Origin of the sequence: Saccharothrix longispora, from assembly GCF_030852425.1 — a bacterium.
Classification (GTDB): Bacteria; Actinomycetota; Actinomycetes; order Mycobacteriales; family Pseudonocardiaceae; genus Actinosynnema; species Actinosynnema longispora.
In genome coordinates this window covers 516,926-573,776 of record NZ_NSDM01000003.1, presented here as the reverse complement: position 1 = coordinate 573,776, position 56,851 = coordinate 516,926, and the positions used below count along the sequence as shown (strand labels likewise).

Here is a 56,851-nt window from a genome sequence, read left to right as displayed (position 1 = left end):
CCGGGGGAGCAGGAAGTGCACCGCGAACGCCGCCGCCGTGGTGAGGACCGCCTGGTGGAGCACCGACAGCCGCGCGTCCGAGGCGACCGTGAACACGGCGTCCAGCTCGGTGGTGACCAGACCGGCCAGGGTGACCAGACCGGTGGCGTGCCAGCCGAAGAAGCCCGCCGTCCACGCGGTCAGCGGCCACCGGTTGCGGTCGGGGCGGCGCAGCAGCCGGACCGCCGAGGCGGCGGCCGCGGCGTTGACGGCGAGCGCCAACCCCACCAGCTCCACCGACACCCCGCTGAACAGGGCGGACAGCGCGTGGAGCACCGCCAAGCCGAGAGTCGTCCAGGCACCCAGGCGCGTTCGGTCCACGCACCGGATGCTAGATCAGGCGGTTCACCCGTCGCCCGGCGCGGCGGCAGGGCCGCTCGCGTCCCGGCGGCCGACCGCCCCGCGGCACCGCTGCCGCCTGGCATGATCGCCGGCATGGCGAAGGAGCTGCAAGTCGTGGTCGACTGCCGCGATCCGGGCGCCCAGGCCGCCTTCTGGGCGGAGGTGCTCGGGTACGCGCTGGAGGACACCGGCACCGGGGACGTGGAGGGCGACTGGGCCTCGATCGTCGCCCCCGACGGCCCGCGCGTGCTGTTCCAGCGGGTCCCGGAGCTGAAGTACGGCAAGAACCGCGTGCACCTGGACGTCCGGGCGGGCGGCCCGCGCGGCACCCCCAAGGCCGTCCGCGTCCCCCTGGTCGACGCCGAGGTGGCCCGGCTCGTCGCGCTGGGCGCCACGCACATGCGCACCACCGACGAGCGCGACGACTACTTCGGCGTGCTGCGCGACCCGGAGGGCAACGAGTTCTGCGTCTGCTGACCCGCCGGCTCACCCGGGGAGGGCGGCCACGGCCTCGATCTCGACGAGCTGGTCGTCGTACCCCAGGACGGTGACGCCGAGCAGCGTGCTGGGCACGTCGTGGTCGCCGAACGCGGCGCGCACCACCTCCCACGCCGTCACCAGGTCGGCCTGCCGGGTGGAGGCGACGAGCACGCGCGTGCTGACGACGTCCTCGATCCCGGCCCCCGCGTCCTCCAGCGCGATCCGCATGTTCTCCACGGCCCGCGCGGCCTGACCGGCGTAGTCGCCCACCGCGACCGTGTTCCCGTCCTCGTCCAGCGGGCAGGCCCCGGCCAGGAACACCAGCCGCGCCCCGGCGGCCACCGCTGCCGCGTAGGCGTACTCGGCGACGTCGGACAACCGGGACGAACGGATCAACCTGACGGCCTTGCCCACGGCACCCCTCCACGACGGACGCGACCGCGAAATCCTATGCCGCCCCGCGAGTCGTGCGTCCAGGCCGCGCGAGTCGTACGTTCGCGCACCCCGAGTTCGACGTTCAGGACGCCGCGTACTCCGGCGCGCGGGCCGCCGAGCGGCGCTCGACCACGACCGACAGCGCGGCCACGGCCAGCCCGGCCAGGCTCAGCGCCACGCCGACCCACGCGGTCGAGGTGAAGCCCCAGCCCGCCGCGATGGCGAGCCCGCCCAGCCACGCGCCCGCGCCGTTGGCGAGGTTCAGCGCCGCGTGGTTCGACGACGAGGCGAGCGACGGCGCGTCCGGCGAGGCGTCCATCAGCCGCACCTGCAACGCTGCCGCGAGCACCTGCGTCACGTAGCCCAGCAGGAACACGAGGGTGAACGCGAGCACGGGCACGGTCGCGGTCAGCGCGAACGCCACCAGCACGGCGGCGGTCACGATCAACCCGCCGAACACGCTGCCCATCACGGACCGGTCGATGAACCGCCCGCCCGTCATCGCGCCGAGCGTCATGCCCAGGCCGAAGGTCGCCAGCGCCCACGGCACGGCCGAGCCGGGCAGTCCGGTCACCTCGGTCGTGATCGGCGAGATGTAGGAGTAGACGGCGAACATGCCGCCGAACCCGATCATGCCGGTGACCAGCGCGAACCACACCTGCGGGCGGCGGAACGCGCGCAGCTCGGCGGCCACGCCCGCGTCCCGCGCGGCCGGGATGCGGGGCAGCCACCTCGCCAGCGACAGCGTCGTGAACAGCGCGATCACCGTCACCGCCAGGTACGCCACCCGCCAGCCGATCTGCTGCCCGGCGGCGGTGGCGACGGGCACGCCGACCAGGTTGGCCACGGTCAGGCCGACCATGATCCGGGCGACCGCGGTGCCCCGCCGCTCCGGTGGCACGAGCGTCGTGGCGACCACGGCCGCGATGCCGAAGAACGCACCGTGCGGCAGGCCCGCCACGAACCGGGACACCATCAGCAGCGTGGTGTTCGGGGCCAGCGCCGACAGCCCGTTGCCGACCGCCAGGGCGATGGTCAGCGCGATCAGCAGGCCCTTGCGCGGCAGCTTCGCGGCGAGCCCGGCGATGAGCGGGGCCCCGACCACGACGCCCAGCGCGTACAGGCTGATCGCGTGGCCCGCGGTGGGGATGGAGATGTCGAACGTCTCCGCCACCTGCGGCAGCAGGCCCATCGTCGCGAACTCGGTGGTGCCGATGGCGAACCCGCCCAGCGCCATCGCGCCCATCGCGGCGGTGGCGCCGCCCCGGCGGGTCGTCGACGGTTCCGCGGTCGTGGTCATGCGCATGCGCTCCTGTCACCGTGTCCCGCGTCGACGGTGACCGGACCTGATCAGAACTGATTAGCTACTGAAACGATTTTACCGGCCCGGGCCCGCCCGGCCCGCGTGCCGCTCCTCACAGGCGGCCGGCGGGACAGGCGGCCCAGCGGGGCAGGCGGCCCAGCGGGGCAGGCGGCCTAGCGGGGCGGGTGGGCGTTGCGCAGCAGGTCGCGGAACTGGCCGGCGTCCCACTGCCCGGCCGGCGGCGAGTCCGGCCGCGCGCCGGTCGGGTCCGGCGTCGAGTCCGGCAAGCCGGTGTAGGTCGGGTCGCACATCCGGTTGAAGCTCTCGTCACCGGTCGGGATCGGGATGCTCGCCCCGTCCGACACGCCCGGCGGCTTCAGCCACGCGTAGGCGTCGACGTCCGGCGCGGGGGACGCGGTCGGCGGCTCGCCCAGCCCCGCGCCGGCCTGGTTGCACCAGTTCCCGATCCTCAGCCGCCGGTCGAGCCGCCCGCCGTCGACGTAGGTGTCGACGTTCAGCTCCCACCCCGGCCCGGTCGGCCGCGCAGGCCCGCCCCAGCCGTTGCGGGAGGTGTCGACCACGACACCCGCGCCCGCGCGGAACCCGGCCGCGACCAGGTGCCGCCGCACTGCGTCCGCGTAGGACAGCTCGTCGATGAACGGGTTCCAGTCCACCCACCTGCTCTGGAGGATCGGCTGGCCCGCGATGGTGGACTTGGTGATGTGCTCCTCGCGCAGCACCGAGTAGTTCGCCGTGTTCGCGACGAACCCGTGCACGTCGGCGGTCGTGCTGCCCGCGGTGTTCGCCGTCGTCAGCAGCAGGGCGGTGAACGGCTCGCGGTAGTACGACCAGCCCAACGAGCCGTGGTGGCCGATGTCGAGGTAGGAGTACGTGGTGCCGATCGCGCCGAGCCGCGCCAGCGCGTAGCCGACCGCGCCCACGTACGCGCCGTTCGCCTTCACCTCCTCGCAGCGCGGCGTCGGGTCGGCCTCCGGCAGCACGTGCGTCACCAGGAACGGCAGCGAGTTCGGCTCGACCACCACGACGACCCGCAGGCCCGCGTACGCCGGGTCGGCCAGGACGTCGGCGATCGGGTCGACGAACTCGGCGCGGTAGCGCGGCAGCTCGTCCGCGGCCAGCTCGCCGTTCGTCGACAGCCACCCGCAGTCGCGGCCCGGCGCGTTGCGGAGGACGAGCTGGACGAGGTCCGCGCCCTGGCGCAGCGCCTCGTCGAGGTGGTCGCGCAGGCCCATCCGGCCGTTCCGGCCGTGGACGGACGCGATGCTGTCCAGCCACACGGCGGTCGGTTCACCGGCGACGGCGCCGCCACCGGGTTCGGCGGCGGCGCGGGCGGACCACTGCGGGTCCACGTACGGGCGCGCCCCGGCGTACGGGTTGTCGACGCGGCCGACGGCCTGGGCCGGCGGGTTCCAGACCAGGGCGGCGGCGAGGGTGACCAGGGCGGCAGCGAGCCGCGCCAGTGGTGTCATCGGACGGACCTCCGGGCATCGCGACAGCGTGACGGGAGGCGGTGTGCCACCACGATACCGCCGGCGCGGTGCGCGGATCAGCGCCGAACGGACGCCGATCGCGGAGGCGTTCCGGGTCAGTTCTTCCAGACGATGGGGTCGTCCACGTAGGCGTCGCCGCCCTTGTCGAAGCTCGCCCCGGTGATCGCCGAGCCCTCGCGGGCCGCCGAGAGCACGCACGTCTCGTACTTCGCGCCGGCGGTCGTGAAGTCGCGCGCGGCGGTCTCCGACTCGCACTTGTCCGTGTCGCCGCTGATGATCACGCCGCTGCCCTTGCCGTCCGCGCCGAGGCCGCGCAGGCTCACCGAGCTGTAGGACAGGTCCGTGCCGCCCACGTTCTCCACCGACACGCGGATGTAGAACGGCGTGATGCCCTTGGCCTTGTCGCCGAACTTCGCCAGGTCGGCGTTGGCGCCCTGCTCGATCGCGGTGACCGTGACCGCGATGGTGCCGGTCTTGTCCGTGCCGTACTTGAAGGGGACGACGGCCCGGTCGCCGACCGCCAGCTCCGTGCCGGGCGCGGTCACGTCGCCGGCCGGGACGTCCTTCGCGGAGGTGGAGGGGGAGGGCGCGGCCGACGACGAGGTGGTCTCCTCGGCCGCGCTGCCCGTCGTGGCACCACCCGTCGGCACGGACACCGGCGTGCCGTCCGTGTCGCCGCCACAGGCCGACAGCAGCAGGGCGGACGCGCAGGTGGCGGTGAGCAGGGCGGTGCGGACGTGCGTCAAGGCGACTCCTCGGGTCGAAGGGCACCGCGACACTAGCGTCGATCGGTGCAGTCCCGCGTCGGTCGTTCGCACCACAGGGGGCTCAGAGGTCGTCGACGCCGATCAGACCGTCCTGGATCGCCCGCGCCACCAGCGCCGCCTTGGTCGGCGCCTCCCGCCCGATCAGGGCGTACTTGATCCGGATGCGCTCCAGGTGCGAGTTGACCGTGCTCAGCGAGATCCCCAGGCGCTGCGCCACGAAGTCCTTCGACTCGGACTGGAACCACTCGACGAGCACCTCGACCTCGCGCGCCGACAGCGCGGGCCGGTGGTCGGACCGGTCGCCCGCGAGCGCCCCCGCCAGCGACGGCGGCGTGTACGGCCTGCCCGCCGCCGCCGCGCGGGTCGCCTGCACCAGGTGCTCCGCGCCCTCCGCCTTGGTCAGGTAGCACAGCGCGCCCAGCTCCAGGCACTGGAGCGCGATCTCGTCGTCGGCGCGCATCGAGTACACGACCACCCGCCGCCCCGCCTCCACGAGCCGCCGCAGGTCGCCCAGCGCCGGCGTCGGCCCCCCCAGGTGCAGGTCGAGGATCACCACGTCGGCCCGCGCGCCCTCGCCCAGCCACGCCGCCCGCACGTCCTCGCCGGCCGCGACCACGGTGATCGGTGGAGCGCCCGACGACAGCCAGTAGGCGACCCCCGCGCGCACCGCCGGGTGATCGTCCACGACGACCGCGGTCAGCTCGTCCGCCATCTGGCCTCCATCCGCGCCTGCCCACCGTACGTGCCCCGTTCGACCTCGACCCGGCCCGTCGCGGTTCCCCCGTCGCCCGTCGATCCCGCCACGCCGTCGGTGATGACCGCCACCCGCACCTCGGTCCCGGTCCGCAGCAGGCTCACCCGGGCCCGTTCCCGCGCCCCCGACAACGCCACCGCGACCGGCCCGGTCAGCTCCCGCCGCACGTCCGTCGGCACCGGCACCGGCGCGCCGCTGACCGCCAGCGACACGGCCAGCCCCCGCCGTTCGGCGACGTGCACGCACGCCCTCACCTCGTGCACCAGCGGGTCGGGCACGTCGTCGTTCTCCGCGAACAGCCGGCGCAGCTGGGTGGCGGCGAGCGCGCACCGCGACCGCGTCTCCTCGGCGCGCGGGTCGAGGACGCCGTCCGCCAGGTCCGCGAGCAGCGGCACGGTGGCGCCGAGCTGCCCGGCGAACCCGGCGCGCAGGTCCTCCTCCCACCGCCGGGCCAGGGCGGTGCGGGTCTCGGCGCGCTCCCGCTCGGCGGCGGCCTCGGCGGCCTGGCGGGCCGTGCGCACCAGGGCCCGGGTGAGCAGGAGCACACCGAGCTGGAAGCTGGTGACGCCCAGGACGACCACGCCCGCGCCGCCGATCTCCTCCCGGTCCGGCGTCCCGGCCAGCGCGAACTGCGCCACGTCGAGCGCCGTGTGCGCGCCCAGCGCGGCCAGCAGCAGCGGGACGCGGTCGACCAGCAGCACCAGCAGGTGCCAGCCGACGAGGCCGTACGACCAGTGCGCGTCGAGGAAGTGGCCGTCCGGCGGCAGCGCGGCCGTGGCCGCGACCGAGGCGGCGAGCACGGCCGCGGTGCCGAGCGCCGCCACCGGCCACGGCAGCGGCCGGCGGGGCAGTACCCAGAACGCGCACACCACCGCGACCAGCCCCAGCACGACGAACGAGATCACGGCGCCCGGCCCGTGAGGGTGGCTCACCAGCGGCGGGACCCCCAGGCTGACCTGCACGACCGCCGTCACGACCAGCAGCACCCGCCGCAGGGTCGCGATCCCGTCGGGGCCGGTCTCAGTCACGCGACCACGCCAACCGCACCGTCGTGCCGCCGGCGCCGGACACGACCTCCGCGCGCCCGCCGACCGCCGCCACCCGCTCGACCACCGAACCGCGGATGCCCCGCCGGTGCTCGGACACCGCCGCCACGTCGAACCCGCGCCCCGCGTCGCGCACCACCACCTCGACACCGCCGCCGACCGGCAGCACGGTGACCGCGGCCTCGGCCACCCCGGCGTGCCGCTCGACGTTGACCAGGGCCTCGCGCACCGCCCGGACCAGCGCCAACGCCACCGCGGGCGGCACCAGCACGGTCCCCAGGCCGGCCTCGACCCGCAACGGCGAACGCTCCACGACGGCCCGCACGGCCGCCCCCACGTCCACCACGCTCTCCCGGGGCGCCCCGCTCGCGCTCCCGCTCAACAGCTCCAGGTCGCGTCGCGCGTACCCCGCGACCTCCGCCGGGTCCGCGCCACCCACCGCGACCACGAGGAACGTCGCCGACGCCGTGTCGTGCAGCAGCGCCAGGTACTCCCGCTCCTGCCGCCGCCGCTCCACCGCGACCGCCTCGGCCCGTTCCGACGCCGCCCGCCGGGCCCGCAACCCGTCCACCCGGCGCGTGGACCGGCGCAGCAGCACGAACGCGCCCCGGGCCAACGCGCACTCGACCACGACCCGCAGCACGGCCGTGCCGCTCCACCCGACCGCCGACCCGTGCACGACCAGCAGCAGGGCCGTGGCGGGCACCGTGACCCGGGCCGACCACTCCCACTGCAACGTCACGGCGGTGGTGGTCAGCACGTTCAACGCCCACTGCTCGCTGCCCCCGACCACCCCGTGCGCCGCGCACACCGCCACCACCCGCACCAGGGCCGGCACGAACGCCACCCGGGGCCCCGCGAAGTCGGCGACGACCCCCAGCAGCACCAGCCCGAGCACGGCGAGCGCGATCCACACCCCGCCGTCCGGCACCGACAGCACGCCGAACGCGCTGAGCAGCGCCACCCCGACCCCGCGCACCGGCCCGGCGAACCGCGCGACGGCGGCCAGGAACCACTCCTCCACCGGCCCGCGCACGCACCGACTCTAAGCCGGCCCCACCGGTGCGGCAGGACACCCCCACACCCGCCCGACCCCCTCCCCGGCCCACCACACACCCGGCGTGTCCAACGTTCAGGACCCGTGAGTCCAACGTTCAGGACCCGTGAGTTCCACGTTCACGCGGGCACGGCCGGTCGTGAGCGCGCGACTCGCGGGGACCCCTGACCTTCGTCGGGGGTGGCGCGGGTCGGTCGGCAGATGTCCGCGCTCCCGACCGGTTCGTAGCGTTCCCGGGGTGAGATACCTGATCACCGCCCTGGTGCTGGTCCTGGCCGCACCTGTTCCCGCGGCGCACGCCGACCCGGCCACCGACTTCGAGGACTACCTGGAACGCGCCGCGCGCAGCACCGGCCTGCCCGGCTTGGCGGCCGTCGTGACGCACCGCGACCGCGTCGTGCTCGCCACCGGCTTCGGGCACGACTCGGACGGGAACCCGGTCACCGCCGACACGCCGATGCGGATCGCGTCGGTCAGCAAGTCGTTCACCGCGATGGCGGTCATGACGCTCGTCGAGGACGGTCGGATCGCGCTCGACGAGCCGGTCGCCGCGCGGCTGCCCGGCTTCACGATGGCCGACCCGCGCCACGAGCGGATCACCGCGCGGCACCTGCTCAACCAGACGTCCGGCCTCTCCGACACCACCGTCGACACCGAGGCGCTGCGGGACGCGACGTCGCTCGCCGACTACGCGTCCCGGCTGCACGCCGCCTCGCTGGCGGACGACCCGGGCACCCGCTACCGGTACTGCAACGTGAACTACGACCTGGCCGCGCGCCTGGTGGAGGTGGCGAGCGGCCGGCGGTTCCGCGACTACCTGCGCGAGGCGGTGTTCGCGCCGCTCGGCATGTCCCGCAGCGCGGTGTCGGACGACGAACTGCGCCCCGCCGACGGCTACAACTCGCTGTTCGGCGCGTGGGTGCCGAGGCCGGAGATGCCCGGGTTCCACGACGACAGCGGCGCGGGCGGCGTCATCACGACGGCCGCCGACCTGGGCCGGTGGCTGGTGTCCCAGAACGGGTACGGGACGCGGCTCGTGTCCGCCGAGGGGTCGCGCACGATGCACATGCCGTCCACTGTGGACGACTACGCGATGGGCTGGGCGCCCGACGACGCCGGCCGGCTCACCCACTCGGGCAACCTGTTCACCTACAACGCCGTGCAGGCGATCGTGCCGGGCACCGGTCACGGCTTCGCGGTGCTGACCAACGGCGCGGGCGTGCAGGACGACACCTACCCGGTCCTGGAGGGCCTGGCGGCGATCGCCGGGGGTGGGCGGCCCGAGGACCCGGGTGGCGGTCGGCAGGCGTTCGAGCTGGTGCTGGGGCTCGTCGCGGCGGCCTCGGCGGCACTGGCCGTGGTGGGCGTGCGGCGGGCCCGGCGGTGGGCGGAGCGGCGCGCGGGGACCGCGCGGTGGCGTGCGGCGGCGCGGTTGGTGCCCGTGCTGCTGCCGGTCGCGGTGTTCGCGGCCTACCCGTACTCGATCGAGGTGGTCTCGTCGGGCCGCACGGTGACCTGGGAGCAGCTGACGTACTTCGCGGCCCCGTTGACGATCGCCCTGGGCGTCGCGGCCCTGTCCGGGCTGGTCGTGGCGGTCGCCCGGGTGGCGCGGCTGCGGTCGGTACAGTCCGCCCGGTGAGGAACGGCCCGGTGGGGAACGGCGTGGCCCTGGCGGCGCTCGCGGTGGTCGCCGTGCTCAACGGGCTGGACACCGACGCGTTGCCCCTCTGGCGGCAGCTGCTGTTCATCGCCCTGGCCGTCGCCTCCTACCTGCACGGCCGCCACCTGCCCACCCGGTGCGGCGGCGCGGTCCTGGGCTCGGCGGCGGCGGTGGGGGTGGCCGTCGGGGTCGTGGCGATCCCGGAGGGCATGGGCGTGCTGGCCAGCCTGGCCGTGTTCGTGGTGCTGCCCAGGCTCGTCGGCCTGTTCCGCCGCCAGCAGGCCGAGCTGATCACCGCGGGCCGGGAGCGCATCGCGCAGCTCGAACGGGCGCAGGAGTTGGTCGCCGAGCAGGCCGGGCTGCGGGAGCGCGCCCGGATCGCCACCGACATGCACGACTCGCTCGGCCACGAGCTGGCGCTGATCGCGCTGCGGGCGGGCGCGCTGGAGCTGACCGCCGACACGGACCGGGTCTGCCGGGCGGCGGCCGAGCTGCGCGCGTCGGCCGTCCACGCCACCGATCGGCTGCGGCACACGCTCGGCGTCCTGCGCGAGGGCGCCACCCCGGTGGGCACGCCGGACGAGCCGGTGGAGGACCTGGTCGGGCGCGCGGCCGACGCGGGCCTCCCGGTCGTGCTGACCCGCACCGGGTCGCCCGCCCTGCCGCCGCTGGTGGACCGCGCCGTGCACCGGGTGGTGCAGGAGGCGCTGACCAACGCGGCCCGCCACGCGCCGGGCCGACCGGTGTCGGTGCGGGTGGACCGGTGCGCGGACGAGGTGCTGGTGACCGTGTCGAACCCCGTGAGCGGCCCAGGAGGGAACGGCGCGGTCGGGAACGGGGGCACGGGGTTGGCCGGCCTGGCCGAGCGCGTCCGGGTGCTGGGCGGTGAACTGGTGGTCCGGCGGGACCCGGACTTCACCGTGGCGGCCCGAATGCCGTTCGAGTCCACTGTGGAGGAGGAAGCGTGATCCGGGTGCTGCTGGCGGATGACGAGGCGCTGGTCCGCGCGGGCGTGCGGGCGATCCTCGACACCGACCCCGGCATCGAGGTCGTGGCCGAGGCCGGTGACGGCCACGAGGCCGTGGCCCTCGCGCGGGCACACCGGCCGGACGTCGTGCTGCTGGACATCCGGATGCCGCGCCAGGACGGGTTGGCGGCGGCCCGCGAGCTGCGCCGCACCCTGCCCGGCGTGGCGGTGGTCGTGCTGACCACGTTCGACGAGGACGAGTACGTGGCCGCGGCGCTGGACGACGGCGCGGACGGGTTCCTGCTCAAGGCGTCCGACCCGCGCGAGCTGCTGATCGGCGTGCGGGCGGTGGCCGAGGGCGGCGCGTACCTGTCGCCCCGGATCGCCCGGCGCGTCGTCGCGGACCTGCGCGGCGGCCGGGCGGGCCGCCGGGCCCGGGAACGCGTGGCGGCGCTGACGCCGAGGGAGCGCGACGTGCTCGCCCTGGTGGGGGAGGGCCGGTCCAACCAGGAGGTCGCCCGGCGGCTCAACCTGGCCGAGGGCACGGTGAAGGCGCACGTCAGCGCGATCCTGAACACCCTGGACGTGGCCAACCGCGTGCAGGCCGCGATCCTCGCCCACGAGGCCGGGCTGACCGGCTGAGCCCCCGACCCGGTCGAGCGCCGCGCTCAGACCGGTTCCGCCGGGTACCGGTCCAGGTAGCGGTCCAGGGCGCCCGCCGCGGCCAGCATCACCCTCGTCCGCCGGGCCAGCTCCGCCTCCCGGTCCACGACGGCCCGGCGCAGCGCCTCCGTGCCACCCGACTCCCGGAACCGGTCCATGATCGGCTTGATCGACGGCAGCGGGTAGCGGGCCTGCCGCAGCATCGCCACCAGCCGGGCGTCGCGCACGTCCGTCGCCGAGTACAGCCGGTACCGGTCGGTGGTCCGCGCCGGCGCCAGCAGCCCGGCGGCCTCCCACACGCGCAGCGCGGACGGCCGCACGCCCAACCGGGCAGCCAGTTCCCCGACCAGCAGCCCGGACCGGGGCACGGTGTCCGGCGGGTGGCCGGCCACCGCCTCCAGCGCCTCCGCGGTGGCCGCGAGGGCGAGCCGCTGCGCGTGCGCGGCGGCGTGCGCCTCGTCGACCGCGGCCAGCGCCGACGCCTCCCGGCCCTCGTGCGCGGCGCGCATGACGGTGCGGGCGGCCTCCCAGCCGTAGCCCCGGCCGAGCGCGCGGTAGGTCAGCAGCGCGTCGCGGTGGCGCTCGGTCAGCACGCGGTAGCCGGTCGGCGAGCGCCCGGCGGGCGGCAGGACGCCGGCGTCGAGGTGGTTGCGGACCTGCTGGGTCGAGATGCCCGCGGCGCGGGCCAGGTCCACCGGGCGCAGTGCCACCGGGGCCTCCGGTTCAACGGGGATTTGAGGGTTCCGCAGAGCTTACCGACCTATCCCGCACACAAGTATCAACGAAGAACTTCAACGATACGGTTGAGCCCCATGGACCAGGGAGAGCAGTCGGTGGTGACGACCCGCGGCCTGCGCGTGCGGTACGGGTCGCGGGACGTGGTGGACGGCGTGGACCTGAGGGTCGGCGCGGGGGAGGTGGTGGCCCTGCTCGGGCCCAACGGCGCGGGCAAGACGACGACGATCGAGGTGCTGGAGGGCTTCCGGGAGCGGTCGGCGGGGGACGTGCGGGTGCTCGGCGTCGACCCCGCGCGGGGTGACGAGGCGTGGCGGGCGCGGATCGGCGTGGTGCTCCAGTCGTGGCGCGACCACGGCCGGTGGCGCGTGCGGGAGCTGCTGTCCTACCTCGCGCTGTTCTACGCGCCCCACCGCGCGCACGTGTTCGACGTGGACGAGCTGCTGGACCTGGTCGGGCTCACCGACCAGGCGGACGCCCGGATCGGCGTGCTGTCCGGCGGTCGGCGGCGGCGGCTGGACGTGGCGGCGGGCCTGGTGGGCCGGCCGGACCTGCTCTTCCTGGACGAGCCGACGGTCGGGTTCGACCCGGAGGCCCGGCAGGGGTTCCACGAGCTGGTGCGCCGGCTCACCGGCACCGCGATCCTGCTGACCACGCACGACCTGGCCGAGGCGGAGAAGCTCGCCGACCGGATCGTGGTGCTGGTCGCGGGGCGCGTGGTGGCCGACGGCACGGCCGCCGAGCTGGCCGAGCGGATCGCCGGGGAGGCCGAGGTGCGCTACCGGCTCGACGGCGTGGAGCACGTGCGGTCGGTCGCGGACGCCACCGGGTTCGTGCGGGAGCTGTTCGCCGAGCACGGCCGCCGGGTCGAGGACCTGGGAGTGCGCCGGGCGAGCCTGGAGGACGTGTACCTGTCGCTGGTGCGCGAGTCCGAGGCGGTGACGGCGTGAACGCGCGGGTGGTGGCGGTGCGCGCGGGCGTGCGCCGGGGACGCGTCGAGTTCACCCGCGGCGTGACCGACGTGGGCGAGCTGGTGGGCTGGCTGTGGATGCCGGTGGTGGCGCTGGTCGTGCTCCACGTGTTCGGCGACGACCCGGTCCCCGGCGCGGACCTGCCGCTGGGGGCGCACGCCGTGCCCGGTGTGCTGGCGATGAGCGCCGTGTTCACCGGCCTGCTGGGGTTGGCGCTGGCGCTCACCACCGACCGCGAGGACGGCACCCTGCTGCGCGCCAGGGCCACCCCCGACGGGGTGGTGGGGTACGTCGTCGGCACGGTGCTGGCCAAGGCGGCGTTGACGGTGACCGTGCTGCTGCTCGTGCTCGTGCCGTCGTTCTTCCTGTTCGACGGCCTGGCGCCGGGGCGGGCGTCGACGTGGGTGGCGCTGGCGGGAGTGGTGGCGCTGGGCCTGCTCGCCACCCTGCCGCTGGGCGTCGTCATCGGTGCGGCGGTCGGCGGCACGAGCCGGCTCGGCCTGGTGTCGTTGCCGGTGATGGCGCTGCTGGTGGTGTCGGGCGTGTTCTACCCGATCACCGCCCTGCCGGGGTGGGCGCAGGCGGTGGGCCAGGCGTTCCCGCTGTACTGGTTCGGCCTCGGCCTGCGGTCGGCCCTGCTGCCGGACGCGGCGGCGGCGGTCGAGGTCGGCGGCGGGTGGCGGCCGGTGTGGACCGCCGTGGCGCTCGGGCTGTGGGCCGTGGTCGGGTTCGCCCTGGCGCCGCCGCTGCTGCGCCGGACGACCCGGCGCGAACCGGGTGCGCCGGTCCCCGGGAGGCCGGTCAGCTGAACAGCGTGGCCAGGTCGCCGCGCTGCAACGCCTGGAGCACCCGCCCGGCCCGGGTGCCGGGGCCCGCCGGCACGACCACGCGCACCACGCCGGTCTGGTCGGCGGGCTGCTCGGCCGCCGCACCGGGCAGCAGCCGCGGCCACTCGGGCCGGCCGGTCCGCGCCGTCTCCAGGTTCGTCGCCACGAGGTCGCGCAGCGCGTTCGGGTTCTCGTCGGGTACGCACACCACCTCGACCGCCTCGCCCGCCGGCGTCGCGCGGACCCCGGCGGCGAGCGGCAACCCCGCCTTCGGGCCGGTGATCACCGCCGCCACCACGTCGCCCAGGCACCGGGCCAGCTCACCGGTCATCGGGTCGTCGGCCAGGGTGCGGTCGCCCGGGTCGGCGACCCACCGCAGCGCCTCGCCGCCGGTGCCGTGCCGGACCACCCCCGGCTCGACGCGGACCCGCTGGAACCCGCTCACCACACCGGTCTTCGCCAGCGGGCCGCCCGGCACCACCTCGCCGTCACCGGCGGTGGTCCACGTGCCGGACCGGTCGCGCTCGCCGCCGAGCGCGGTCAGCTTCCCCTCCACGGCGGCCACGTCCACGTCGAGCCGCAGCACCGCCGCCCACGTCGGGGGTTCGCCCACGCGCAGCGCCGACGTGGCCGCCGAGGCGTCGAAGCCGACGACCTCCGCGACCTCCCCCGCCCGCGCGGCGAGGTCCGAGTAGCCGTAGCCGGCCAGCCCGCCGAACCGCTGACCGTCCGCGGCGACCAGCGCGCGCACCGCGGCCACGTCGCCGTACTCGACGTACGCGGTCGACCCGTCGGCGGCCCGCACGCCCGCCAGCGCGCCGAGCAGACCGGTGACGGGTGGCTGCTCGGGCACGTCCGCCTCCGCCGTGCACCCGGCCAGCGCGCACCCGGCCAGCACCGCCGCCACCACCACGCCCGAACGCCTGTTCACCGCTGGGATGGTAGGGCCGCGAACCGTTCCGCACGGTCGTTTCCGGACAACCCGGGCGAAGGCGGTCAGCACCGGCGCACCTCGCCGCCGGTCGAGCACCGCGAACACCACGCGGTCGAAGAAGGGGTTGTCGCCCAACGCGTCGCGGAACGCCCGCGCCACCACGTCCGGGTCGTTGCCGAACACCCCGCAGCCCCACGCGCCGAGCACCAGCACGCGGTGACCGTGCGCGGCGGCGACCCGCAGCACCCGCGAGGCCCGGCGGCGCAGGACGTCCGGCACGGAGTCGAGGTGCCGCGGTTGGCCGCGGGCGAGCGCGGCGCGGTTCGGCGCGGCGGCGGTGAGGAACGAAACCGCGTACGGCTCGGGCAGCAGGTCGCCGCGGTCGTCCCGGAACACCGGCACGCCGGGGGAGTGGATCACGCGGTCGCTGCAGGTCAGCTCGGCGTGCGCGCGGTGGTGCGCGTGGAGGTCGCCCGCCGCGCGCAGGCACGGGTACAGCGCCGAACCGCGCGCCAGGCTCTCCTCCTGCGCCTGCGCGCCGTTGAGGAAACGCCGCCGGGGTTGCGGGCCGAGGCCAACACCAGGCACGCGGCGCGAGCCGGCGGGTGCCGGCCGGCGGCGGGCAAGGGTTATCCGGACCGGGTCGTCGGGGCCGGGTCATCCGGCGGGGATCTCCACCGCGATCTCCTCGCCCAACCGGTAACCGGCCTCCAGTTCCAGCTCGTCGCCGCTCCAGAACCGGCCCGGGTCGTACCAGTTGGCGCGGCGGCCGGCGGGCAGCAGGCCCATCGCCTCGTAGGTCACCGCGACCACCTCGGCGCAGTAGGCCGTCTCCAGGGTGGCCTCCGACGAGCGGCGCAGGTTCGGCAGCCGGCCCCGCAGCCACCGCGTCGCCAGGCGCGCCGTGGACGGGAACGGCGTGCCGTTCAGCCGGGCCACGGTCCTGAGCACGGCGTCGTCCTGCCCGACGGTCGTCGGCAGGTCGAGCTGCCGCAGCCACGCCCGCTGCCCGTACCGGCGCGCCCACACGAGCACGGCCTCGCGCAGGTCGTGCAGCTGCACGCCGCGGTGGTGCGTGCCGGTCCACACGTCCGGCAGCGAGCGGCCCAGCTCGGCGTGCCACATCAGCGGCGGCAGGTCCTCCACCGCCACGGTCATGCCCACGTGGTTCACGGGGCTGTTCGTCGTCACCCGGATCGCGCGGTCGGCGGCCGAACTGCCGCGGAACAGCCACACGTCGCCCGTGCGGGTCAGCTCGACCGCCTCGTCCAGACCGATCTTCGTCCCAGCCATCCCGGTAGCCTAGGCAGATGCGCTGGTGGAAGCTGCTCGGACTGGCCGGTGTCGCGGGTGTCGCCGCGACGGGTGCGGTGATCGCCCGCGCGGAGCGCAAGCGCCGCGCCTACACACCCGAGGAGATCAGGGAACGCCTGCACGCGCGGATCGCCGAAGCGCCTCCCAACCCCTGAGGCGCGCGGCGCCGCGGCGACGGCAACCCGGGAGTTGCCCGGGCGTGCGAACGGGTCTGGGCTGGACCGCATGCGATCCCTGCTCGCCGCCCCGCTGTGCGCGCTCCTCGTCGCACCGCCGGCGCACGCCCACGCCCACCCGGTCCCCGACCTGGACGGGGCGACCATCCCGCAGCTGGTGAGCCGCATGGACGAGGGCACCCTGACCTCGGTCGACCTGACCCGCGCCTACCTGCGGCGCATCGGGACGGTGGACCGCCGGGTCCGGTCCGTGCTGGTGGTGAACCCCGACGCGCTGCGCCAGGCGGCGGAGAGCGACCGCCGTCGGGCCGCCGGGCGCGCGAAGGGCCTGATGGACGGCATCCCCGTGCTGCTCAAGGACAACATCGACACCCGCGCGATGGGGAGCACCGCCGGTTCGCGGGCGCTGCACGTGCCGCCCCGCGACGACGCCGCGCTCGTGACCCGGCTGCGCGAGGCCGGCGCGGTGGTGCTGGGCAAGACCAACCTGTCGGAGTGGGCGAACTTCCGGTCCACCCGGTCGACGTCGGGCTGGTCCGGTGTCGGCGGTCAGACGAACAACCCGTACGTGCTGGACCGCAACCCGTGCGGGTCGTCGTCGGGGGCGGCCGCGGCGGTGGCCGCGTCGCTGGCGCAGGTCGCCGTCGGCACCGAGACCGACGGGTCGATCGTGTGCCCGGCCGGGCAGAACGGCGTGGTCGGCCTGAAGCCCACGCTGGGGCTGGTCAGCGCGGACGGCATCGTGCCGGTCTCGTCGTGGCAGGACACCGCCGGACCGCTGGCGCGGCACGTCGTGGACGCCGCGGTCCTGATGTCCGCGCTGTCCGGCGTCGACCACGTGGCCGCGCTGTCGTCCGCGGGGCTGCGCGGCGCGCGGGTGGGCGTGTGGCGCAAGGCGGGCCGCAACGCCGAGGTCGACCGCGTGGTGAGGTCGGCCGTGGACGCGCTGCGCGCCGCCGGCGCCACCGTCGTCGAGGTCGACCTGCCCCACCAGGACGAGATCGAGGCCACCGAGTTCCCGGCGCTGCTCACCGAGTTCAAGCACGACCTGGAGCGGTACCTCGCGACCCGGCCGGGCGTGCCGAGGACGTTGCGCGAGCTGATCGCGTTCAACGAGGCCGACCCGGTCGAGCTGAGCAGGTTCGGCCAGGAGCTGTTCCTCGAAGCCGTCGACGCCCCGCCGCCGACCGACCCGGTGTACCGGGAGCAGCGCCGCACCGCCACCGCCCTGGCCCGCCGCTCGATCGACGAGACCCTGGCGGCGCACCGGCTCGACGTGATCATGGCCCCGGCCAACGGTCCCGCGTGGAAGACGGGGTACGGCGCGGGTGACGCCTTCGAGATCGGCTCGTCCACCCCGGCGGCGGTGGCGGGCTACCCGAACGCCACCGTCCCGGCGGGTTTCGCGGGTCCGCTGCCGATCGGCGTCTCGTTCATGGCCGGTCACCGCGCCGACGCCGCGGTCCTGGGCTTCGCCGCCGCGTTCGAGCGGTCGACGCGCGCCCGCGGCGCCCCGACCTACCTGCCGACCACGCCGTAGGCGCGGCTACCTGGACTCGACCCGGCCGAGCGCGCCGGGCCCGGTCGTCAGCGCGTCGCACGCCTGCTGCCACGCGGGGTCGCCGGGGTGCAGCTCGCTGCGCAGGTAGGCGGCGGTGAGCCGCTGGACCGCGGCCACCCGCGCGGGGTCCTCGTCCGTGGTCTCGGCGACGTCGTACCCGGAGACGCCGCCGAGCCCGTGCCCCGCGCCGAACAGGGTGAGCAGCGCCTTGCGGCCGGGGGAGAGGTGGTACGGGTCGGTGTGCCACTCCGGGCCCCGGACCGTCAGGTGGGCGGAGGCGTCCTCGTCGCCGGCGACCACGAGCGCGGGCGTGCCCATCGTGGTGAAGTCGGTGGTGGCGAAGAACGGGTAGCGCTCCGCCGTGGACTCCGTCAGGGCGTCACCGCCCCGGCCTGGTGCGGCGAGCAGCACGCCCGCCGTGATGCGGGGGTCGGCCAGGTCCACCTCGGCGCCGTCGACCGGGTCGGTGAGCCGCGCGCCCAGCAGCAGGCTCGCGGTGTGCCCGCCCATCGAGTGCCCGGCCACCGCGACCCTGCTCCGGTCCAGGCGCCCGAGGAGCTGCGGGACGGCGGCCTCCACCTCGTCGAGCCGGTCGAGGACGCGCGTCATGTCCTCGGCGCGCGACCGCCAGAACAGCGGGGCCTCCGGGTGGTCCCCCAGGTCCAGCGTCCGCGAACTCAGGTGGGTCGGCTGGATGACGGCGAACCCGCTCGCCGCCCAGTGGTGGGCGAGCGGTGCGTAGCCGTTCAGCGAGGACAGGTGGTTCGAGGGTCCGTGGCCGTGCGACAGCAGGACGACCGGCAGCCCGTCCCCGGTCACCGGTGCGGAGACGCGCAGTTGCAGGTCCACGGCCCGGTCGGGGGTCGGCAGCGTCACCGGGGCGACCGAGAGCACGGGGGTGGGGTTTCGGCTCATGGTGTTCCTTCCGCGAGCGCCCGCCTTAAGCGGAGCGTTGTTCCGAAAACATACGGAGCGCTGTTCCGCTTTGTCAATCGCTACCTCCTCGTCCCGCCGGGGATGCGCAGCCCTGCCTCCGGTGGGAGGTTGGGGGCATGGTCGTCGTGGTGCTGGGAACCGGGTTGTTGGGCGCCGGCATGGCGCGGAGCCTGCTGCGTGCCGGGCTGGACGTGGTCGTGTGGAACCGCAGCCCCGAGAGGGCGCGGGCGCTGGCCGCCGACGGCGCCACGGTCGTCGAGGACGCCGGTGAGGCGGTGACCGACGCGGACGTCGTGATCACCGTGCTGTTCGACCTGTCGGCGACCGCCGAGGTGATGGTGGACGCGCTGCCCCGCCTGCGCGACGACGCGGTGTGGGTGCAGTGCGGCACGGTCGGCGTCGAGGGAGCCGAGCGGCTGGCCGAACTCGCCGCCACCAAGGGCGTCGGCTTCGTGGACGCGCCCGTGCTCGGCACCCGCCAACCCGCCGAGCGGGGGACGCTGACCGTCCTGGCGGCCGGGGCGCCCGACGCGCGGGACGCGGTGGCGCCCGTGTTCGAGGCCATCGGCTCGCGCACGGTGTGGGTCGGCGACCACCCGGGCGACGGCCAGCGGCTCAAGCTCGTGGCCAACTCCTGGGTCCTGTCGATCACCGCCGCCGCGGCGCAGGCGGTCGCCCTCGCGCGCGGCCTGGGCCTGGACCCCGCGGCGTTCCTCGACGCCATCCGGGGCGGCGCCGTGGACAGCGCCTACGCGCACGTCAAGGGCGAGGCGATGATCGACGGCGTGTTCGAGCCGCCGTCGTTCGGCCTCGACGGCGCGCTGAAGGACGCGGGGCTCATCGCCGACGCGCTGGCGTCGGCCGGCGTCGACGACCGGCTCATGCGGCTGCTCCGGGAGTACTACGCCGCCGCCGCCGGCGACGAGGACGAGGACATGGCCGCGGTCGTCCGGGCGTTCGACGCCCGAACGCCCTGATCCCCGATGTTCGGGACCACCGTCGTACCGGGTACCAGCAGGGAGGAGCGCGGGTCCGAGGAGGCTGTTGGTGGGAACCGGTGGGGTGGTCGCGGCCGTGGCGGTGGCCGGTGCGGTGGCGGCGGGCGCGGGCGGGCTCGCGGCCCCCGACGACCCGGACCAGGTGTGGCGCGACAACGGGCTGCGCGTCGTGGACCGGGCGACCCGGGAGGACGCCGACTGCGCGGCGCACTCGTTCGGGCAGGTCCAGGAGCTGCTGACGGCGACGCCGTGCGTCGTGCTCGACCGGATGCTGTTCACCCTGACCGACGACGAGGGCGGCACGATCCTGGTGTCCGTCGCGTGGGTCGAGTTCGACGACCGGGCGAAGGCGCGCGAGTTCAAGCGCGTCGAGGACGTCCACGGCACCGGTGACATCCGCCCGCTGCCCGGCGCGCTGCTGCGCGTGGACGACGTGCCGTTCACCGCGCTGAACTACGACTCCGACACGCTCGACGGCACCACCGTCGTGGTCGCCGAGACCGAGCTGCTGACGGGCGGCTTCACCGTCGACTACCTCGACGGGATCGCCGCCCTCGCCGTGGACACCCCGCGCCCCTCCTAGGCCGCGCAGGTGGCGAGGGCCCGCTCCAGCGCGCCCCGCTCGGCGGCCGTCACGCTCAGCCCGTACTCCGCCTTCACCGTGACGTAGACCCGCCCGTACTGGCAGGCGAACGCGCCGTTCGGCGGCATCCACTCGTCCGGCGTCTGGTCGCCCTTCGACTGGTTGACCCCGCCCTGCACGGCGAGCAGGTTGCGCAGGTCGTTCGCCGCCGCCACCCGCCGCTCCCGGGGCCACGCCGCCGCGCCGCTGCGCCACATCTCGGCCAGCGGCACCACGTGGTCGATCTGGATCTTCGACACGGTCGTCACGGTGTCACCGGTGTAGGGGTCGAGCAGCGAGCCGGACTCGACCGCGCACCGGCCCTCCTTGCGCCGCACGTCGGTCAGGTCGCGGGCCAGGACCTGGCTGCGCTGGTCGCAGCCGTCGCCGTCCACGTCCTCCCACGGCCGCCCGAACACGCACCCCGCGCCGTTGTCGCAGTCCCGCGCGTAGCCGCTCATCCGGCCGGGCTCGGCCACCGCCAGCCGCGTCAGCAGGGTCCGCGCGGTCGGGCCGTCGACGGTGCCCTCGGGCACCCGGTCCACCGTGGTGCCGCCACCGGCCGCGGGCAGCGAGCCCACGACGTCGCACCCGGTCAGCAGCAGGAGCAGCGCGGCCAAGGCCGCCGTGGTCCGCCTGAGCATCGCCCGTCCTCCAGTCGTCGTGCCCGGCCCCTACCCGTGGCCGCGTTCCGGGAAACCCGCTGCGACCTGCGGCGGAGGCACGTGCCGCCGGGTGGCGGTACCCGACGGCGGGACCCTGCGGCACTCGGCCCACCCGGTCGGCGGGCCGCGCCCGTCGCCGGCCGACCCGCCCACCGGACCCGGCACCCGGACGGGTGGCTCCGAGTGTGTGAAACCGAACTCACTTGTTTGAAGGACGTCCGTACGGGTTACCCCGGATCGCGTCGGTCACCACGGCGCGGTTGTCGGCCTTCGGGGGTGCTCACGTGGACTGGGAGTTCGACGAGAACGAGATCCGCGCCCTGCACGCGTACGTCACCCAGGTGACGCGCGCACTGGGGCTTCGGGGTGATTCCTTCTTCGTGCAGGCAGGCAGCGCCTACCTGGCGCTCGACGGCCGGCTGCCGGGCTTCCCGGACCGCGACGTCGCCCTCCTCTGGGACGAGGCGCGCGGCTGGGCCGTGGCGGTCGAGAGCGACAGCGCCGAGCCGCCGTTCGTCCTGTCCCGCCTGCGCGGCCCGGTGCGCCCGGACCCGTCCGCCGTGGCCCGCTGGGTGGACGGCCTGGCCCTGACCACCGACGAGGACCTCCTCGCCGCCAGCTGACCCCGCGAGAGTCCAACGCCCAGGCCGCGAGAGTCCAACGCCAGGTGCCGGGAGTTCTTCACTCACGAGTCGACAACTCGAAGGTCCTGGACGTAGAACTCGGCCGGCCTGAGCGTCGGACTCTCGCGACCCGGGTGTGGGACTCTCGGGTCAGCGGGGCAGTTCGCCCAGGTAGGCCTGGGTCTCGTCGAGCAGGGCGCGCACGCCCTGGATGAAGCTGCCCTTGCTGTGCAGCGCCCGGTGCAGCTGCTCGACCTCCTCGGCCGACGCGCTGGTGAACATCAGCGTCTCCGTCATCTCCAGCCTCCGGTTCACCGAACCGACGGCACTGCGCCACCGGTGCAGGAGGTCGATCAGCTCGGCGTCCCGACGCGGGCTCAACGCCCCCGACGAGAACGCCGAGTCGACCGCCGACTGGATCAACCGCGGGTAGAGCCGCCTGCCGGGCGTGGTCGCGGCGCCGAACTCCCCGCCGTCGAGCGTCTCCCGGTTGCGGGCCATCTCCAGCCTGATGGACCCGATGGCCTGCTCGCGCTGCTCGCGCTGCGCCGCCCAGCGCTCGGCGAAGATGCCGGTGATGCCCGCGAGCAGCGCCAGCGAGTTCACGGCGGGCTCCCACCGCTCCCCGGGCGGCGACACGACCAGCCACGACACGCCCAGCGCCATCGCCACCGCGAGCGCGCCGAACGTGAGCGCGGTGATGACGACCCTGGTCATCGGCGGCTCAGTGCTCCCAGATGTCGCGGGCACGACTGCCCGACCCGGACGTCGCCGGTTCGTCCGGCCCACCCGGTGCGAGCAGCAGCAGGTCCATGCCGAACCCCTGCGCCGAGCGCGGCACCGGGAAGTCGGAGTGCGTGCCGACGACCTTGCGCATCCCGGCCGCGCCCACCACCCCGTCCAACGCCTTCCGCGCGTACTTGCGGGTCAGGTACAGGCGGATGGTGTCCCGGTCCGGGAACGGCACGCGCGTGCGGTCGGGCAGCATCATCATGATGTCGCCGCCCGTCCCGTTCTGGTACACGACCTTCACCTTCAACGCCCGGTCGCCCTCGACCGCGCCCCGGAACTGCACCGCGTCCAGCGTGATCGTCAGGTCCGTGTTGTGCATCAACGCGCTGGTCGCGAACTCGCGGTAGGCACGGCTGCGCGCGTACTCCTCGACCGCGTCCTGGGCGAGTTCGTCGGACAGCGCGTCGGTGGTGGCGACCTCCAGCAGGAACAGGTCCTGCGGCCGGACCAACCCGGTGAGGCCCGCGAGCAGTTCGGCGTCGTGGTCGAAGTTCGCCATCGTGTTGCCCAGCAGGGAGTACAGCACGGGCTCGTCGCCGACCATCCGGTGCACGAGGTCGCGGAACTCGGCCAGGTTCTCCGGGATCGAGAAGTCCAGCTGCACCGGCACCACCCGGTGCCCGCGCACGCGCAGCCCGTGCGTGGCCTGCTGGGTGCCCAGCCGCAGCATCTCCGAGCTCATGTCGACCGGCACGTACAGCAGGTCGGGGTTGTGGTCGAGCAGGTGGTCCAGCACGAGCCGGTCCTTGTGGCCGGTGCCGACGCCGAAGCTCACGTGGTGGAAGCCCGAGCCGACCTTGCCGCGCACCCGGCTCCACCGGCGCGTGAACGAGTCCAGGCTCTGCTTCATCACCAGGTAGAACGGGTCGGCGCAGGCGTGCGCCCAGGCGATCGTGGGCCCGATGCCCCAGTAGGCGTAACCCGACGTGATCTGCTTGCCGTCGCCGGTCGTGGACGGCTTGCCGAGCAGGTCGCTGGTCAACGCCGCCAGCTTGTCCCGCTGGTCCTCGCCGACCAGCACCAGCGACCACGCGAAGTCCGATTCGTCGATGGCCTTGGCGAGGTCGCCGACCAGTCGCCCCTCGCTCGCCGTCACTCGGCCTCCCCCGCGTCGCCCACCGGCAGCCTACCGATCACCACCGACGCCGGCCGGGGAAACGCCGGGGGCACCCCGCCACCGTGAGGTCCGCCGGTCCGTCACCGAGGTGTCCCGCCCGCTCCCCGCCGTTCCCACGGCGAAAAAGTGGGGTCGCAGGCTCCTCGCCTACGACCCCGTGGGTGGGAGACCTCCGGGCGTCACCCGCTGACCGGCTGGAGGACTCGGCCGGACGCCGTGAGGTGTTCCCAGGTGCGGCCGCGCTGGCTGGACGGGGCCGAACCGTCCGCCGTGCACACCGGGTAGACCAGACCGTAGGGGGTTGGCTGGTCGAACTCGTCGCCGCTGACGACATCCACCAGATCACGCACGTGCGCCATCACGACCTCCCGACCGGTGAAGTGAAGGTACCCATGTCTCGCTCCTCGTCGAACGAACCGGGTGGGGAGCCACGGAATACCCGAGCGTCAGTTCGAATATGCCCGAAACGCTGCTGCAACAGAGTGAATCGTCACGAAGTTCCCGCTCCGCGGGCGCACACCGGAGCCGTCGGTCGCGGTGGTGGCCGCGCCCGGCGGCGCGTCCCGGACCCCGGCCACCGCACCGGGTCCGGTTGTCCACACAGGACGGTTCCGCGCGGAGGGGGCAGGGAGGGGCCGGAGGAGGGTGGTGCGGTCCGCGCCCGGTCGGGTCACGTGGAGGTAGCCGGTGGTCGGGCTCTGGACGGCGCAGCGGTGACGGCGTGGCCGGCCCGCGTCCCGCACCCCGGAGGTCGCCGAGAACCGGTACGCCGCGGACGCGGCGAGCGCGGCCGGCGGCGACAGGTCGACCACGTCCCCGCCGCCGGCGGCGATCACGTTGGCGGGCACGGCCGCGCCGTCCGACAACCGGGTCGGCCACACCGGGGACGACGACAGCGTCAGCCGCCCGTCGGTCACCGTGACCACGCGGCTCGCGGTGGCGGTGCCCGCGTCGCCGACGGCGACCGTGACGCGGTACGAACCGGCCGGCACGGCGATCTCCCGGCTGCCCGGTGCCGGCACGCCGGGCGACGTGGCCGGCGGCGAGCGTTCGCACGACGGCCCCCTGGTGGCGGAATGGTCCGCGTCGTGGACCGCCCTGTCGGGCCGACCGCCCAAGGGCGGTCGGCCCGCGCGCCGCGCTGCGGGGCCCCGAAGGGCCGACAGGTGTAGCCGATCGGCTTGTTGTCGTCGTGTGACCAGGCGCTTACGGTCGGTTGACGCCCTGGTCGACGAAGCCCTGTGGAGGTCCTCGGTGTCGAGGAAACGAGTCTGCGCCGCGGTCGGCGCCCTGCTGCTGGCCGGCGCCGCGCTGGCCACCACGCCCGTCACCGCCGGCGCCGCGGACGACCGGCCCACCGCCGTCGTGTCGCTCGGCGACAGCGCCATGTCCGGCGAGGGGGCCGGGTCCTACGAGTCCGGCACCGAGGGCCAGAACGGCAACTGGTGCCACCGCTCCACCCAGGCCATGGTCCACAAGACGCAGCTCGCCTCGCGGACGTTCAACCTCGCCTGCTCCGGGGCGGACTCGGCGAACGTGTCGCTGGCCGACACCGTGCACTACACCGAGGGCTCCCAGGCGCGTCGGCTGATCGACATCGCCCGCCAGTTCCGCGTCACCACCGTGGTCGTGCAGGTCGGCGCCAACGACGACGTGCGGTTCGCCGACACCATGGTCGACTGCGTCGCCGCGTGGGTGAACCCGTTCGGCGCGAGCTGCCGCTCGAAGCTGGAGCGCGAGTGGCCCGGCCGGCTCGCCGCGATGGCGCCGAAGGTGGAGCGGGCGCTGGCCGACGTGCGCACCGCCATGACCACCGCCGGCTACGCCCACTCCTCCTACGACCTGATCCTCACCTCGTACGCCTCGCCGGTGACGGAGAAGATGGACAAGATCCTGCACGGCCCGCAGGGCTGCCCGCTGCGGCTCGCCGACGCCCAGTACGGCCGCACGGTCGCCGTGCCGCAGTTCAACGAGGCGCTGCGCGGCGTGGCCGCCCGGTCCGGCGTGAAGTTCCTGGACTTCTCCCGTGCCACCGAGAACCGCGAGGCGTGCAGCAAGGGCGGCACGACGAGCGGCGAGTGGCAGCGGCGGCTCACCGTCGACCCGCACGCGCTCGTGACCGGCGGCCTCGACGCCATCGGCCTCCACCTCGCGCAGCAGTCGTTCCACCCGAACGCCGCCGCGCACGCCCAGCTCGGTCGCTGCATCACCGAGTTCGTCAACGGCGGCGCCGGTTCGGCGCGCTGCCTGGAAGGGGCGGACGGCAACCTGCACGCCGTCGCCTGACCGGTAGGCGCCGGCACCCACCAGCGGAAACCGCCTTCCCGCCCCCGGGCCGGAGGGCGGTTTCCGCTTTCCGTGCAACCCCGTCCGGGGTGCGGGCGTCCTGTGGGTAAGTTGGCCCGACCGGATAGTGGGGATCTGCTGTGGGGGGACCGGTGTCTCGCACGAACGCATTCGCCCGCGCGGGAGGGCCGGCGGCGGCCGTGCTCACCGCCGCGCTGGCCACCGCCTGCACGTCGACGGGCGGCGCGCCGCTCGACCCCGGTCTCGCGCCGCGCGACACCGTGCAGACCACGGCCAAGCCGACCAGGCAGGACCTGTCGAACGAGGTCAGCCTGACCGGCAAGGTCACCATGAACCCGGTCTTCGGCATCGTGGCCCCGGTCGCGGGGCAGGTGCGCTACCTGACCCTGCCCGAGGTGACCGGCACGCCGACCAAGCCCACCCGGTTCGCCACCGTGTGGCTCGACGGCAAGCCCACCAACGTGGACGTGCCCGCCGGCGCGGTGTTCGGCGGGCGGCTCGTGGACGACCGCGCCACGGTGACGGCGGGCATGCCGATCGCGTCGGCCAAGCACGGCGGCTACGGCATCGTCGCCGACATCAGCGGCGAGCAGGCGTACCGGATCGCCGACGCCGCGCAGGGCGTCGTGCAGGCGCAGATCAAGAACGGCCCGGGTCCGTTCCCGTGCGCGCTGCTCGGCACGATCGCCGCGCTGCCCGGCGGCACCGTGCCCGCCGAACCGCCCCCGCCGCGGCAGGAGCAGGGGACGAAGCCCGGCGAGACCGCCGTGCCCGGCCCGCCGCAGCGGCAGGAGCAGCCGCCCGACACCCCGTCGTCCGAGCCCACCGGCCTGCGGCTGGTGTGCACCGCGCCCGCCGACGTCACGCTCATCAACGGCGCCGCCGCCACCCTCGAACTCGTCACCGCCACCGCGGCGAACGCGCTCGTCGTGCCGGTCGAGGCGGTCGCGGGCGGCCAGGGCAAGGGCAAGGTCGACGTGGTCGGCGCGGACGGCCGCCGGGAGACCAGGGACGTCGAACTCGGCCTGACCGACGGCAAGGTCGTCGAGGTCCGGTCCGGGCTCACCGGCGACGAGACGCTGGCCGTGCCCGGTCCGAACCTGCCGCCGGCCGAGCCGGCCCAGGGCAACCCCGAAGCGGGCGACAGGTGATCCCGGCGCCGCCGCCGCAGCCGCTGATCCGGCTCACCGGCCTCACGAAGACGTTGAAGGGCCAGGAGGAGCCGCGCGCCATCCTGGCGGGCGTCGACCTGACCGTGCACGCGGGCGACAGCGTCGCCATCCTCGGCCGCTCCGGCTCCGGCAAGAGCACCCTGCTCAGCCTGATCGGGCTGTTCGACCGCGCCGACGGCGGCCAGTACCTGCTGGGGGAGCGGGACATCACGCGCCTGCCCGAGCGCAAGGCCGCCGCGCTGCGCAGCGCCGAGTTCGGGTTCGTGTTCCAGCGCTTCTTCCTGCTCAAGCACCTGACGGCGGCGCAGAACGTCGCCATGGCCCTGGTCAACGGGCAGGGCTGGCTGCCGCGCCGCAAGCGCAGGGCCAAGGTCATGGCGGCCCTGGAGCGCGTCGGCGTCGCGCACCTGGCCAAGCACAAGCCGCCCCGGCTGTCCGGCGGCGAGCAGCAGCGCGTCGCCATCGCGCGGGCGCTGGTGCGCGAACCGCGCGTGCTGCTCGCCGACGAGCCGACCGGCGCCCTGGACACCGACACCGGCAACCTCGTCGTGGAGGTGCTGCGCTCCACCACCGAGCAGGGGTGCGGGCTGGTGCTCGTGACGCACGACCACGACCACGCCGCCAAGATGGGCCGCGTGTTCCACCTGTCCGACGGCCTGCTGCACCAGGGCTCGGCCTCGGCGCGGGTGGTCGTGTGATCGGGCTGTCCGGCCGGCTGCGGTCCTCGCTCGTCATCGGCGGGCAGGGGATCAGGGCCCGCAAGATGCGCACGTTCCTGTCCATGGTCAGCCTGTTCCTCGGCGTGCTCGCGGTCGTGGTGGTGCAGGCGGGCGCGGAGATCGCCAACCGGGCGCTGCTCGCGGACGTCGAGCTGTCCACGGGCAAGGACGGCACCCGGCAGATGTACCTGTCGCCCGAGGGGCGCGCCGTGCCCGTGGCGCTGGAGGTGCTGGCGGGGCGCACCGACGCGGTCGCGATGACCAGCGTGCAGGCGTTCATCGGCGAACCCGGCGTCAAGCCGATCAACGAGGGCGGCGGGCCGGTCGACGGACCGTCCTGGGGCGGTGGCGAGAGGACGTGCGACGCGTCCGGCTGCTACGTGGTCGACGACGGCTCCGCGGGCGCGCCGCCCGGCCAGGCCATCGAGCTGGAACTGGTGGGCCTGACCGGCGACGTCCGGCAGTTCCGGCCGTTCCGCACCGTGCAGGGGGAGTGGCTGGAGTTCGGCGGCGCCCCGTCGATGGCGCCCCGGCTCGTGCTGAACGAGGCGGCGGCGGAGGCGTTCACCCGGTACCGCGTGCCGGCCGAGCTGCACGTCCGGGGCGCCGCCCACAACCCGACCCCCGTGTTCACCGGTGTGGTCGCGAACGGCGACGACCGGCCCGTGGCGTACGTGCGGTCCGACGAGCTGCTGAACTGGCTGCCCGTGGACAGCGTCACCGGGTCCCGCTTCGGGCCGGGGCTCCAGGTGCTGATGTCGCCGACGTCCACCGAGGCGGAGCACGTGCTGCGGGCCAGGCTCGTCGCGGCGGGCACGCCGGAGGACGACCTGCACGTCAACACGATCGAGGTGCTGGAGCGGATGTCCACGGAGCTGGCGCTGATGCGCTGGATCTTCCTGGGCATGGCGGCGCTCGTGCTGCTGATCGGCGTGGCGGGCATCCTCAACGTCGGGCTGGCGACCGTGGGCGAGCGGGTCGAGGAGTTCGCCCTGCGCCGGGCCGTGGGCACGCCCCGGTTGCTGCTGGCCGGAATCGTGCTGGCGGAGACCCTGCTGACGGGCCTGCTGACGGCGGCCCTGGCCATCGGCGCGGGCGTGCTCGGCCTGAAGGTGGCGCTGCCCCTGTTCGGGTCCCGCTTCCCGTCGCTGGAGGGCGTCGACTTCCCGTGGCAGGCGGGCGTGGCGGGCGTGGTGGCCGGGCTGGTGGCCGGTGTGCTGGGCGGGCTGATCCCCGCGCTGCGGGCGGCCCGCATCCCGATCGCGACGGTGATGCGGGCCTGACGGCACCAGGTTCCGGCGTGCCCGATCCCGGCGTGCCCGATCCCGACGGCAGGGTCAGCCGGGCGTCACGGCCCGCCACGGGGCGACGCCCAGTCGGCCCGTGCTGCCGAGGTCGATGCTGTTCGGCCCCTCCTCGTCGGCGAGGGCGAACACCTCGGCGGCGATGTCCGAGGCCGCCGTGATGCGCAGGTGCGTGCCGACCGCCGGCGGTGCGGTGGTGTCGTCGTAGGTGTTGCGCCACAGCACGGCGGTGGTCGCGTACTCGCCCGGGTGGATCGTGACGGGCTGCGGCATCGCGTCGAAGGACTCGACGCTGGAGATGCCGAACGAGCCCCGGCCGACCACCACCGGGAGCACGGCGCCGGTGTCGTCGAGCACCTCGATCGCCGGGTAGCCGTCCAGGGTCAGCGGCTGGGTGCCGCAGTTGGTGGCCCGGATGCCCAGGGTGCGCAGGCCCATCGCGGCGTCCCGCTCGCCCAGCGAGTAGCGCAGCAGGCCCGCGGTGCACGGGGCGCCCGACGACGAGGTGCGCGATGACGGGGTGCCCGACGAGGGGTCGACCGGTGAGGGGCTGGCCGGTGGTGGGGCCGGCCGGTCCACCGAGGGCGTCGTCGGTGTCCTCGGGGCGGGGATCTCCGGCGGCGGAGTGGTGCACGACGTGAGCAACAACAGCAGCGCGGCGACAATGATGCGGGGCACGTCCCGATAGTGGCACAGGAATGGGAGTTGCCGGGCCGCGCATTCCCCGGCTAAGGTCGTCCCGTGACTGCCGGGTCGGCCTTGAGCCACGAGCGAGAGAGTCACCCGGCCGCGGAGTGACCGCCGGGTGGGCCCGCGGCCCGCCCCGTTCCCCCTTGGGTTTCCACGTCTTCGCACGTGACGCACCCGCCTCTTCATCGCGTCCCCGACGCACGTCCGCGTCCCCGACGCGCCACCACGGGCGCAGTGCTGCCCGCGGATCTCCGCACAACCTCCACGGAAAATCGCGGGAACATTCACCCGCGGTTCTGCCGTCATGCCCGAAAAACGTCCTCAGGGGAGCGCACGAATGGATTTCAACCAACAGGTCATCGACGAGTTCCGCGCGAACGGGGGCCGCGTCGGCGGTCCTTTCGAAGGGGGCAGGCTCGTCCTGCTCACCACGACGGGGGCGCGCACCGGCGCCCGCCACACGACGCCCGTCGGCTACCTGCCCGACGGTGACCGCATCCTCGTCATCGCCTCGGCGGGCGGGTCGCCGCGCCACCCCGACTGGTTCCGCAACCTGCGCGCGAACCCCGTCGTGCAGGTCGAGGACGGGGTGTTCACCTACGACGCGAAGGCCACCGTGCTGGAGGGCGCGGAGCGCGACGCCGTCTGGGCCCGCGCGGTCGAGGCGGACCCGGGGTGGGCGCGCTACCAGGAGCAGACGAGCCGGGTCATCCCGGTGGTGGCGCTGGAGCAGGTGGCCGGCGGCCCGCCGAACGCGTCGAGCATGGGGGAGGCGCTGAAGCTGCTGCACGACGCCTTCCGCCGCGAGTTGCGGACGATCCGCCGCGAGGTGGCGGAGAGCGGCGGCACGTTGGGCGCGCAGCTGAAGGTCAACTGCCTGACCGCGTGCCAGGGCCTGAGGTTCCACCACACGTCCGAGGACAACGGCGTGTTCCCGGCGCTGGAGCAGCGCTTCCCGGAGCTGGACCCGGTCCTCGCCCGGCTGCGCGAGGAGCACGTCCACCTGGCGGCCCTGCTCGCCGAGCTCCAGGCGACGCTGGAGCGCGGCGACGTGGCGACCCTGCGGCGGGACGTCGACCGGCTGGTGACCGACCTGGAGGCGCACCTGGACTACGAGGAGGAGCAGTTGGTGCCACTCCTCGACGTCTGAGCCACCCCTCGCCGGCCCGGGCGGGCCCGGGCCGGCCGGCTCCGTCGCCGACCGGCACGTGCTGCTTGGCGTGCACCGCGCCCGAGTGGTGGCGGACCGGCAGGTGGGGGCGGCGGAACCGGTGCCCTCGTCCCACGAGGTGCGGGTCGCGAACGCACGACTCGCGGGTCCTGAACGCACGACTCGCGGGTCCTGAACGCACGACTCGCGCGAGTCGTAAGGCCAGGCCCCGCGAGTCGTGCGTTCGCCACCCCTGTGTCGTGCGTTCAGGACCCGCGCGTCAGGGGGGCGGGCTTGTGCCGGGCGCTAGGGTCCCGGCATGTCGCGTGGCGCCGTGGCCGTGGTGGCGGTCGTGCTCCTGGCCGCCGGCTGCGGCGTGCCCGTCGCCGGTGGGCCCCTGCCGACCTTGGCCTCGTTGCCCGACCCGACCACAGGTGCGAGCCCCGCGTCCGCCCCGGTGACGACGACGGCCGCGTCCACGACCACCACCGCCGGGCCCGAACCGGCCACGGCGGGCAACCCGGCGGGCAACGCGGTCGTGCCACCCGAGGCCGCCGCCGTCGACACCGCGGAGCCCACCCGCGTGATCGGCACCGGCACGCCGGCGAGCTGCACGTCCGACGCCGTCGTGGCGGCGGTCGCGGCCGGGGGCGTCATCGCGTTCGACTGCGGCCCGGACCCGGTCACCATCGACATGACCGCCACCGCGAAGGTGCGCAACGACACCGGTCCCCGGACCGTGCTCGACGGCGGCGGACTGGTCACGCTCAGCGGTTCCGGCCGACACCGGATCGTCTACCAGAACACGTGCGACCGCGCGCAGGGCATCACCACGTCGCACTGCCAGGACCAGGACCACCCGCACCTGGTCATCCAGAACATCACGCTCGCCGACGGCGACTCGGCTGGCGACTCGACCGGCGACTCGGCCGGCGGCGACACCGGAGGCGGCGGTGGCGGCGCGGTGTTCGTGCGCGGCGGACGCGTGAAGGTCGTCAACACCACGTTCCGCGACAACCGCTGCGATCCCGCCGGCCCCGACCTCGGCGGTGCCGGGATGCGCGTGCTCAGCCAGTTCCGGGGTGCCCCGGTCTACGTCGTGTCCAGCACGTTCGAAGGCGGCAGGTGCGCCAACGGCGGCGCGCTCAGCGGCATCGGCGTCTCGTGGGTCGTGCTGAACAGCGTCCTGCGCGGCAACTCCGCCATCGGCCACGGCGCGAACCCGGCCCGCGCGGGCACACCGGGCGGCGGCAGCGGCGGCGCGATCTACGCCGACGGCAACGAGTTCACCGTGCGCATCGCGGGCAGCGTCGTGGAGGACAACGAGGCGGCCGAGGGCGGCGGCGCGGTGTTCTTCGTCAGCAACGACCGCACCGGCACGCTGCGCGTCGAGGGGTCCGTACTGCGCCGCAACCCGAGTGCCGGGTTCGAGACCCCCGGCTACAAGGGGATCTTCTTCCTCGGCGCGGCCACGCCGTCGGTCAGCGGCTCGACGATCCAGTAGCGGCCCGGGCAACGGCCCGCGCCGGCGATCGGCCGGGAAGAGCCGGAAGGCGTGCGGCGATCGGGGACCGCACCGGAAGAACTCCCGTCGATCGTCGGATTGTGAGCAGCCCGTTCGCCGTTCACGATGAGCGCGCCGGCAGAGGGGCCGGCTGGAAGTCCCTGCGAACTCGACGTCCGGCCACCCTGCGAGCTCGACCCCGGCCGGGCGCGGGAAGGAACACCGTGCGCACTGGTACGAGAAAGGCGCTCGCCCTGGTCGTGGGCGTCGCCGCCACCCTGGCCGCCGCGGGTCAGGCGCTCGCCGCACCGCCGCCGCCCGACGGGGGCGGTCTCACGCCCCAGGTCGTCGGCGGCACCCGGGCCGCCCAGGGCGAGTTCCCCTGGATGGTCCGCCTGTCGATGGGCTGCGGCGGCTCGATGCTGACCGACCAGCTCGTGCTCACCGCCGCGCACTGCGTCACCCGCACCGGCAACAACACCTCGATCACCGCCACCTACGGCTCGGTCGACCTCCAGAGCAGCAGCCGGATCACCCGCACGTCCACCTACGTGCACCGCTCGCCCACCTACAACACCTCCACCGGTGGCGACTGGGCGATCATCAAGCTGGCCGGCCCCATCAGCGGAGCCTCCCTGCTGCCGATCGCCACCACGAACGCCTACAACACCGGCGTGTTCACCGTGGCCGGCTGGGGCGCGACCAGCGAGGGCGGCGGCCAGTCCCGCTACCTGCTCAAGGCGAACGTCGACTACGTCGACGACACCACCTGCAAGAACTCCGACCCGTACTACTCCGACCTGATCCCGGCGGCCGAGCTGTGCGCCGGCCTGCCGCAGGGCGGCGTGGACACCTGCCAGGGCGACTCGGGCGGCCCCATGTTCCGGCGCGACAACGCGGGCGCGTGGGTGCAGGTCGGCATCGTCAGCCACGGCAACGGGTGCGCGCGACCGGACAACCCGGGTGTCTACACCGAGGTCAGCACGTTCGCGGCGGCCATCAACCAGGCCAAGGCCGACCTCGGCGGCGGCACCAACCCGCCGATCGGCAAGGTCTTCGAGAACACCGCCGACGTGACCATCCCGGACGCCGGCGCGGCCGTCTACAGCGACGTCACCGTCAGCGGTGTCGCGGGCAACGCGCCGGCCGCGCTCGCGGTGGGCGTGAACATCGTGCACAGCTACAGCGGCGACGTGGTGGTCGACCTGGTCGCGCCGGACGGCTCCACCTACCGGCTGAAGAACTCCAGCGGTTCCAGCACGCCGAACGTGAGCACCACGTACACCGTGAACGCGTCCTCCGAGGTCGCCAACGGCACGTGGCGGCTCAAGGTGCAGGACGTCTACCGCGCCGACACGGGTTACATCAACTCGTGGAAGCTGACGTTCTGACCGGTCGGTGAGGACCGGGTCGGTGGCGGTCGGGAGGTCCGCCCGCCACCGACACGCTCGGTCACCGATTCCGACGAACGGCCACCGGCCCGCAACGGTTGCCCATCCGCCCGCGATGTACCCACCGATCGCACGGTGAGGGGTGGGAGCCGGATGGAGCGCAAGGCCGAGGTCGAGGACCGGTTACGGCGACTGGCCGCGGGGTTCGCCGGGTACGCGGACGCCTACGACCGGTCGACGCCGGCCACCAGCGCCCAGGCCGGGGCGCACCGCGAGGCGATCGCGCTGCGCCGGGCCGCCGGCGGCGTCGAGGCGGCGCTCGACGACCTCGGGTTCGTCACCGCGCTGCACCGCACCCTGGTCGCCTGGAAGATCGGCACGCGGGGTTCGCGCCTGGTGTCCCCGCCGGAGTTCTTCGAGGCCCTCCAGGTGGCCAAGTCCGGCATCGTCGCCCTGGAGCGGTACGCCATCGACGACCACGACGCCCCCGAGGACGTCGCCGACCGCGTCTGGCAGGTGATCGAGGGGCTCGGCGTGGTGGTCAACAAGTCGAAGCTGGTGGCGGGCACCAAGACGCTGCACCACGTGCTGCCGGACCTCGTCGTGCCGCTGGACCGCGACTGGACCGGCTCGTTCTTCCGGCTGCACGCCCCCGACTGGCAGTACAACCAGCAGCGCACCTACCGCTGGGTGCACGACCGGTTCGCCGCGCTCGCCCGCCGGGTGAACCCGCAGCAGCACGTGACGGGGCGCGGGTGGCGGACCAGCCGCACGAAGGTGCTCGACAACGCGATGATCGCGTTCTGCCGGCGGGACGGGCGCGACCCGGTGCCCCCCGACGCGCCGGTGCGCGCGGTGTCGTTCTCGGTCGACGGGCCGCCGCCCACCCGCGGTGAGGCGTTGTCGCCGCCGGGACCCGGGCACCCGCACGCCGAACGGGTGCGCGTGCTGCTGGAGGCCGCGCGCGGCGCGATCGCCGGGCAGGGCTTCACGCCCGAGCCGGGCAAGGCCGTCTCGCTCGACCTGGTGGTCCGGGTCGGTCCGGGCGCGCACCCCGCGGACGCGCCCGACGTGCTCGGCGGCGTCGGCGCGGTGCTCCAGGACAGGGCGGGTCGCGGCGGGCCGCCGCACCTGGCCGACCTCTCCTCGGTGTGGCTGTTCCGCCACGGCCACCAGCTCAAGCAGGTGTCCTACCGCGAGGTCGAGGGCGCGGACACCGGGTACACCGTGAGCGTGCGGGTCATCGACGCCTGACCGGTTCTGTCAGCTGCATGCCGAAAGTGATCTGCGACCGTTCCCGCTCCGCACCCCGTTTCCGGCGTGCGGACGAGCGGGCACGCGGGCCGCTCGAGGACCACCCCCGGACCGCCCGGCGCGGATGTCGCGCACCTGCGCCACGACCCGGACCCGACCGCGAGCGACGACCTACTCGCCCGGGCCTTCCTCGCGTGGTCGTCCCTGTTCGGGTTGATCGGCTTCGAGCTGCTCGGCCGGTTCACCGGCGGCATCACCGCTCCCGCCGCCCACTTCGAGCACCGACCGGACCGCCTGGCCGGCCTCCGGGGACTCCGAGGCGGACACCCCGAAACGGCGACGCGCCACCCGCGCGCACCGCTACCGTGGCCCGATGCTGCTGCAGTCCGCGATCATCGCGGTGGGGGCGGTCTACGTGATCGCGGGCGTGATCAGCCGGCGGGTGCAGCCCCGCAACCGGATCGGGGTCCTCCTCGTCCTGGTCGGCGCGTCCTGGTGGCTGGACTACACGACGGTCGTCACCGATCCGCTCCCGCTCGTCCTGGTGGCGAAGGTCTGGCCCGCCGTCCTCGGGCACGCGGTGGTCGCGTTCCCCACCGGCAGGCTGCGCACCGTTCCCCGACGGCTCGTGGTCGCCGCCGGGTACGCCGAGGCGGCGGCGCTGACCACCGGCCTCCACCACTGGGCGGACTTCGCGTGGGCGCAGGCGCTGCCGGCCCTGGAGGTGCCGACCACCGCCGTCATCGGGTTCACCATGCTCGCCCTCCAGGTCCACCGCTGGACGGTGAGCAGCCTGGCGCAGCGCCGCACCCTCACCGCCGTGCTCGGCGCGAGCGTCGTGGCGGTCGTCGTCTTCGCGATGTGGGAACCGGTCGAACGCGCGGGCCTGAACCCGCCGGTCGCGGCGTTGACGCTCGCGCTCAGCGGCATCCCCGTCGCCTACCTGGCGGGCCTGCTGCGGCGGCACGTGGACCGCGGCGGCGTGGCCGACCTGGTGGTGCGGCTCAGCGGCGACAGCAGGCCGGCCGGCGTGCAGGAGGCGTTGGCGTCCGCCCTGAACGACCCGGGCCTGCGGGTCGCCTACTGGGTGGCCGCGCAGGAGCGGTACGTCGACGCCGACGGCCGGCCGGTCGCGCCGGACACCGCGCACACCAGGGTCGACCGCGGCGGCACACCGGTCGCCGTCGTGCTGCACGACGTCGGCCTGGACGTCGAGCTGGTCGACGCCGCGTGCGCCGCGGTCGGCCTGGCGCTGGAGAACGAACGGCTCACCGCCGAGCTGCGCGCGAAGGTGCGGCAGCTGGCCGACTCGCGCGCGCGGCTCGTCAAGGCGGGCGAGGACGAACGGCGCCGGCTGGAGCGCGACCTGCACGACGGCGTGCAGCAGCGGCTGCTCAGCGCGGCCATGGCGCTCGGCCTGGCCGAGACCGTGCCGCCGGACCGGGGCCGGGCGCTGGCCGCCGAGGCCAAGCAGGCGGTGCTCGCCACCATCGACGACGTGCGCGCGGTGTGCCACGGCATCCACCCGCCGGTGCTGACCGAGCGGGGCCTGCGCGGCGCGGTGCGCGAGCTGGCCGCGTCGGCCGAGCCGCGGGCGGAACTGGTGCTGGACCTGCCGGACGACGTGCCGCCGCAGGTGGAGACGACGGCCTACTACGTGGTGGCCGAGGCGCTCGCGAACGTCGCCAAGCACGCCGAGGCGTCCCGCACGACGGTGGCGATCACCGCGGCCGGTGGCCGGCTGGTGGTGCTGGTGGAGGACGACGGGCGGGGCGGGGCGGACCCGGGCGGGGGCACGGGACTGCGCGGCCTCGGCGACCGGGTCGAGGCGAACGGGGGGACGATGCGGGTGGTCAGCGACGTGGGCGGCGGCACGAGCGTGCGGGTGGAGCTGCCGTGCGGGTCGTGATCGCGGAGGACTCGACGCTGCTGCGCGAGGGCCTGACCCGGCTGCTCGCCGAGGCGGGCCTGGACGTGGTGGCGGCCGTGGAGGACGCGTCGGCGCTGCTGGCCGAGGTGGACCGGCACCGGCCGGACGTGGCCGTGGTGGACATCCGGATGCCGCCGACCCACACCGACGAGGGCCTGCGCGCCGCCCTGGCCCTGCGCCGCCAGTACCCGGCGACCGGCGTGCTCGTGCTGTCCCAGTACGTCCGGGTCAGCTACGCCGCCGACCTGCTGGACGCGGGCGCGGACGGCGTCGGCTACCTGCTCAAGGACCGGGTGTCGCACCTCGCCGAGTTCACCGGCGCGGTCCGCCGCGTCGGCTCGGGCGGCTCGGCGTTCGACCCGGAGGTGGTCAGCAGGCTGCTGGCGCGCAGGCGCGACGACAACGACGACCGGTTGACCGACCGGGAGCGCGCGGTGCTGGCGCTGATGGCGGAGGGCCGCACGAACCAGGCCATCGCGCGGCGGCTGTTCATCGCCGAGCGGACCGTGGAGAAGCACTGCACCGGCATCTTCGCCAAGCTGGACCTGACCGCGAGCCCGCACGACCACCGGCGCGTGCTCGCCGTGCTGAGGTACCTCAACGCGTGACGTGGTGCGGGAAACCGCACCACGGGGTGGGGGTGGCACGATTCCGCGCCGTCCCGCCACCCGAGAGGCTCCGGTCATGCTGACAGAAGAAGCGCCGTCGCGACCCCGCGCGGGCTACCGCACGGACCTGATCACGGTGTTGCTGGGGACGTGGTTCTCCGGCGGGCTGTTCCTCGACGCGTGGGCGCACTCGAACGTGCCCGAGCTGGAGACGTTCTTCACGCCGTGGCACGCGGTGTTCTACTCGGGGTTCGCGGCGACCGGCGCGTGGATCTGCTGGGTGGTCTGGCGCAACCACCAGGCCGGCGCCCGGGGCCTCCGGGCCGTCCCGGAGGGGTACGGCCCCGCGGTGGTGGCGCTGCCGATCTTCGCGGTCTGCGGCGCGGGCGACTACCTGTGGCACACGTTCCTGGGCATCGAGCAGGGCATCGACATCCTGTTCAGCCCGACGCACCTGGGCCTCATCACCTCCATGATCATGATCCTGACGACGCCGCTGCGCACCGCGTGGGCCGACCGGGACGTGGTCGCGCCGACGTTCGCCCGGTTCCTGCCCGCCGCGCTCTCGCTGGCGTTCACCGCGTCGCTCGTGCTGCTGTTCGCCCAGTACGCCGATGCCACGGTCTACTCCGCCGAGCGCATCGTGGAAGCGTTCTCGTTCGACCAGGCCGACGGCGGTTCCGGACCGGCCAACCGGCTCGCCGCGTCGATCGTGGTCACGAACCTGGTCCTGGTACTGCCGCTGCTGCTCGCGGCACGCCGGTTCCGGCTCCCGTTCGGCACGGCCACGCTGCTGTCCGTCGTGGTCGTGCTGCTCGCCACCGCGGTCGCGAACTACGAGAACCTGAGCACCGCCACCGGCTTCGTGCTGGCGGGCCTCGTGATCGACGTGCTGGCGGTGCGGCTGCGGCCCGCCGAGGACCGGCTCGCGCACTACCGGGCCTTCGGCGCGCTGGCCTCCTTCACCACGTGGGCGCTGTACTTCGCGGTCGCCTCGATCGACCAGGGCGCGGTGCCGACCGTCACCGAGATGTGGACCGGGGCGCCGGTCGTGGCCGCGCTGCACGGCCTGCTGATGGCCGTCGTGCTCGTCCCCACGCGGCGTTGACCGGCCGGGGGACGGGGCCGGCCGCCCTGGTCGTCGCGCTCGCGCTCTCGCTCGCCAACGCCACCCCGGCGCACGCCCACGCCGGCGGCCTCACCCCGCAGGACCACCTGAGCCGGGTGACCGCGATCGACCCGCCGCTGCCCGGCGTCTCGGCCCGCACCGTCAACCACGGCACGCAGCTGGAGGTCCGCAACGACGGCGGCGCACCGGTCGTCGTCGCCGGCCACGAGGTGCGGCCGGGGGAGGTCCACCGCTTCCGCGACGAGCGCACCACCGCGCCGACGTGGGAGGTCCCGATCGGCGCGTCCGTCATCCGCGGCCGGGTCGACACCGTTCCCGGCCCGAACCCGGTGTGGTGGCTGCTGGGCTGCCTCGCCCTGGCCGTCGCCGGCTGGGCGCTGGGTCGGCGGCGGCACCTGCTCGCGGTGGGCGTGGTCGTGGTGACCGGCGCGCACGCGTGGCACGCCGTCGGCTCGACCCTCGCGGTCACCGGCGGGTCGTTCGCGCCGCTGCTGCTCGGCGCGAGCGGCGTGGGACTGGTGGCGTGGCCGCTGGCGGTCCTCGCCGTCGTGGCGGCGGCGCGGCGCAGACCGGCCGCCGCGTTCGCGTCCGCCGTGGTCGGCGCGATGCTCGTGGTGGCGGGCATCCCCGACGTCGACAGCTTCCGCTTCTCCCAGCTGCCGTTCGCCGGTCCGGCCGACCTCGACCGGCTGCTGGTGGCGCTGGTGCTCGGCGGCGGCCTCGGGCTCGCCGCGGGCGGGTTCGACCACATGAGAAGGGAAACACCCCGGTGATCCGCGCCCTGCTGCTCTCCCTGCTCCTCCTCGCCGGGTGCGCCCCCGGGCCGGTGGCGGCGCCCGCCGGACCACTGGTGCTGCGGCTGTCCGTCGACCGGGCGTCGCCGCAGCGCGTGGAGGCGGCGCGCGGGCAGGTCGTGCGGCTGACCGTCACCAGCGACGAGCCGGTGGACGTGCACGTGCACGGCGTCGACGTGCTCGCGAAGGCCGACCGGGAGAAGGCGGCCGAGCTGGAGTTCACCGTGGACGAACCCGGCACGTACGACGTGGAGGCCCACCCCGACACGCTGCTGGTGCGGCTGGTGGTGCGGTGACCGCCCTCGCCCACGGCGTCGGCGCGCGGCACGACCTGCCGCTGCCCCTGGACCTGGTGCTCCAGGGCGCGGCGGTCGCGCTGCTCGCCTCGTTCCTCGCGCTCGGTCTGCTGTGGACGGAACCGAGGTTCACCCCGGCCGAACCGGCACCGGGGCGCGACCGGTGGCCGGTCAGGGCTTCGGTGGCGGTCGGGCTGGTGCTGGTGCCGGGACCGGCGTGGCCCCACCTGGTGTTCGTGCTGCTCTGGGTCGGCGTGCCGGTGCTGTCGGTGCTGCTGGGGCCGGTGTGGCGGGTGCTCAACCCGCTGCGGCTGGTCATCCCCGTGTCCCGCGACCGGCCCTACCCGGAACGGCTCGGGCACTGGCCCGCCGCGCTCGGGCTGCTCGCCTTCACCTGGGTCGAGCTGGTCGAACCGGGCGCCCTGCCGTGGTTCCTGGTCGCGTACGCGGCGGTGAACCTCGCGGGCGGGTTCGCGTTCGGCCGCACGTGGTTCGAGCGCGCCGACGGGTTCGAGGTGTTCTCCACGCTGGTCGGCAGGCTGTCGCCCTTGCGCGGCAACCCCTTCCGGGCGCTCGCCGCCACCCCCGTGCGGCCGGGGCTGGTGGCCGTGGTCGCGGTGCTGCTCGGCTCGACCGCGTTCGACAGCGTCGGCTCGACCCCGGCGTGGGAGCGGCTCGGCGTGCCCGACGCGGCGGGGCTCGTGGCGACCACCGCCCTCGTCGCGGGCAGCTACCTGCTCGCCTGCCGGGCGTTCGGCGGGGAGCTGGCGCACTCGCTCGTGCCGATCGTCGCCGGGTACGTGGTGGCGCACTACGCCTCGCTGCTCGTCGTGGAGGGCCAGCGGGCGGTCGCCCTGCTCGTCGGCGCGGACGGCTTCACCCCGTCCACCGCCCTCGCCGCACCGGCCCCGGTGGCGTCGGTGCAGGTGGGCGCGGTGCTGGCCGGGCACCTGCTGGCCGTCGTGTCCGCGCACGACCGGGCGCTGCGGCTGCTGCCGGAGCGGCGGCACCTCACCGGGCAGGTGCCGCTGCTCGTGCTGATGGTCGGCTACACGGCGGGCGGGCTCGCGCTGCTGTTCGCGGGCTGAGCACCCGACGGACACCGGTCGCCACTCTGTGTCGCGCCGGTGTCCCCCTTTCGGGTTAATTCACTGGTGCGGCACGCGGTTCTGAGCCGCATTCGTGCGGGCCAGTGTCCCTCGTCCGAGTGGTCCGAGCCGATCCCGTCACCTGGAGGTTTGGTATTCGGGAGCACAAGGATGAATCACCTTGTCGGGACTGTAATTGGATCACTACGTTTCGTAGCGTGGAATTCGCCGACTTGTGGAATGCGGTTCGAAACGTGAGAGGGCGCGCATGAACATCTACCTCACAGGTCTGCTGTGGGTGGGTGGCGCGGTCATCGTCACGGCGTTGCTCGCGTTCCTCATCCGCAGGTACGGCAAGGGCGACGACGACATCCGCGACGCCAACAACGAGGCGTCCGGCGGGGTCTTCACGATCGTCGCCGGCCTGCACGCCGTGCTGATCGCCTTCATCCTCATCGCCCTGTTCGACACCGTGGCGGACGCCGAGACCGCCTCCTACACCGAGGCGGACGGCCTGGTCGCCGCCACCTGGGCGGGCGAGGCCATCTCACCGGAGGTCGGCGACGAGGTCCGGTCCCTCTCGCGCGCCTACTCGATCACCGTCATCAACGACGAGTGGCCCGCGATGCGCGAGGGCGAGGAGTCGTCCGACACCGGCTGGGACCAGCTCGACCGGCTGCGCAAGGTGGTGGCCGAAGCCCCCGCCGAGGACTCGTGGCGCGCCGACCGCAAGACCGAGGCCGCCAACCAGCTGTGGCACGTCTACCAGGCCAGGCAGGAGCGCCTCGACGCGGCGAGCGGCGGGGTCAGCGCGGTCATGTGGTTCGTGCTCGGCATCGGCACGGTGCTCGCCATCTTCCTGCCCCTGCTGTTCGGCAGCGCCCGGACGATGCGCACGCACATCATCATCACCTGCACCCTGGCGGCCACCCTCACGCTGCTGCTGTACGCCACCTACCAGCTCCAGAACCCGTTCGCCGGCGGCGCGGACGTGACCCCGGAGGCGTTCCAGGCCGCTGTGGCGCGATTCGGATGATCGAGTTCCTCGCCCAGGTCGCCTGCACCACCCTCCAGGTGGAGGCGAACCGCGGCCCGTCCTCGGTGTTCGAGGTCCGCTTCCCCGAGGGCGCCGCGACGGGCCTGGGCACGCTCGACCGGCGGGTCAACGCGATCGGCTACTCCCACGCGCAGAACCTCGTGTACGGCGTGGACGACGACGGCCGGCTGATCGCGCTCGACCGCTCCGGACGCCTCGTCGGCACCCCCTCGCACGCCTCGCCCCTACTGCGGCACGCGGTGGCGGGCGCCGTGGTCGGCGAGCGGCTGGTGGTGCGCATCGGGCACGCGCTGTTCTCCGTGGGCATCACGCCCGGCCCGTCCTTCGGCAGGGTCGTGCACGAGGCCGTGATGTGGCCCCCCACCGCCGCCACGGTCGACGACTTCGACCTCAACGCCGCCGACGGCCTCCTCTACGGGGTGGCGACCAACTGGTACGGCCGCGGCGTGGTGGTCACGATCGACCCGGACAGCGGTCGCGTGCGCAAGGTCCCGGGCGTCGGTGCGCTGCCCGGCGGCCACGGCTACGGCGCCGTGACGCTGAGCCCCGACGGCTCCCTCTACGCCACGAACAACCGGCACGACGGCCACAGCGTCCTCTACCGGGTGGCACTGGACGGCTCGGGCGTGGTCACCGAGATCTCCTCGCGGCGGACGTTGCGGACCATCGACTCGTCCGGCTGCCTGTTCGTGCCGCCGCCCGTGGTGGACCCGCCCGAACCCGAACCGACCCCCGGGCCCACGCCCGAGCCGACCCCCGAACCGACTCCGGGGCCGACCCCCGAACCGATCCCCGAACCGATCCCGGAGCCGACCACGACCGTGCCGCAGGTGCCGCCGGTGGTGCCGCCCGTCGTGCCCGAGCCCGTCGTGCCGCCACGCCCCACCACCGCCACGACGCCGCCGACGCCCGCGCCGACCACCACCGCCCCGCAGCGCTCGACGACCGCGCCCGGACCCACGCCCCCGTCGGCCACCACCAGCGTCCGCATGCCGGACCGGCAGGGCGGCGCGTCGGCGCTGGAGGACAACACGGTCCGTGACCAGCGCCGCTGGGGCATGGTCGCGCTGCTGCTCATCGTGGGCATGGGCGCGGTCGCCGGCCACGCGGCCCGCAGGCACTAGGCGGCCCCCCGCCGGCACCCGCCACACCTCGTCGCCCACCGGGCCCGCCCGCCGAACGCGCCCGCCGTCTCGTTCGTCCGGCCGCGGGCATCGTCCGAAGGTGTGACACGACCGCAGACCACCGGCCGACGATCAGCCACCGCCCGCCGCCCTACCGTCGATCGCGCAACCGATCCGCGGAGGGGGACATGGGCGGACGCATCACCGCACTCGACGTGCTGCGCGGGGTGGCGATCCTGGGCACCTTCGGCACGAACGTGTGGGTCTTCACCCACCCGCAGGGGGCTTCGGGCTTCCTGTCGGACGTCGGCTCGGGGCTCGGCGACGACTGGGGCGGCATCGTCGACCCGCTGCTCCGCATGCTCACCAACGGCAAGTTCCTCGGGCTGCTGTCGATCATGTTCGGCATCGGCCTGGCGATCCAGCACGCGTCCGCCGTCCGACGCGGGCAGCGGTGGCCCGGCTGGTACCTGTGGCGGTCGGCCCTGCTGCTGTTCGAGGGGCTGCTGCACTACGTGCTGGTCTTCGAGTTCGACGTGCTCATGTTCTACGCGATCGTGTCGGTGCTGGTGGCGTACCTGGTGGGACGGAGCTCCCGCGCGCAGACGGGGTGGATGGTCGCGATGGGGGCGCTGAACCTCGCGGTCGTCGGCCTGATCACGGTCGCGCTGCTGTCCGCCGGAACGACGACCGGCGACCCCGGCTTCGTGGTGACGACGGACAGCTGGTGGGGCGGGGTCCAGGACCGCGTGACGTACTTCGCGGTCTTCCGCGCGGAGGGGGTCCTGGTGCTGCCGCTGAGCGCCGTGCTGTTCCTGGCGGGGGCGCGGCTGTTCACGGCGGGAGCGCTGGAGGACTCGGCCCGCGGCGCGCGCCTCCAGCACCGCCTGGTGGTGTGGGGCCTGGGTGTCGGCGTGCCGCTGAACGTCGCCACCACCCTCGCGGGGCCGGGCTGGTTCGCCGTGGACCGCTACGTGTGCGCGCCGCTGGTGGCGTTCGGCCTGCTCGGCGGCATCACCGCGCTGGTCAACCGGATGCGCGCCGAACCGGGTGCGTTGCGCGGTGGCCTGACGGCGGTGGGCAGGTCGGCCCTGACCTGCTACATCGGCCAGAACGTGATCGCCTCCGCGCTCTGCTACCAGTGGGGGCTCGGCCTGGCGCGGCGCTGGGGCCACCTGGGCGCGCCGTTCACCGTCGGTGTGTGGGTGCTGGTCTCGGCCCTGTTGGTGGTGGGGGCGTCCTGGTGGATGCGCCGCTTCCCGCGCGGCCCCGTGGAGGCGCTGTGGGACCTGGCCTACCGCGCACCGCAACGGGGCGCCGGGCGGGTCGGCCGGTGAGCGGCCCGCCGCCGACGGCGGGTCGCGCGTGCGCGGGGACCCGCAGTCGGTTCGGAAAGCGCAACCCGGGAGAACCGCCGCGCTGTTAGGGTCGGCCGTCGACCTGGGGAGGTTGCCGTGGGGGACGTGTCCGATCAGTGGGCGGCGGTGCGCGAGGTCCTGCCCGTCGTCACGGCCAGGTTCGCGGACCTGGTCGAGGCGAACGACCCGGCCGCGCCCGCCACGGCGGAGTGGACGGTCGCCGACACGGCCGCGCACGTCGTCACCATCGCCTCGCTCTACACCACGCTGCTCGCGCCGGAGCCCGAGGTGGCCGACCCGGTCATCGCCGCCCGCATCCCCACCGTCACCGTGGACACGGTCGCCGACATCAACACCCTGGTGCTGGGGCGCTTCCACGAGCGGAACCCGGCAGCCCTGGCCGCCACCCTCCGGTCGTCGGTCGCCACCGTCCTCGACCTGACCACCGGGACGGACCCGGAGCGGACCGTGCCCTGGCTCGGCGCGTCCCGGGTCCCGGTGGGCGGCGTGCTCGCCCACCTGGTCAACGAGATGCTGATCCACGGGTGGGACATCGCCCGCGCGGTCGGCGCGCCGTGGCCCATCCCGGCCCGGGAAGCCGCGCCGTTCTTCGACCTGTTCATCGTCGGCATGATCCGCAACGACGTCGGCAGCCTGTTCGACGGCGCACCGTCGAACGACCGCCGCATCGCCGTCGCCTTCCGCTCCCGCCACACGAAGCCGGTGACGCTCGTCCTGCACCGGGGCCGGGTCTCGGTCGAGGAGCCGGGCGGGCCCGTCGACGTGCGCCTGGGCTTCGACCCGGCCGCGCTGCACCTCGTGCTGTTCGGCCGGGTCGGCCGCACCCGCGCCGCGCTGACCGGCAAGCTGCGCGTCACCGGACGGCGGCCGTGGCTGCTGTTCGAGTTCCTGCGCGCCGTCCGGATGCCGACCAACGCCGCGCCGCTGTCCGAGGACTGATGGCCCGGACCGTCCGCCGGCGTCGGCCGCCCGGGCGCGCGGTCCGGGGCGCGACATCCCCCGGCGAGGAAGTTCACGACCCGAACCCCTGGGTACGGGCAGGCTGGTGCCCACCAGAGGAGAAGGGACGTCCCATGCGCATCACCACCGTCATCCTGGACAGCGCCGACCCGGCGAAGCTGGCCGAGTTCTACCGGTCGGCACTCGGCTGGGAGCCGAGCTACTCCGACGACACGTACGTCTTCCTGGGCACCAAGGACGCCGCCCGGCTCGGCTTCCAGAAGGTCGAGGGGTACCGGGGACCGTCCTGGCCGGAGGAGCGCGTGCACGCCCACGTCGACTTCGAGGTGCCCGACGTGGCCGAGGCGGTCGCCACGTTCGTCTCGCTCGGCGCCACCAAGCCCGACCACCAGCCCGGCGGGGACGACTGGACGGTGCTGCTCGACCCCGAGGGGCACCCGTTCTGCGTGATGCCGGACTGAGCCCCCTGCGACGAGGTACGACGCGACAGCCCCCGCCGGGAGACCCGGCGGGGGCTGTCGTCGAGCGGGGTCGAACGGCGGTCGGGCGAACCGTCACGCCGGGGCGATCACGGGTAGTTGACCACGTACCGCTGCTGCGTCGCCGTGTTCGCCGGCCCGCCGACGCCGTTCACGACGTTGTCGATCGTGCCGACACCGCCGAGCGACACCGTCACCAGGTCGTGCAACCGCACACCCGGCCGGTCGGGCACCTCGAAGCCGTTCGCCGTCCGGATGCTCGGGTCGGCCTGGTTGAACGAGTACACCCCCATGCCCCAGCCCTCGTGGGTCGTGACGTGGTCGGCCACCTTGTACCCGGCCCAACCCAGCTGCGAGCCGTTCATCCACGCGGCCTGGTTCGGCGGGTCGTACGGCAGCTCGTTCTGGTAGAAGTACGTGCGGCCGCCGTTCCCGTTCCACACCGTGTTGTACTGCTGGTAGTGCTCGACGAACAACCCGTACGCCGTCACGTTGTCGCCGTTGACGACGACGCCGTTGCGGCCGGTGTTGGCGGTCCAGCCGGTGGGACCCGTGCCGTGGTCGGCACGCCACACCCACGTGTGGTCGATGATCACGTCGTCGCTGTTGACCTCCAGCGACACCGTCGCCTTGCCCGCCTGGGGCCCGCCGACGCGCAGGTACACGTCGTGCATCGAGGTCGGGTTGGCGGCGTGCGAGGCCGACGAGTTCGCCGGGCCGAGCTGGAGCAGCACGGGGGAGTTCTGCACGCCGGCGTCGACGAGGAAGCCGGCGAGCTTCACCCCGTCCACATCGGACACCGCCATGGCCGCCCTGCCGGTGTCGGGGGACAGGGTCGCGAGACCCAGGCCCAGCACCACGGTGTTCGGGCGGGTGACGTTGATGGTGTCGTTCAGGCGGTGCACGCCGGGCGTCAGCAGCAGGTGCTTGCCCTGCGCCAGCGCCGCGTTCGTCGTCGCGACGGGCGTGCCCGGCTTGACGACGAAGAAGTCGGCCAGCGAGATGGACTGGCCGGCGGGCGCGCCGTTCTCCCAACTGGTGCCGCGCGAGTTGTGCCGCAGCGCCGGGACGAACACCTTGTACTCGCCGTTCTCGAAGTGCAGGAACGGCTTCTCGCGCACGACCGGCGTGGTGTCGACCGTGGTGTGCGAGGGGTTCGGGAAGTGCTGCGCGGGCGCGCCCTGCGAGCCGACGAACACCATGTTCCACACGGAGCCGTTCCAGCCGCCCGCGAGGTTGCTGTTGCGGGTCAGGAACTGCTGCTGCGAACCGGACACCGTGACGCCGTCGATCTTGCTGTCCACGATGAGACCGCCGGACGCCCAGCCGTCACCGCCGTTCCACAGCTGGACCTGGCCGCTGAGGTGCATGCGCCGGTACGACGCCGCCTGCGACACGGCCCACCGCTCGATCTGGCCGGCCGGCAGGTTGACGAACATGTTCTCGGCCTGGCGCCAGAAGTTCTGCGTCGCGTTGCCGAGGTTGTTCGGGTTGTCGCCCTGCTGCAACCAGTCCGCCTCGACGCGCACGTGGCCGTTGAGCCGCACGTCGTCCGGGCGCAGGCCGAGGCCCGCCACCTGGGTGTAGAAGCGCAGGTTCACGTCGGCGTCGTACACGCCGGGCTTGTAGAGCACGGCGTACCGCTCGGAACCGAACTGGTTGGTCTTCATCTGGGCGGCGATCTGGTCCAACCGGGACTGCATCGCGGCACGGTCGTAACCGGGACCGTAGACCAGCACGTTCGGGCCGAAGTCCGGGTTGCGCGGGTCGGTCGGCGGGATGACGATCCCGCCGGTGGTCTCGGTGTTCACCGACAGCTCCCACAGCGAGTAGCCGTAACCGGTCGCGCGCGCCGTGCCGTGCACCCGGACGTAGCGGCCGGAGCCCGCCACGGTCAGGTTCTGCACGCCGCCGGTGCCGGTCGTGGTGGAGTAGACGGTGTTCCAGGTGGACGCGTTGTCCGACAACTGCACCTGGAACGACCGGCCGTAGGCCGCTTCCCAGGTCAGCGACACGCGGCAGACCTGCTGCGTGGAGCCGAGGTCCACCTGGAGCCACTGCGGGTCGGCGAACGCGCTGGACCAGCGCGTGCCGGTGTTCCCGTCGACAGCGGCGGTGGCAGGGGTACCGCCGTTCTCGGTGGACGACGCCGTGGCCGGGCGGTTCAGCGCGGCGTTGGTCGTGCCGCACTCGGCGGCGCTCGCGGAGGTGCTGGCGATGACGGGGCTGAGCACCGCGGCGAGCCCGAGGGCGAGCACGGCGGTCAGGACCCGTGAACGGGTGCGGGGACGTGGATAGCTCATGGTCCTACCTGACTGAGGCAAGGGGGCAGATGGCCCGGAGCTGTGGCCTCCGTGGCACCGGAGGCGCTGAGAGAGCGCTCTCTCGGAGGGTAACGCCCGTGTTGCGAAGACGTCAACGACGTCTCAGGCGGAGCCCCGCACCACCAGCGACGGCTCGAAGATGACCGATTTCGGGCGCTGGTCCGGGTCGTCCACCTGGCCCAGCAGCATGCGGGCCATCTCGGCGGCCATGTCCTCCACCGGTTGGCGCACCGTCGTGAGCTGCGGTCGGCACGCGAGCGCCGGGCCGCTGTCGTCGAAACCGATGAGCGCCACGTCCTGCGGCACGCGTTTCCCGTGCTGCTGAAGGATGTTCAGCGCTCCCTGCGCCATCAGGTCGTTGGCCGCGAACACCCCGTCGACCCCCGGGTGCTCGGCGAGCAGCCGCTCCATCGCGACCTCGCCGCTCGCGGCCGTGAAACCGCCCTCGGCGATCGGGACGTACGGAAAACCGTGACGCGCCATCGCGTCCCGGAACCCGGTCAACCTGTTCTGCGATGCCGGGACGTCGAGCGGTCCCGTGACGGTGGCGACCTGCGCGCAGCCCAGTTCCACCAGCAGGTCGGCGGCGAGCTTCGCGCCCGCCTGGTGGTCGAGGTCGACGTAGCTGATCGGCACCGGGCGCGCGGGCCGCGCGAACAGCACGGCGGGGACCTTCGCCTCCGCCAGGCGCGCGGGCAGCGGGTCCTCGGCGTGCGTGGACACGAGCAGCGCGCCGTCGGCGCTGCCCTGCCGCAGGAACGCGAGCACGTCCTCGCGCGCGCGGTCGGTGTCGGCGACCATCAGCACGGGGTGCACGCCGCGCGTGCGCAGGAACCCGACCACGCCGCTGGCCACCCGGCCGAAGAAGGGATCGGCGAACACGCGTGAGGCGAACGCGTCCTCCTCGCCCTGTTCGCCCGCGCCGGACACGACGAGCGCGATCGTGCCGGTCCGCTTCGTCACGAGGGACCTGGCCGCGCGGTTGGGCGCGTACCCGGTCTGGTCGACGGCGGCGCGCACGACCTCCTGGATCTTGCGATCGACGTTGCGCGTGCCGTTGATGACGCGCGACACCGTCGCCCGGGACACGCCGGCGACCCGCGCCACGTCCTCCAACGTCGGCGGGGCCGTCCGCGGTCTGCTCATACCCCCATTCTGCCACGCTCGGAGAGCGCTCTCCCGCCGCCGCGCGAGTCGTACGCCCAGGCCCGGCGAGTCGAACCTTCAAGTCGCGCGAGTCGTGAGTTCAGGATTCGAGAGTTCTTTACTCCCGAGTAGAGGACCCGTGAGTCTCGAACGTTCGACTTACGCGACCTGAACGTACGACTCGCGGGTCCTGAACGTACGACTCGCGGGGCCTGGGGGTTGGACTCTCGCGGTTCGGAGGTGTCAGGCGATGTCGGCGGTTCGGGTGGCGGGTTTGCGGGGGTCGGCCGCGCCCTCCAGGAGGGCCGCCACGGGGAGGGTGGCGGCGCCCACGGCCACCGCGTCCGGCCCGAAGTGGCCCACGGTGAGGGTGGTCTGGTCGTACGGGTGGCGGAGGGCGTGGGCACGGGTCGCCGCCACGATCGCGTCCAGCTGGTGCGCGCCCAGGGCCAGGCCGGCCCACCCGCCGAGCACGATGCGCTCCGGGTTGAACAGGTTCACCAGGTTCGCGATCCCGGCCCCCAGGTAACCCGCCGTCTCCTCCAGCACGCGCGCCGCCGTCTTCGAGTGCGCCGCCGCCGCGACCAACGCCGCCACGGCCGCCTGCTCGTCGTCGCCGGTGAGGAGGTCGGGCGCGGAACGGCCGCGCGCCTTGCGGTACCGGTCGAGGATGCCCTCCGCGCCGACGTACGCCTCCAGGCACCCGAGGGCGCCGCACCGGCACGGCCGACCGCCGTACACGATCGTGGTGTGCCCCCACTCGCCCGCGGAACTGGTCGCACCCCGGTACACGTCGCCGTCCGCCACCACGGCCGCGCCGACGCCGGAACCGATGAGGGCTATCACGACGTGCCGGGCACCCCGTCCCGCGCCGAACCACATCTCGGCCTGGCCCTGCGTCTTGGCCCCGTTCTCCACGTACAGCGGCCAGGCGCCGCCGGCCGACCGGATCAGCTCCTCCAGTCGCACGGCGTCCCAGCCGATCGTCGGCGCGTGCACCACGGCGGTGGCGCCCTGCTCGACCGTCCCGGGAACGCCGATCCCCACGCCGAGCACGGTCGACGCGGGCACGCCGGCCGCCGCGACCACGTCCCGGACCGACGACGCGATGAGCGAGGCCACCGCGCCGGGGGAGCCCACCGACAGGGCGTGGTCGGCCGCGCCGAGCTGCCGCAGGCCCAGGTCGAACAGCTCGACCTTGATCCCGGTCTCCCCGACGTCGACGCCCACCACGTGCCCGAAAGCGGGGTTGACGCGCAGCAGCACGCGCGGCCGGCCGCCGTCGGAGTCGACCGATCCGGCCTCGACCACCAGCCCGTCCTCGACCAGTTCGGCGGTCACGTTGGACACCGTCGCGGCGGACAACCCGGACAGGCCGGACAGCTCGTACCTGCTCAAAGGCCCGTCGAAGAACAGCGTCGACAACAGCGTCGAACGGTTCTGCCGACGCAGGTCGCGGACGGTGGTGCGCTTCGGGGCCACTCGTCCGACCTTAGTTTGCGACTTAAAATTAGACTAAGTTTGTAACCTGTTCGTTATTGACGTGACTTGGCTCACCGGGGTTGAGTTCTCCAACGACACCGGGACGCACGCAGCGCCCCACACCGCGATGGCACCGCGGTCCGCACCAACCCGAGCGCTCGCCCTTCCCCGCCCCGACAAGGAGAACCCATGCGACTCAGGCGAACGTCCGCCCTCGCCGTCGCGGCAGCCCTGCTGTTCTCGGCCGCCTGTTCGGCCACGAACCCCGGCACGAACAGCAGCAACACCGAAGGCGTGCTGAACGTCGGCATGCCGAACGGCCCGCAGACCGAGAACAACAACCCGTTCCTCAACTCGTCGGCGGCCAGTTCGCTCGGCTACCGCAGGCTCCTGTTCGAGCCGCTGGCGATGGTCAACGAGGTGAACCCCACGGAGAAGCCCAAGCCGTGGCTGGCCACCGAGTGGACGTGGGCCGACAACTACACCAAGCTCAGCCTGACCATCCGCGACGGCGTGACCTGGTCCGACGGCAAGCCGCTGACCGCCGAGGACGTGGCGTTCACCTTCCAGCTGCTCAAGGCCAACCCCGGCCTGAACATCGACTCGGTGCCCTACGACCAGGTGTCGTCCTCCGGCACCAAGGTCGACGTGGTCTTCCCCCGGTCGCAGTTCGTGAACCAGAAGAAGATCCTCGAACAGCTGATCGTGCCCAAGCACATCTGGTCGGCGATCGCGAGCCCCACCACCGAGACGGTCAAGACCCCCGTCGGCAGCGGCCCGTACACGCTGAAGTCGTTCACGCCGCAGACCGTCACGCTGGCCGTGCGCGACTCGTACTGGCAGGAGCTGCCGAAGGTCAAGGAGGTCCGCTACACCTCCTACAGCGACAACAACGCGCAGACCACCGCCCTCGCGACCGGCGCGACCGAGTGGAGCTTCGTGTTCATCCCGAACTACGAGGCCGTCTACACCTCCAAGGACCCCGAGCACTACAAGCTCTGGTTCCCGCCGGTGCTGGGCATCCACGGCCTGTGGTTCAACACGAAGGTCACGCCGTGGGACAACCCGGCCCTGCGCCGCGCGGTCAACATGGTGATCAACCGCGACGACATCTTCACCCAGGGCGAGGCCGGGTACTTCTACCCGAAGGTCGACCACATCACGGGCATCCCGCTGCCCGCCGGCGCCTCGTACATCGCGCCCGAGTTCAAGGACAAGACCGTCAAGGTCGACGTCGAGGGCGCGAAGAAGGAGCTGACCGCCGCGGGCTTCACCTTCGACGGCGACAAGCTCAAGGACCTGTCGGGGCAGCCCGTCACGCTGAAGATGACCGTGCCCTCGGGTTGGTCGGACTACGTGACGAACCTGGAGATCATCAAGGACAACGTCTCGCAGATCGGCATCGAGGCGACCGTCGACCTGCCGAACGCGGACGCGTGGACCAAGGCGCTCGACACCGGTGACTTCCAGGCCGCGCTGCACTGGACCAACAACGGCCCGACGCCGTACGACATCTACGAGAACATCATGAACGGCGCGCTCTACAAGCCGATCGGCGAGGGCGGCATCAACGGCAACTACGGCCGTTACGAGAACCCCGAGGCCACCGCGGCGCTGAACGACTTCGCCAACGCCCCGGACGAGGCCACCCGCACCGCGGCGATGCACAAGCTCCAGCAGATCCACGTCCGCGACATGCCGGTCGCCATCACCTCCGCGGCCAACGCGGGCGGCCAGTACAGCACCAAGAACTGGATCGGCTGGCCGGACGAGGCCAACCCGTACGCGCCCGCCCAGCCCACGCTGGAGAACGCGCTCGACGTGGTCATGCACCTGAAGCCGGCCGCATGACGACGAGCACTTCCCCGTCGGCCTCCGGGACCACCGCAGAGGTGGTCCTGGAGGCCGACGGCCTGACCAAGCACTTCCCGGTCCGCAAGCGCGGGCGAGAGCTGCTGTCCAGGGCGGTGCGCTCCGTGCGCGCCGTCGAGGACGTGACGCTCAGGCTGCACCGCGGCCGGGTCACCGCGCTGGTCGGCGAGTCCGGTTCGGGCAAGTCGACGGTGGCCCGCCTGCTGGCGCAGCTCCACCCCCAGACCTCCGGCGCGATCCGGCTGCACGGCGAGCCGGTCGACACCAAGGGCGGCAGGCGCTTCCGGGCGTACAGCAGGCGCGTCCAGATGATCTTCCAGGACCCGTTCGCGTCGCTGAACCCCGTGCACACCGTGCGCTACCACCTCACCCGGGCGCTGAAGATCCACGGCAACGCGGGCACGAACGCGGCCGAGCAGGAACAGGCGCTGGTCGACCTGCTCACCCGGGTGCAGCTCACCCCGCCCGAGCGGTACATCGACAAGTTCCCGCACGAGCTGTCCGGCGGCCAGCGCCAGCGCGTCGCCATCGCGCGCGCCCTCGGCGCCGACCCCGAGGTTCTGCTGGCCGACGAGCCGGTGTCGATGCTGGACGTCTCCATCCGGCTCGGCGTGCTGAACCTGCTGCGCGACCTCAAGGAGCGCCTGCACCTCGCCATCCTCTACATCACCCACGACATCGCCTCGGCGCGCTACTTCGCCGACGAGACGTTCGTGATGTACGCGGGCGGCATCGTCGAGGGCGGCGACAGCGAGACCGTCACGCAGCGGCCCGCCCACCCGTACACGCAGCTGCTCATCGACTCCGCGCCCGACCCCGACCGCCCCGCCGCCGAGGTCAAGGACGGCGGCACGGGCGAGCCCCCGTCACTGATCAAGCCGCCGTCCGGCTGCCGGTTCCACCCGCGCTGCCCGCACGCCATGAAGGTGTGCCCGGAGAAGGTGCCGCCGCGGTTCGCCATCGGCGACGACGGCGCCGCGGCAGGTGCGGCCGGCGCGGTCGGCGACGGGGCGCACTTCGCCGCGTGCTGGCTCTACGGCGACCTGTCCGACGCCGACCGGGTCGAGCTGCGGCGGGAGGACGGGCGGTGAGCTACCTCCTCAAGCGGATCGCGTTCTACCTGTTCACCGCGTGGGCCGCGATCACCATCAACTTCTTCATCCCGCGCGTCATCCCCGGCGACCCGGTGCAGGCGCTGATCACCCGCTCGCGCGGCCAGATGACCAGCGAGGCCGTGCAGTCGCTCTACGTGCTCTTCGGGCTGGACAAGGACGAGAGCCTGCTGGAGCAGTACTTCACCTACCTCGGCCAACTGCTGTCCGGCGACCTGGGCCTGTCGTTCACCTACTTCCCGTCGCCGGTGTCGCAGGTCATCGGCGACGGCCTGCCGTGGACGCTCGGCCTGGTCGGCATCACCACCGTGCTCGGGTTCGTCATCGGCACGGCGCTGGGCACGGGCATCGGCTGGCGGCGAGGCTCGTGGGCCGACGCGCTGATCCCGATCACCACGTTCGTGTCGTCCATCCCGTACTTCTGGCTGGGCCTCATCGCGATCGCGCTGCTCACCGGGCCGGACAGCTTCTTCCCGGCCTCCGGCGCGTACGACAACGGCCTGGTGCCCAACCCGGACCCGGAGTTCATCGGCAGCGTCGTCCGGCACGGCATCCTGCCCGCGTTCACCATCCTGATCTCGTCGATGGCGGGCTGGGTCCTGAGCATGCGCAACATGATGGTCACGGTGGCCTCCGAGGACTACGTGACCGTCGCGCACGCCAAGGGCCTCACCGACCGCCGCGTGATGCTGTCCTACGCGGCCCGCAACGCGCTGCTGCCCAACGTCTCCGGGTTCGCGCTGTCGCTGGGCTTCATCGTCGGCGGCACGCTGCTGGTGGAGATCGTGTTCTCCTACCCGGGCCTCGGCCTCCAGCTGTTCCAGGCCGTCGGCGCCAAGGACTACCCGCTCATGCAGGGCATCTTCCTCGTCATCACGCTGTCCGTGCTGCTGGCGAACTTCCTCGCCGACGTGGCCTACCTCGCGCTCGACCCGCGCACCCGACGGGAGGGCTGAGCAGTGACCGTCGTCCCCTCCACCGCGGCGTCGACCCCGGCCGCGGCGCCGGTGAAGCGCCGCAGGCTGCGGTTCGTGGCCAACCCCAAGGCCACCGTCGGCCTGGTCCTGCTGGGCTTCTTCGCCCTGATCGCGCTGATCGGGCCGTGGATCGCCCCGTACGACCCGTCGGCGCGCAGCAGCGACCTGCTCCAGCCGCCGTCGGCGGCCCACTGGTTCGGCACCACCCACCTCGGCCAGGACATCTTCAGCCAGGTCGTCGTGGGCACCCAGAGCGTCATCGTCGTCGGCTTCGTGGCGGGCATCGTGGCCACCGTGCTGTCGGTGCTGGTCGGGGTCACCTCCGGCTACCTCGGCGGGGCGGGCAGCGAGGCGCTGTCCGCGCTGTCCAACGTGTTCCTGGTGCTCCCGGCGCTGCCGCTGATGATCATCATCACGTCCACGCTGCCGGAGACCGGCACGCTCACCATCGCGCTGCTCATCGGCTTCACGTCCTGGGCGTGGGGCGCGCGGGTGCTGCGGGCCCAGACGCTGTCGCTGCGCGGCCGCGACTACGTGGAGGCCGCGCGCGCCACCGGCGAGAAGACGTGGCGGATCATCCTGTTCGAGATCCTGCCCAACCTCACCGCGGTCATCGCCTCCGGCTTCGTCGGCACGGTCATCTTCGCCGTGACGCTGGAGATCACGCTGGCGTTCATCGGCGTCGGCGCGGGCAGCGGCTGGAACTGGGGCACCGTCCTGTACTGGGCGCAGAGCCAGCAGGCGCTCGGCCAGGGCGCGTGGTGGTGGTTCGTCCCCGCGGGCCTCGCCATCGCGCTGCTGGGCACCGCGCTGTCGCTGGTCAACTTCGGCATCGACGAGTTCGTCAGCCCGCGCCTGCGCGGCGGCGGCAAGACCAGCGTCAAGACCGCGGACGGCCACACCGTGCGGATGCGCGTCGGCTTCACGCCGGTGCTGGCGTCCACGCCGGTCGGGAAGACCCCGCCGAAGGTCGGGGCCGGGGCCAACGGGAAGGCGGAGTCGTGAGCGACGCAGTGCTGGAGGTCCGCGGCCTCAACGTGGACTACGGCCTGGGGGACGAGGCCGTGCACGCCGTCCGGGACGTCGACCTCACCCTGCACCGGGGCGAGGTGCTCGGCCTGGCGGGGGAGAGCGGCAGCGGCAAGTCCACCCTGGCCTACGGCCTGACCAGGCTCCTGCCGCCGCCCGGCGTCATCTCCGGCGGCGAGGTGCTGTACCACCGCGACGGCGGCGAGCCCGTGGACGTGCTGCGCATGTCGCACGCCGAGCTGCGCGCGTTCCGCTGGGCGGAGACCGCGATCGTGTTCCAGGGCGCGATGAACTCGCTCAACCCGGTGCACCGCGTCTCCACCCAGCTCACCGACGTGATCAGGGCGCACGACCCGCGCAGCACCCCCGCGGCCCGCCTGGCCCGCGCGCGCGAGCTGCTCGGCCTCGTCGGCATCGCCGGCGACCGGCTCGACAGCTACCCGCACCAGCTCTCCGGCGGCATGCGCCAGCGCGTCATGATCGGCATGGCGCTCGCGCTGGAGCCGAAGGTCGTCATCATGGACGAGCCGACCACCGCGCTGGACGTGGTGGTGCAGCGGCAGATCCTGCGCCAGCTCGTCGAGCTGCGCGAGCGGCTGGGCTTCTCGGTCGTCTTCATCACGCACGACCTGTCGCTGCTGGTCGAGTTCTCCGACCGGATCGCGATCATGTACGGGGGGCGGATCGTCGAGGAGGCGACCTCCGGCGAGCTGTACCGCAACCCGAAGCACCCGTACAGCCACGGGCTGCTGAACTCGTTCCCGGCCCTGCGCGGGCCGAAGCGGGAGCTGTCCGGGATTCCCGGTTCGCCGCCGGACCTGCGCGGCATGCCCCCGGGCTGCTCGTTCCACCCCCGCTGCCCGCACGCGACGGAGCGCTGCGGCGTGGAGGTGCCGGTGCTCGGCGTGCCCCACGACCACGTGGGACCCGACCGCACCGTGGCCTGCTGGCTGCACCCCGTTCACGACAACGGGTTCTGAACCAGGTCCACGACACCTGGTTCCGACCTCCTGAGGAGATCCATGGACACCACGGCGCCGACCGTCGGGCTCGACCCCGCGATCGACACCCTGCCCGCCTCGTTCCGCTGGGGCGTGGCGACTTCCGCCTACCAGATCGAGGGCGCCCACGACGAGGACGGCCGCACGCCGTCCATCTGGGACACCTACTGCGCAGTCCCCGGCATGGTGCCGAACTTCGAGAACGGCGACGTCGCCTGCGACCACTACCACCGGATGCCGGAGGACGTGGAGCTGATCCGCTCCCTCGGCGTGGACAC

At 73.8% G+C, this 56,851-nt stretch carries 57 protein-coding genes and 1 pseudogene (2 of these 58 cut by a window edge); 37 read left to right on the top strand and 21 right to left on the bottom strand.

Annotated features, from left to right (window positions below; translation table 11 throughout):
- On the bottom strand, positions 1-360 hold the 5' portion of the coding sequence (locus tag CKY47_RS10535; protein WP_306745505.1) for a hypothetical protein. It extends 18 nt beyond the left edge of the window; 360 of the gene's 378 nt are visible here — the first part of the coding sequence; the start codon lies at positions 358-360; its stop codon lies off the left edge, out of view.
- Between the two features lie 114 nt (positions 361-474).
- Here CKY47_RS10535 and CKY47_RS10530 point away from each other — a divergent pair, with 114 nt between their 5' ends.
- The gene (locus CKY47_RS10530; protein WP_306745558.1) at positions 475-858 is read left to right on the top strand and encodes a VOC family protein; all 384 of its coding nucleotides are present in this window, start codon (positions 475-477) and stop codon (positions 856-858) included.
- 9 nt (positions 859-867) lie between these two features.
- Here CKY47_RS10530 and CKY47_RS10525 read toward each other — a convergent pair whose 3' ends face one another.
- The 7 genes from CKY47_RS10525 to CKY47_RS10495 all read right to left on the bottom strand — a co-directional run bounded on the left by CKY47_RS10525 (position 868) and on the right by CKY47_RS10495 (position 7,713).
- Positions 868-1,275: a RidA family protein gene (locus tag CKY47_RS10525; RefSeq protein ID WP_306745504.1), complete on the bottom strand. Its 408-nt coding sequence runs from the start codon at positions 1,273-1,275 to the stop codon at positions 868-870.
- 103 nt (positions 1,276-1,378) lie between these two features.
- Positions 1,379-2,596 carry an MFS transporter gene (locus CKY47_RS10520; protein WP_306745503.1) on the bottom strand — a complete coding sequence of 406 codons (1,218 nt, stop codon included), beginning with the start codon at positions 2,594-2,596 and terminating at the stop codon, positions 1,379-1,381.
- A 176-nt stretch (positions 2,597-2,772) separates the two neighbouring features.
- Positions 2,773-4,089, bottom strand: coding sequence for a glycoside hydrolase family 6 protein (locus CKY47_RS10515; RefSeq protein WP_306745502.1), 1,317 nt, complete (start codon positions 4,087-4,089; stop codon positions 2,773-2,775).
- Between the two features lie 116 nt (positions 4,090-4,205).
- Complete coding sequence (locus CKY47_RS10510; protein ID WP_306745501.1) at positions 4,206-4,856, bottom strand: hypothetical protein; 651 nt, start codon at positions 4,854-4,856, stop codon at positions 4,206-4,208.
- Between the two features lie 82 nt (positions 4,857-4,938).
- Entirely contained in the window at positions 4,939-5,589 is a 651-nt protein-coding gene (locus CKY47_RS10505) for a response regulator transcription factor (RefSeq protein WP_306745500.1), read from the bottom strand.
- Positions 5,574-6,659: a hypothetical protein gene (locus CKY47_RS10500; RefSeq protein ID WP_306745499.1), complete on the bottom strand. Its 1,086-nt coding sequence runs from the start codon at positions 6,657-6,659 to the stop codon at positions 5,574-5,576. Before CKY47_RS10500 ends, CKY47_RS10505 begins: the two co-directional genes overlap by 16 nt.
- Positions 6,652-7,713, bottom strand: coding sequence for a sensor histidine kinase (locus CKY47_RS10495; RefSeq protein ID WP_306745498.1), 1,062 nt, complete (start codon positions 7,711-7,713; stop codon positions 6,652-6,654). Before CKY47_RS10495 ends, CKY47_RS10500 begins: the two co-directional genes overlap by 8 nt.
- A gap of 259 nt (positions 7,714-7,972) precedes the next feature.
- Between CKY47_RS10495 and CKY47_RS10490 the strand changes: the two genes are divergently transcribed.
- From CKY47_RS10490 to CKY47_RS10480, 3 genes are read left to right on the top strand one after another with little or no spacing between them, the layout of a single operon-like run.
- Entirely contained in the window at positions 7,973-9,373 is a 1,401-nt protein-coding gene (locus CKY47_RS10490) for a serine hydrolase domain-containing protein (RefSeq protein WP_306745497.1), read from the top strand.
- Positions 9,370-10,362 (top strand): sensor histidine kinase, encoded by a 993-nt coding sequence (locus CKY47_RS10485; RefSeq protein WP_306745496.1) that lies wholly within the window; start codon positions 9,370-9,372, stop codon positions 10,360-10,362. Before CKY47_RS10490 ends, CKY47_RS10485 begins: the two co-directional genes overlap by 4 nt.
- On the top strand, positions 10,359-11,003 hold the full coding sequence (locus tag CKY47_RS10480) for a response regulator (RefSeq protein ID WP_306745495.1): 645 nt from the start codon (positions 10,359-10,361) through the stop codon (positions 11,001-11,003). The genes CKY47_RS10485 and CKY47_RS10480 overlap by 4 nt, the downstream gene beginning before the upstream one ends.
- Before the next feature lie 26 nt (positions 11,004-11,029).
- On the opposite strand, the gene CKY47_RS10475 is transcribed toward CKY47_RS10480, so the two are convergent.
- Entirely contained in the window at positions 11,030-11,734 is a 705-nt protein-coding gene (locus CKY47_RS10475; RefSeq protein ID WP_306745494.1) for a MerR family transcriptional regulator, read from the bottom strand.
- Between the two features lie 102 nt (positions 11,735-11,836).
- Between CKY47_RS10475 and CKY47_RS10470 the strand changes: the two genes are divergently transcribed.
- Together CKY47_RS10470 and CKY47_RS10465 are read left to right on the top strand one after the other, a co-directional pair.
- Positions 11,837-12,709 carry an ABC transporter ATP-binding protein gene (locus CKY47_RS10470; protein ID WP_306745493.1) on the top strand — a complete coding sequence of 291 codons (873 nt, stop codon included), beginning with the start codon at positions 11,837-11,839 and terminating at the stop codon, positions 12,707-12,709.
- Entirely contained in the window at positions 12,706-13,539 is an 834-nt protein-coding gene (locus CKY47_RS10465; RefSeq protein WP_306745492.1) for an ABC transporter permease, read from the top strand. Before CKY47_RS10470 ends, CKY47_RS10465 begins: the two co-directional genes overlap by 4 nt.
- Here the strand turns inward: CKY47_RS10465 and CKY47_RS10460 are convergent.
- Both CKY47_RS10460 and CKY47_RS10455 read right to left on the bottom strand, forming a co-directional pair.
- Positions 13,532-15,079: a TIGR02452 family protein gene (locus CKY47_RS10460; protein ID WP_306745491.1), complete on the bottom strand. Its 1,548-nt coding sequence runs from the start codon at positions 15,077-15,079 to the stop codon at positions 13,532-13,534. The genes CKY47_RS10465 and CKY47_RS10460 overlap by 8 nt on opposite strands.
- 69 nt (positions 15,080-15,148) lie before the next feature.
- Entirely contained in the window at positions 15,149-15,784 is a 636-nt protein-coding gene (locus CKY47_RS10455) for a hypothetical protein (RefSeq protein WP_306745490.1), read from the bottom strand.
- 17 nt (positions 15,785-15,801) lie between these two features.
- Here CKY47_RS10455 and CKY47_RS10450 point away from each other — a divergent pair, with 17 nt between their 5' ends.
- Positions 15,802-15,960, top strand: a complete 159-nt coding sequence (locus CKY47_RS10450) for a hypothetical protein (RefSeq protein WP_306745489.1) — start codon at positions 15,802-15,804, stop codon at positions 15,958-15,960.
- Between the two features lie 70 nt (positions 15,961-16,030).
- Entirely contained in the window at positions 16,031-17,521 is a 1,491-nt protein-coding gene (locus CKY47_RS10445) for an amidase (protein ID WP_306745488.1), read from the top strand.
- Positions 17,522-17,527: 6 nt separating this feature from the next.
- On the opposite strand, the gene CKY47_RS10440 is transcribed toward CKY47_RS10445, so the two are convergent.
- Entirely contained in the window at positions 17,528-18,457 is a 930-nt protein-coding gene (locus tag CKY47_RS10440) for an alpha/beta hydrolase family protein (RefSeq protein ID WP_306745487.1), read from the bottom strand.
- Positions 18,458-18,507: 50 nt separating this feature from the next.
- Between CKY47_RS10440 and CKY47_RS10435 the strand changes: the two genes are divergently transcribed.
- Positions 18,508-19,455 (top strand): NAD(P)-dependent oxidoreductase, encoded by a 948-nt coding sequence (locus tag CKY47_RS10435; protein WP_306745557.1) that lies wholly within the window; start codon positions 18,508-18,510, stop codon positions 19,453-19,455.
- 70 nt (positions 19,456-19,525) lie between these two features.
- A complete protein-coding gene (locus tag CKY47_RS10430; protein WP_306745486.1) occupies positions 19,526-20,059 on the top strand; it encodes a hypothetical protein in 534 nt (177 codons plus the stop codon).
- Here CKY47_RS10430 and CKY47_RS10425 read toward each other — a convergent pair.
- Positions 20,056-20,742, bottom strand: a complete 687-nt coding sequence (locus CKY47_RS10425; protein ID WP_306745485.1) for an HNH endonuclease family protein — start codon at positions 20,740-20,742, stop codon at positions 20,056-20,058. The genes CKY47_RS10430 and CKY47_RS10425 overlap by 4 nt on opposite strands.
- Before the next feature lie 305 nt (positions 20,743-21,047).
- On the opposite strand from CKY47_RS10425, the gene CKY47_RS10420 reads away from it, so the two are divergent.
- On the top strand, positions 21,048-21,386 hold the full coding sequence (locus CKY47_RS10420) for a DUF6292 family protein (protein WP_306745484.1): 339 nt from the start codon (positions 21,048-21,050) through the stop codon (positions 21,384-21,386).
- A gap of 150 nt (positions 21,387-21,536) precedes the next feature.
- Here the strand turns inward: CKY47_RS10420 and CKY47_RS10415 are convergent, their stop codons facing one another.
- From CKY47_RS10415 to CKY47_RS10400, 4 genes are all read right to left on the bottom strand, one after another.
- Positions 21,537-22,103, bottom strand: coding sequence for a hypothetical protein (locus CKY47_RS10415; RefSeq protein WP_306745483.1), 567 nt, complete (start codon positions 22,101-22,103; stop codon positions 21,537-21,539).
- A gap of 7 nt (positions 22,104-22,110) precedes the next feature.
- A complete protein-coding gene (locus tag CKY47_RS10410) occupies positions 22,111-23,274 on the bottom strand; it encodes an L-histidine N(alpha)-methyltransferase (protein WP_306745482.1) in 1,164 nt (387 codons plus the stop codon).
- Positions 23,275-23,474: 200 nt separating this feature from the next.
- Positions 23,475-23,654 (bottom strand): hypothetical protein, encoded by a 180-nt coding sequence (locus CKY47_RS10405; RefSeq protein WP_306745481.1) that lies wholly within the window; start codon positions 23,652-23,654, stop codon positions 23,475-23,477.
- 87 nt (positions 23,655-23,741) lie between these two features.
- Positions 23,742-24,317 (bottom strand): hypothetical protein, encoded by a 576-nt coding sequence (locus CKY47_RS10400; protein WP_306745480.1) that lies wholly within the window; start codon positions 24,315-24,317, stop codon positions 23,742-23,744.
- A 232-nt stretch (positions 24,318-24,549) separates the two neighbouring features.
- On the opposite strand from CKY47_RS10400, the gene CKY47_RS10395 reads away from it, so the two are divergent.
- From CKY47_RS10395 to CKY47_RS10380, 4 genes are all read left to right on the top strand, one after another.
- Entirely contained in the window at positions 24,550-25,581 is a 1,032-nt protein-coding gene (locus CKY47_RS10395) for a GDSL-type esterase/lipase family protein (protein ID WP_306745479.1), read from the top strand.
- A gap of 152 nt (positions 25,582-25,733) precedes the next feature.
- Positions 25,734-26,753: a permuted SH3 domain-containing protein gene (locus CKY47_RS10390; RefSeq protein ID WP_306745477.1), complete on the top strand. Its 1,020-nt coding sequence runs from the start codon at positions 25,734-25,736 to the stop codon at positions 26,751-26,753.
- Positions 26,750-27,472 (top strand): ABC transporter ATP-binding protein, encoded by a 723-nt coding sequence (locus tag CKY47_RS10385; RefSeq protein WP_306745476.1) that lies wholly within the window; start codon positions 26,750-26,752, stop codon positions 27,470-27,472. The genes CKY47_RS10390 and CKY47_RS10385 overlap by 4 nt, the downstream gene beginning before the upstream one ends.
- On the top strand, positions 27,469-28,776 hold the full coding sequence (locus CKY47_RS10380; RefSeq protein ID WP_306745475.1) for an ABC transporter permease: 1,308 nt from the start codon (positions 27,469-27,471) through the stop codon (positions 28,774-28,776). The genes CKY47_RS10385 and CKY47_RS10380 overlap by 4 nt, the downstream gene beginning before the upstream one ends.
- A gap of 54 nt (positions 28,777-28,830) precedes the next feature.
- Here the strand turns inward: CKY47_RS10380 and CKY47_RS10375 are convergent, their stop codons facing one another.
- The gene (locus CKY47_RS10375) at positions 28,831-29,475 is read right to left on the bottom strand and encodes a DUF4232 domain-containing protein (protein WP_306745474.1); all 645 of its coding nucleotides are present in this window, start codon (positions 29,473-29,475) and stop codon (positions 28,831-28,833) included.
- A 349-nt stretch (positions 29,476-29,824) separates the two neighbouring features.
- Between CKY47_RS10375 and CKY47_RS10370 the strand changes: the two genes are divergently transcribed.
- The 16 genes and pseudogenes from CKY47_RS10370 to CKY47_RS10295 all read left to right on the top strand — a co-directional run bounded on the left by CKY47_RS10370 (position 29,825) and on the right by CKY47_RS10295 (position 45,612).
- A complete protein-coding gene (locus CKY47_RS10370; RefSeq protein ID WP_306745473.1) occupies positions 29,825-30,637 on the top strand; it encodes a nitroreductase/quinone reductase family protein in 813 nt (270 codons plus the stop codon).
- Between the two features lie 319 nt (positions 30,638-30,956).
- Positions 30,957-32,141 carry a RodZ family helix-turn-helix domain-containing protein gene (locus CKY47_RS10365; protein ID WP_306745472.1) on the top strand — a complete coding sequence of 395 codons (1,185 nt, stop codon included), beginning with the start codon at positions 30,957-30,959 and terminating at the stop codon, positions 32,139-32,141.
- Positions 32,142-32,365: 224 nt separating this feature from the next.
- A pseudogene (locus CKY47_RS10360) lies at positions 32,366-33,163 on the top strand (S1 family peptidase); the annotation flags it as partial.
- A 51-nt stretch (positions 33,164-33,214) separates the two neighbouring features.
- Positions 33,215-33,532 carry a proprotein convertase P-domain-containing protein gene (locus tag CKY47_RS10355; protein WP_306745556.1) on the top strand — a complete coding sequence of 106 codons (318 nt, stop codon included), beginning with the start codon at positions 33,215-33,217 and terminating at the stop codon, positions 33,530-33,532.
- 153 nt (positions 33,533-33,685) lie between these two features.
- On the top strand, positions 33,686-34,786 hold the full coding sequence (locus CKY47_RS10350) for a hypothetical protein (RefSeq protein ID WP_306745471.1): 1,101 nt from the start codon (positions 33,686-33,688) through the stop codon (positions 34,784-34,786).
- Between the two features lie 373 nt (positions 34,787-35,159).
- The gene (locus tag CKY47_RS10345) at positions 35,160-36,695 is read left to right on the top strand and encodes a sensor histidine kinase (RefSeq protein ID WP_306745470.1); all 1,536 of its coding nucleotides are present in this window, start codon (positions 35,160-35,162) and stop codon (positions 36,693-36,695) included.
- Positions 36,683-37,324: a response regulator transcription factor gene (locus CKY47_RS10340; RefSeq protein ID WP_306745469.1), complete on the top strand. Its 642-nt coding sequence runs from the start codon at positions 36,683-36,685 to the stop codon at positions 37,322-37,324. Before CKY47_RS10345 ends, CKY47_RS10340 begins: the two co-directional genes overlap by 13 nt.
- 76 nt (positions 37,325-37,400) lie before the next feature.
- Positions 37,401-38,432 (top strand): hypothetical protein, encoded by a 1,032-nt coding sequence (locus CKY47_RS10335; protein WP_306745468.1) that lies wholly within the window; start codon positions 37,401-37,403, stop codon positions 38,430-38,432.
- Positions 38,429-39,226 (top strand): hypothetical protein, encoded by a 798-nt coding sequence (locus tag CKY47_RS10330; RefSeq protein WP_306745467.1) that lies wholly within the window; start codon positions 38,429-38,431, stop codon positions 39,224-39,226. Before CKY47_RS10335 ends, CKY47_RS10330 begins: the two co-directional genes overlap by 4 nt.
- Positions 39,223-39,543, top strand: a complete 321-nt coding sequence (locus CKY47_RS10325; protein ID WP_306745466.1) for a hypothetical protein — start codon at positions 39,223-39,225, stop codon at positions 39,541-39,543. Before CKY47_RS10330 ends, CKY47_RS10325 begins: the two co-directional genes overlap by 4 nt.
- Positions 39,540-40,631, top strand: coding sequence for a hypothetical protein (locus CKY47_RS10320; protein WP_306745465.1), 1,092 nt, complete (start codon positions 39,540-39,542; stop codon positions 40,629-40,631). Before CKY47_RS10325 ends, CKY47_RS10320 begins: the two co-directional genes overlap by 4 nt.
- A gap of 268 nt (positions 40,632-40,899) precedes the next feature.
- Positions 40,900-41,667 (top strand): bestrophin-like domain, encoded by a 768-nt coding sequence (locus CKY47_RS10315; protein ID WP_306745464.1) that lies wholly within the window; start codon positions 40,900-40,902, stop codon positions 41,665-41,667.
- Positions 41,664-42,812 (top strand): DUF6923 family protein, encoded by a 1,149-nt coding sequence (locus CKY47_RS10310; protein WP_306745463.1) that lies wholly within the window; start codon positions 41,664-41,666, stop codon positions 42,810-42,812. The genes CKY47_RS10315 and CKY47_RS10310 overlap by 4 nt, the downstream gene beginning before the upstream one ends.
- Before the next feature lie 188 nt (positions 42,813-43,000).
- Entirely contained in the window at positions 43,001-44,149 is a 1,149-nt protein-coding gene (locus CKY47_RS10305; protein ID WP_306745462.1) for a DUF418 domain-containing protein, read from the top strand.
- 126 nt (positions 44,150-44,275) lie between these two features.
- On the top strand, positions 44,276-45,130 hold the full coding sequence (locus CKY47_RS10300; protein ID WP_306745461.1) for a maleylpyruvate isomerase family mycothiol-dependent enzyme: 855 nt from the start codon (positions 44,276-44,278) through the stop codon (positions 45,128-45,130).
- 134 nt (positions 45,131-45,264) lie between these two features.
- Positions 45,265-45,612 carry a VOC family protein gene (locus CKY47_RS10295; protein ID WP_306745460.1) on the top strand — a complete coding sequence of 116 codons (348 nt, stop codon included), beginning with the start codon at positions 45,265-45,267 and terminating at the stop codon, positions 45,610-45,612.
- Positions 45,613-45,719: 107 nt separating this feature from the next.
- On the opposite strand, the gene CKY47_RS10290 is transcribed toward CKY47_RS10295, so the two are convergent.
- The 3 genes from CKY47_RS10290 to CKY47_RS10280 form a co-directional block, all read right to left on the bottom strand.
- Complete coding sequence (locus CKY47_RS10290; protein WP_306745459.1) at positions 45,720-47,933, bottom strand: discoidin domain-containing protein; 2,214 nt, start codon at positions 47,931-47,933, stop codon at positions 45,720-45,722.
- Between the two features lie 123 nt (positions 47,934-48,056).
- On the bottom strand, positions 48,057-49,100 hold the full coding sequence (locus tag CKY47_RS10285; RefSeq protein WP_306745458.1) for a LacI family DNA-binding transcriptional regulator: 1,044 nt from the start codon (positions 49,098-49,100) through the stop codon (positions 48,057-48,059).
- Positions 49,101-49,343: 243 nt separating this feature from the next.
- The gene (locus tag CKY47_RS10280) at positions 49,344-50,582 is read right to left on the bottom strand and encodes an ROK family protein (protein WP_306745457.1); all 1,239 of its coding nucleotides are present in this window, start codon (positions 50,580-50,582) and stop codon (positions 49,344-49,346) included.
- Between the two features lie 189 nt (positions 50,583-50,771).
- On the opposite strand from CKY47_RS10280, the gene CKY47_RS10275 reads away from it, so the two are divergent.
- The 6 genes in view from CKY47_RS10275 to CKY47_RS10245 are tightly spaced (at most 42 nt apart) and all read left to right on the top strand, a layout consistent with a single transcriptional unit that may run on beyond the window.
- A complete protein-coding gene (locus CKY47_RS10275; protein ID WP_306745456.1) occupies positions 50,772-52,433 on the top strand; it encodes an ABC transporter substrate-binding protein in 1,662 nt (553 codons plus the stop codon).
- Positions 52,430-53,545: an ABC transporter ATP-binding protein gene (locus CKY47_RS36875; protein WP_371320646.1), complete on the top strand. Its 1,116-nt coding sequence runs from the start codon at positions 52,430-52,432 to the stop codon at positions 53,543-53,545. The genes CKY47_RS10275 and CKY47_RS36875 overlap by 4 nt, the downstream gene beginning before the upstream one ends.
- Complete coding sequence (locus CKY47_RS10260; protein ID WP_306745455.1) at positions 53,542-54,522, top strand: ABC transporter permease; 981 nt, start codon at positions 53,542-53,544, stop codon at positions 54,520-54,522. The genes CKY47_RS36875 and CKY47_RS10260 overlap by 4 nt, the downstream gene beginning before the upstream one ends.
- 3 nt (positions 54,523-54,525) lie before the next feature.
- Positions 54,526-55,548: an ABC transporter permease gene (locus CKY47_RS10255; protein ID WP_306745454.1), complete on the top strand. Its 1,023-nt coding sequence runs from the start codon at positions 54,526-54,528 to the stop codon at positions 55,546-55,548.
- On the top strand, positions 55,545-56,552 hold the full coding sequence (locus CKY47_RS10250; protein ID WP_306745453.1) for an ABC transporter ATP-binding protein: 1,008 nt from the start codon (positions 55,545-55,547) through the stop codon (positions 56,550-56,552). The genes CKY47_RS10255 and CKY47_RS10250 overlap by 4 nt, the downstream gene beginning before the upstream one ends.
- A 42-nt stretch (positions 56,553-56,594) precedes the next feature.
- Positions 56,595-56,851, top strand: the start of a protein-coding gene (locus CKY47_RS10245) for a GH1 family beta-glucosidase (protein ID WP_306745452.1). The gene runs 1,144 nt beyond the window's last position; 257 of the gene's 1,401 nt are visible here — the first part of the coding sequence; it begins with the start codon at positions 56,595-56,597; its stop codon lies off the right edge, out of view.

Excerpts from the sequence above, each read along its gene's own strand:
- CKY47_RS10530 (WP_306745558.1), top strand. The coding sequence starts at position 475 with ATGGCGAAGGAGCTGCAAGTCGTGGTCGACTGCCGCGATCCGGGCGCC.
- CKY47_RS10520 (WP_306745503.1), bottom strand. The coding sequence starts at position 2,596 with ATGACCACGACCGCGGAACCGTCGACGACCCGCCGGGGCGGCGCCACC.
- CKY47_RS10515 (WP_306745502.1), bottom strand. The coding sequence starts at position 4,089 with ATGACACCACTGGCGCGGCTCGCTGCCGCCCTGGTCACCCTCGCCGCC.
- CKY47_RS10505 (WP_306745500.1), bottom strand. The coding sequence starts at position 5,589 with ATGGCGGACGAGCTGACCGCGGTCGTCGTGGACGATCACCCGGCGGTG.
- CKY47_RS10470 (WP_306745493.1), top strand. The coding sequence starts at position 11,837 with ATGGACCAGGGAGAGCAGTCGGTGGTGACGACCCGCGGCCTGCGCGTG.
- CKY47_RS10455 (WP_306745490.1), bottom strand. The coding sequence starts at position 15,784 with ATGGCTGGGACGAAGATCGGTCTGGACGAGGCGGTCGAGCTGACCCGC.
- CKY47_RS10450 (WP_306745489.1), top strand. The coding sequence starts at position 15,802 with ATGCGCTGGTGGAAGCTGCTCGGACTGGCCGGTGTCGCGGGTGTCGCC.
- CKY47_RS10445 (WP_306745488.1), top strand. The coding sequence starts at position 16,031 with ATGCGATCCCTGCTCGCCGCCCCGCTGTGCGCGCTCCTCGTCGCACCG.
- CKY47_RS10440 (WP_306745487.1), bottom strand. The coding sequence starts at position 18,457 with ATGAGCCGAAACCCCACCCCCGTGCTCTCGGTCGCCCCGGTGACGCTG.
- CKY47_RS10425 (WP_306745485.1), bottom strand. The coding sequence starts at position 20,742 with ATGCTCAGGCGGACCACGGCGGCCTTGGCCGCGCTGCTCCTGCTGCTG.
- CKY47_RS10415 (WP_306745483.1), bottom strand. The coding sequence starts at position 22,103 with ATGACCAGGGTCGTCATCACCGCGCTCACGTTCGGCGCGCTCGCGGTG.
- CKY47_RS10405 (WP_306745481.1), bottom strand. The coding sequence starts at position 23,654 with ATGGCGCACGTGCGTGATCTGGTGGATGTCGTCAGCGGCGACGAGTTC.
- CKY47_RS10370 (WP_306745473.1), top strand. The coding sequence starts at position 29,825 with ATGGATTTCAACCAACAGGTCATCGACGAGTTCCGCGCGAACGGGGGC.
- CKY47_RS10365 (WP_306745472.1), top strand. The coding sequence starts at position 30,957 with ATGTCGCGTGGCGCCGTGGCCGTGGTGGCGGTCGTGCTCCTGGCCGCC.
- CKY47_RS10350 (WP_306745471.1), top strand. The coding sequence starts at position 33,686 with ATGGAGCGCAAGGCCGAGGTCGAGGACCGGTTACGGCGACTGGCCGCG.
- CKY47_RS10345 (WP_306745470.1), top strand. The coding sequence starts at position 35,160 with ATGCTGCTGCAGTCCGCGATCATCGCGGTGGGGGCGGTCTACGTGATC.
- CKY47_RS10335 (WP_306745468.1), top strand. The coding sequence starts at position 37,401 with ATGCTGACAGAAGAAGCGCCGTCGCGACCCCGCGCGGGCTACCGCACG.
- CKY47_RS10315 (WP_306745464.1), top strand. The coding sequence starts at position 40,900 with ATGAACATCTACCTCACAGGTCTGCTGTGGGTGGGTGGCGCGGTCATC.
- CKY47_RS10310 (WP_306745463.1), top strand. The coding sequence starts at position 41,664 with ATGATCGAGTTCCTCGCCCAGGTCGCCTGCACCACCCTCCAGGTGGAG.
- CKY47_RS10305 (WP_306745462.1), top strand. The coding sequence starts at position 43,001 with ATGGGCGGACGCATCACCGCACTCGACGTGCTGCGCGGGGTGGCGATC.
- CKY47_RS10295 (WP_306745460.1), top strand. The coding sequence starts at position 45,265 with ATGCGCATCACCACCGTCATCCTGGACAGCGCCGACCCGGCGAAGCTG.
- CKY47_RS10290 (WP_306745459.1), bottom strand. The coding sequence starts at position 47,933 with ATGAGCTATCCACGTCCCCGCACCCGTTCACGGGTCCTGACCGCCGTG.
- CKY47_RS10285 (WP_306745458.1), bottom strand. The coding sequence starts at position 49,100 with ATGAGCAGACCGCGGACGGCCCCGCCGACGTTGGAGGACGTGGCGCGG.
- CKY47_RS10275 (WP_306745456.1), top strand. The coding sequence starts at position 50,772 with ATGCGACTCAGGCGAACGTCCGCCCTCGCCGTCGCGGCAGCCCTGCTG.
- CKY47_RS36875 (WP_371320646.1), top strand. The coding sequence starts at position 52,430 with ATGACGACGAGCACTTCCCCGTCGGCCTCCGGGACCACCGCAGAGGTG.